Source organism: Pseudomonas sp. Emmai, from assembly GCF_055179735.1.
On the sequence record NZ_CM143685.1, the window covers coordinates 3524288 to 3581958 of the forward strand.

Annotated in this window: 45 protein-coding genes and 2 riboswitches (2 of these 47 running past the window's edge); of the genes, 26 read left to right on the forward strand and 19 right to left on the reverse strand. The window is 61.3% G+C overall.

Going from position 1 to position 57671, the window contains the following annotated elements:
* Nucleotides 1–369 carry the 3' portion of a hypothetical protein gene (locus ACY4LX_RS16180; protein WP_149658177.1) on the forward strand. Its footprint begins 228 nt before the window's first position, so only the last 369 of its 597 coding nucleotides appear in the window; the start codon falls outside the window, past its left edge; it ends in the stop codon at nucleotides 367–369.
* A gap of 80 nt (nucleotides 370–449) precedes the next feature.
* Here ACY4LX_RS16180 and ACY4LX_RS16185 read toward each other — a convergent pair whose 3' ends face one another.
* On the reverse strand, nucleotides 450–764 hold the full coding sequence (locus ACY4LX_RS16185; RefSeq protein WP_463260540.1) for an SCP2 sterol-binding domain-containing protein: 315 nt from the start codon (nucleotides 762–764) through the stop codon (nucleotides 450–452).
* 63 nt (nucleotides 765–827) lie between these two features.
* Nucleotides 828–1538, reverse strand: coding sequence for a histidine phosphatase family protein (locus ACY4LX_RS16190; protein ID WP_149658175.1), 711 nt, complete (start codon nucleotides 1536–1538; stop codon nucleotides 828–830).
* A gap of 206 nt (nucleotides 1539–1744) precedes the next feature.
* Between ACY4LX_RS16190 and sohB the strand changes: the two genes are divergently transcribed.
* The 3 genes from sohB to ACY4LX_RS16205 all read left to right on the forward strand — a co-directional run bounded on the left by sohB (nucleotide 1745) and on the right by ACY4LX_RS16205 (nucleotide 11718).
* Complete coding sequence (gene sohB / locus ACY4LX_RS16195; RefSeq protein WP_463260541.1) at nucleotides 1745–2767, forward strand: protease SohB; 1023 nt, start codon at nucleotides 1745–1747, stop codon at nucleotides 2765–2767.
* A 273-nt stretch (nucleotides 2768–3040) separates the two neighbouring features.
* Nucleotides 3041–7891, forward strand: a complete 4851-nt coding sequence (locus ACY4LX_RS16200) for a dermonecrotic toxin domain-containing protein (RefSeq protein ID WP_463260542.1) — start codon at nucleotides 3041–3043, stop codon at nucleotides 7889–7891.
* A gap of 17 nt (nucleotides 7892–7908) precedes the next feature.
* Nucleotides 7909–11718 (forward strand): dermonecrotic toxin domain-containing protein, encoded by a 3810-nt coding sequence (locus ACY4LX_RS16205; RefSeq protein ID WP_463260543.1) that lies wholly within the window; start codon nucleotides 7909–7911, stop codon nucleotides 11716–11718.
* Between the two features lie 59 nt (nucleotides 11719–11777).
* Here ACY4LX_RS16205 and ACY4LX_RS16210 read toward each other — a convergent pair whose 3' ends face one another.
* Both ACY4LX_RS16210 and ACY4LX_RS16215 read right to left on the reverse strand, forming a co-directional pair.
* A complete protein-coding gene (locus ACY4LX_RS16210) occupies nucleotides 11778–12272 on the reverse strand; it encodes a DUF934 domain-containing protein (protein ID WP_149658171.1) in 495 nt (164 codons plus the stop codon).
* Complete coding sequence (locus ACY4LX_RS16215) at nucleotides 12256–13914, reverse strand: nitrite/sulfite reductase (protein ID WP_463260544.1); 1659 nt, start codon at nucleotides 13912–13914, stop codon at nucleotides 12256–12258. The genes ACY4LX_RS16210 and ACY4LX_RS16215 overlap by 17 nt, the downstream gene beginning before the upstream one ends.
* A 523-nt stretch (nucleotides 13915–14437) precedes the next feature.
* Here ACY4LX_RS16215 and ACY4LX_RS16220 point away from each other — a divergent pair.
* Nucleotides 14438–15511 carry an ABC transporter substrate-binding protein gene (locus tag ACY4LX_RS16220; protein WP_463260545.1) on the forward strand — a complete coding sequence of 358 codons (1074 nt, stop codon included), beginning with the start codon at nucleotides 14438–14440 and terminating at the stop codon, nucleotides 15509–15511.
* Nucleotides 15512–15518: 7 nt separating this feature from the next.
* Here ACY4LX_RS16220 and ACY4LX_RS16225 read toward each other — a convergent pair whose 3' ends face one another.
* Entirely contained in the window at nucleotides 15519–15737 is a 219-nt protein-coding gene (locus ACY4LX_RS16225; RefSeq protein ID WP_149658168.1) for a DUF2970 domain-containing protein, read from the reverse strand.
* 272 nt (nucleotides 15738–16009) lie between these two features.
* Nucleotides 16010–19720: a methionine synthase gene (gene metH / locus ACY4LX_RS16230; protein ID WP_463260546.1), complete on the reverse strand. Its 3711-nt coding sequence runs from the start codon at nucleotides 19718–19720 to the stop codon at nucleotides 16010–16012.
* 155 nt (nucleotides 19721–19875) lie between these two features.
* On the opposite strand from metH, the gene ACY4LX_RS16235 reads away from it, so the two are divergent.
* The 3 genes from ACY4LX_RS16235 (at nucleotide 19876) to nfuA (ending at nucleotide 24014) form a co-directional block, all read left to right on the forward strand.
* Complete coding sequence (locus ACY4LX_RS16235; protein ID WP_463260547.1) at nucleotides 19876–22161, forward strand: fatty acid cis/trans isomerase; 2286 nt, start codon at nucleotides 19876–19878, stop codon at nucleotides 22159–22161.
* Nucleotides 22162–22337: 176 nt separating this feature from the next.
* Entirely contained in the window at nucleotides 22338–23372 is a 1035-nt protein-coding gene (locus ACY4LX_RS16240) for an acyltransferase family protein (protein WP_463260548.1), read from the forward strand.
* 57 nt (nucleotides 23373–23429) lie between these two features.
* Entirely contained in the window at nucleotides 23430–24014 is a 585-nt protein-coding gene (gene nfuA / locus ACY4LX_RS16245; protein ID WP_007898222.1) for a Fe-S biogenesis protein NfuA, read from the forward strand.
* An 87-nt stretch (nucleotides 24015–24101) separates the two neighbouring features.
* On the opposite strand, the gene cobM is transcribed toward nfuA, so the two are convergent.
* From cobM to ACY4LX_RS16265, 4 genes are all read right to left on the reverse strand, one after another.
* Nucleotides 24102–24848 carry a precorrin-4 C(11)-methyltransferase gene (cobM, locus tag ACY4LX_RS16250; RefSeq protein ID WP_463260549.1) on the reverse strand — a complete coding sequence of 249 codons (747 nt, stop codon included), beginning with the start codon at nucleotides 24846–24848 and terminating at the stop codon, nucleotides 24102–24104.
* A gap of 95 nt (nucleotides 24849–24943) precedes the next feature.
* Nucleotides 24944–25357, reverse strand: coding sequence for a cobalamin biosynthesis protein (locus tag ACY4LX_RS16255; protein WP_463260550.1), 414 nt, complete (start codon nucleotides 25355–25357; stop codon nucleotides 24944–24946).
* Entirely contained in the window at nucleotides 25354–26061 is a 708-nt protein-coding gene (locus ACY4LX_RS16260; RefSeq protein WP_149661248.1) for a CbtA family protein, read from the reverse strand. Before ACY4LX_RS16260 ends, ACY4LX_RS16255 begins: the two co-directional genes overlap by 4 nt.
* 11 nt (nucleotides 26062–26072) lie before the next feature.
* Nucleotides 26073–26267 (reverse strand): CbtB domain-containing protein, encoded by a 195-nt coding sequence (locus tag ACY4LX_RS16265; RefSeq protein ID WP_123408989.1) that lies wholly within the window; start codon nucleotides 26265–26267, stop codon nucleotides 26073–26075.
* 120 nt (nucleotides 26268–26387) lie between these two features.
* Nucleotides 26388–26616: riboswitch (cobalamin riboswitch) on the reverse strand.
* Nucleotides 26617–26873: 257 nt separating this feature from the next.
* A riboswitch (cobalamin riboswitch) is annotated at nucleotides 26874–27088 on the forward strand.
* A 96-nt stretch (nucleotides 27089–27184) separates the two neighbouring features.
* Here ACY4LX_RS16265 and cobW point away from each other — a divergent pair.
* The 5 genes from cobW to ACY4LX_RS16290 all read left to right on the forward strand — a co-directional run bounded on the left by cobW (nucleotide 27185) and on the right by ACY4LX_RS16290 (nucleotide 35669).
* On the forward strand, nucleotides 27185–28249 hold the full coding sequence (gene cobW, locus ACY4LX_RS16270) for a cobalamin biosynthesis protein CobW (protein WP_149661247.1): 1065 nt from the start codon (nucleotides 27185–27187) through the stop codon (nucleotides 28247–28249).
* A 3-nt stretch (nucleotides 28250–28252) separates the two neighbouring features.
* The gene (gene cobN, locus ACY4LX_RS16275; protein ID WP_463260551.1) at nucleotides 28253–32143 is read left to right on the forward strand and encodes a cobaltochelatase subunit CobN; all 3891 of its coding nucleotides are present in this window, start codon (nucleotides 28253–28255) and stop codon (nucleotides 32141–32143) included.
* A 191-nt stretch (nucleotides 32144–32334) separates the two neighbouring features.
* Nucleotides 32335–33333: an ATP-binding protein gene (locus tag ACY4LX_RS16280; protein ID WP_149661245.1), complete on the forward strand. Its 999-nt coding sequence runs from the start codon at nucleotides 32335–32337 to the stop codon at nucleotides 33331–33333.
* A gap of 53 nt (nucleotides 33334–33386) precedes the next feature.
* Complete coding sequence (locus ACY4LX_RS16285) at nucleotides 33387–33989, forward strand: vWA domain-containing protein (protein WP_463260604.1); 603 nt, start codon at nucleotides 33387–33389, stop codon at nucleotides 33987–33989.
* 36 nt (nucleotides 33990–34025) lie between these two features.
* On the forward strand, nucleotides 34026–35669 hold the full coding sequence (locus ACY4LX_RS16290; RefSeq protein WP_463260552.1) for a phospholipase D-like domain-containing protein: 1644 nt from the start codon (nucleotides 34026–34028) through the stop codon (nucleotides 35667–35669).
* A gap of 82 nt (nucleotides 35670–35751) precedes the next feature.
* On the opposite strand, the gene poxB is transcribed toward ACY4LX_RS16290, so the two are convergent.
* Both poxB and ACY4LX_RS16300 read right to left on the reverse strand, forming a co-directional pair.
* Nucleotides 35752–37476, reverse strand: coding sequence for a ubiquinone-dependent pyruvate dehydrogenase (gene poxB / locus ACY4LX_RS16295; RefSeq protein WP_463260553.1), 1725 nt, complete (start codon nucleotides 37474–37476; stop codon nucleotides 35752–35754).
* A gap of 92 nt (nucleotides 37477–37568) precedes the next feature.
* Nucleotides 37569–38792: an NADH:flavin oxidoreductase/NADH oxidase family protein gene (locus ACY4LX_RS16300; protein ID WP_463260554.1), complete on the reverse strand. Its 1224-nt coding sequence runs from the start codon at nucleotides 38790–38792 to the stop codon at nucleotides 37569–37571.
* A 77-nt stretch (nucleotides 38793–38869) separates the two neighbouring features.
* On the opposite strand from ACY4LX_RS16300, the gene ACY4LX_RS16305 reads away from it, so the two are divergent.
* Nucleotides 38870–39280, forward strand: a complete 411-nt coding sequence (locus ACY4LX_RS16305) for a MerR family transcriptional regulator (protein ID WP_463257044.1) — start codon at nucleotides 38870–38872, stop codon at nucleotides 39278–39280.
* Between the two features lie 202 nt (nucleotides 39281–39482).
* Here ACY4LX_RS16305 and ACY4LX_RS16310 read toward each other — a convergent pair whose 3' ends face one another.
* The 3 genes from ACY4LX_RS16310 to ACY4LX_RS16320 form a co-directional block, all read right to left on the reverse strand.
* Nucleotides 39483–40319 (reverse strand): IS3 family transposase, encoded by an 837-nt coding sequence (locus tag ACY4LX_RS16310; protein WP_463257045.1) that lies wholly within the window; start codon nucleotides 40317–40319, stop codon nucleotides 39483–39485.
* The gene (locus tag ACY4LX_RS16315; RefSeq protein ID WP_463257046.1) at nucleotides 40316–40621 is read right to left on the reverse strand and encodes a transposase; all 306 of its coding nucleotides are present in this window, start codon (nucleotides 40619–40621) and stop codon (nucleotides 40316–40318) included. The genes ACY4LX_RS16310 and ACY4LX_RS16315 overlap by 4 nt, the downstream gene beginning before the upstream one ends.
* A gap of 107 nt (nucleotides 40622–40728) precedes the next feature.
* Entirely contained in the window at nucleotides 40729–42267 is a 1539-nt protein-coding gene (locus ACY4LX_RS16320; RefSeq protein WP_463257047.1) for an MFS transporter, read from the reverse strand.
* 141 nt (nucleotides 42268–42408) lie between these two features.
* On the opposite strand from ACY4LX_RS16320, the gene ACY4LX_RS16325 reads away from it, so the two are divergent.
* Both ACY4LX_RS16325 and ACY4LX_RS16330 read left to right on the forward strand, forming a co-directional pair.
* On the forward strand, nucleotides 42409–43278 hold the full coding sequence (locus ACY4LX_RS16325; RefSeq protein ID WP_463257048.1) for a LysR family transcriptional regulator: 870 nt from the start codon (nucleotides 42409–42411) through the stop codon (nucleotides 43276–43278).
* A gap of 344 nt (nucleotides 43279–43622) precedes the next feature.
* Nucleotides 43623–45182 (forward strand): TerC family protein, encoded by a 1560-nt coding sequence (locus tag ACY4LX_RS16330; RefSeq protein WP_463257049.1) that lies wholly within the window; start codon nucleotides 43623–43625, stop codon nucleotides 45180–45182.
* 20 nt (nucleotides 45183–45202) lie between these two features.
* On the opposite strand, the gene ACY4LX_RS16335 is transcribed toward ACY4LX_RS16330, so the two are convergent.
* Nucleotides 45203–45634: a thioredoxin family protein gene (locus ACY4LX_RS16335; protein WP_463257050.1), complete on the reverse strand. Its 432-nt coding sequence runs from the start codon at nucleotides 45632–45634 to the stop codon at nucleotides 45203–45205.
* A gap of 204 nt (nucleotides 45635–45838) precedes the next feature.
* Between ACY4LX_RS16335 and ACY4LX_RS16340 the strand changes: the two genes are divergently transcribed.
* The 9 genes from ACY4LX_RS16340 (at nucleotide 45839) to ACY4LX_RS16380 (ending at nucleotide 53171) form a co-directional block, all read left to right on the forward strand.
* Nucleotides 45839–46066, forward strand: a complete 228-nt coding sequence (locus ACY4LX_RS16340; protein ID WP_463257051.1) for a plasmid stabilization protein — start codon at nucleotides 45839–45841, stop codon at nucleotides 46064–46066.
* Nucleotides 46067–46334: 268 nt separating this feature from the next.
* Nucleotides 46335–47183: a transporter substrate-binding domain-containing protein gene (locus tag ACY4LX_RS16345; protein ID WP_149661235.1), complete on the forward strand. Its 849-nt coding sequence runs from the start codon at nucleotides 46335–46337 to the stop codon at nucleotides 47181–47183.
* 175 nt (nucleotides 47184–47358) lie between these two features.
* Nucleotides 47359–48021: an amino acid ABC transporter permease gene (locus ACY4LX_RS16350; RefSeq protein ID WP_149661234.1), complete on the forward strand. Its 663-nt coding sequence runs from the start codon at nucleotides 47359–47361 to the stop codon at nucleotides 48019–48021.
* Between the two features lie 9 nt (nucleotides 48022–48030).
* Nucleotides 48031–48693 (forward strand): amino acid ABC transporter permease, encoded by a 663-nt coding sequence (locus ACY4LX_RS16355; RefSeq protein WP_123596495.1) that lies wholly within the window; start codon nucleotides 48031–48033, stop codon nucleotides 48691–48693.
* The gene (locus ACY4LX_RS16360; RefSeq protein ID WP_123407719.1) at nucleotides 48690–49481 is read left to right on the forward strand and encodes an amino acid ABC transporter ATP-binding protein; all 792 of its coding nucleotides are present in this window, start codon (nucleotides 48690–48692) and stop codon (nucleotides 49479–49481) included. Before ACY4LX_RS16355 ends, ACY4LX_RS16360 begins: the two co-directional genes overlap by 4 nt.
* 37 nt (nucleotides 49482–49518) lie before the next feature.
* Nucleotides 49519–49908 carry a RidA family protein gene (locus tag ACY4LX_RS16365; RefSeq protein ID WP_133836284.1) on the forward strand — a complete coding sequence of 130 codons (390 nt, stop codon included), beginning with the start codon at nucleotides 49519–49521 and terminating at the stop codon, nucleotides 49906–49908.
* A 175-nt stretch (nucleotides 49909–50083) separates the two neighbouring features.
* Complete coding sequence (locus ACY4LX_RS16370; RefSeq protein WP_133836508.1) at nucleotides 50084–50848, forward strand: IclR family transcriptional regulator; 765 nt, start codon at nucleotides 50084–50086, stop codon at nucleotides 50846–50848.
* 39 nt (nucleotides 50849–50887) lie between these two features.
* The gene (locus ACY4LX_RS16375; RefSeq protein WP_463257052.1) at nucleotides 50888–52093 is read left to right on the forward strand and encodes an amino acid deaminase; all 1206 of its coding nucleotides are present in this window, start codon (nucleotides 50888–50890) and stop codon (nucleotides 52091–52093) included.
* Nucleotides 52094–52235: 142 nt separating this feature from the next.
* Complete coding sequence (locus ACY4LX_RS16380; protein ID WP_463257053.1) at nucleotides 52236–53171, forward strand: sugar kinase; 936 nt, start codon at nucleotides 52236–52238, stop codon at nucleotides 53169–53171.
* Between the two features lie 163 nt (nucleotides 53172–53334).
* Here ACY4LX_RS16380 and ACY4LX_RS16385 read toward each other — a convergent pair whose 3' ends face one another.
* Together ACY4LX_RS16385 and ACY4LX_RS16390 are read right to left on the reverse strand one after the other, a co-directional pair.
* A complete protein-coding gene (locus ACY4LX_RS16385; protein WP_256672389.1) occupies nucleotides 53335–53634 on the reverse strand; it encodes a peptidylprolyl isomerase in 300 nt (99 codons plus the stop codon).
* A 29-nt stretch (nucleotides 53635–53663) separates the two neighbouring features.
* Nucleotides 53664–56201: a PAS domain-containing hybrid sensor histidine kinase/response regulator gene (locus tag ACY4LX_RS16390; RefSeq protein WP_463257054.1), complete on the reverse strand. Its 2538-nt coding sequence runs from the start codon at nucleotides 56199–56201 to the stop codon at nucleotides 53664–53666.
* 131 nt (nucleotides 56202–56332) lie between these two features.
* Here ACY4LX_RS16390 and ACY4LX_RS16395 point away from each other — a divergent pair, with 131 nt between their 5' ends.
* Complete coding sequence (locus tag ACY4LX_RS16395; RefSeq protein WP_463257055.1) at nucleotides 56333–57442, forward strand: PilT/PilU family type 4a pilus ATPase; 1110 nt, start codon at nucleotides 56333–56335, stop codon at nucleotides 57440–57442.
* A gap of 25 nt (nucleotides 57443–57467) precedes the next feature.
* Here the strand turns inward: ACY4LX_RS16395 and ACY4LX_RS16400 are convergent, their stop codons facing one another.
* Nucleotides 57468–57671 carry the final stretch of an acetoacetate--CoA ligase gene (locus ACY4LX_RS16400; RefSeq protein ID WP_463257056.1) on the reverse strand. Its footprint extends 1752 nt past the window's final position, so the window shows 204 of its 1956 coding nt (coding positions 1753–1956); the start codon falls outside the window, past its right edge; its stop codon occupies nucleotides 57468–57470.

Below are 57671 nucleotides of genomic sequence, written 5' to 3' on the forward strand. Positions count from 1 at the left end.
ATCATGACCCGCAGCGAGCCGTTTGTTTTCAAAGCCAAGGACAACGTATTCCTGGTACAGGAAGCCCTTGAGGCGCTGCAAGACGTTCAGCCCGAAGTGAATACCCAACTCGTCTGGGATACATGGCCGGTGCTGACCCGGCGCGTGCGTTACGAATCCAGCTTTTTCCTGGCCCCGGATAAGCCGGCAGATCTTTATAACCTGTATCTGCAAGTGAGCTATCGCCGGTTTGTCATTCCCCTCAGGCTCGAAGGCGATGAGGGTGAGCTCAAGTTTGACGGTGAAGTGACCGAGGTCAACAGCGTCGACGCGTTGGAAGAAGAACACACCAAAGTCTTCGAAGAAATGGACGACGCCGGTACGCGTTGAGCCCTGAAACGACGAATCCCGCCATATAAGCGGGATTCGTGTGCAGCCAGAGAGGCTCCCCGGTGCGGGGAGCCGTCATCTTACGACGGGAACAGCTCGGACAGTTTCATCGCCAGCATCATGTCGCCTTCAGCGCGCAGTTTGCCGCCCATGAACGCCTGCATGCCGTCAGTCGAACCGTCGACGATGCCTTCCAGGGTCTCGGCGTCCATCACCAGCGTGACCTGGGCGTCCGGGTTTTCGCCTTCTTTCAGTTCGCAGGTGCTGTCCTTGACGATCAGAGAGAAGTGCTTGGTGTCGTCGATGCGGAAACCGAAGACCAGGTCCAGACCGGCAGCGGCGGCTGGGTTGAACTTGGCTTTCATTGCTTGTACGGCATCAGCTACGGAGGTCATGGTTTGATCCTTTTGTTGAGAATTACAGCTGGGTAATACAGCCAGGGTCACAGTAATCCGGACTCAGCGAAACGTGATGAGTTCCGGGGCCTTCAGCAGTTGCAGATGCGCATGACTGTTGAAGGAAGCCAGGGCCACCTCGCGACCACGAAACTTCAGTTGGTTGAGCGAGGTGTTGACGATTTGCCAGTTGAGTTCAAACGCCTGGCGAGCAGGCATTTGGGTAATGAGGTGGAGCAGGGCGGTAATGGTGCCACCCGAGGTGAACACGGCGATTTTCTGCGTGTTGTCCGCCAGTTCAAGGATGCGGTTCAGCCCGGCCTGGACCCGTTCGACAAACCCCAGCCAGCTTTCCAGCCCCGGCGTGTCGTAGGTGCCGGCCAGCCAGCGCTCGATGATCAGGGCGAAGATACGCTGGAACTCGGCACGGTTTTGCGCGGCATTGCGCAGCACGTCCAGCGCTTGCGGTTCGTCTTTGAGCATGGCCGGGAGCAGGGCGCGGATCACCGCGTCGGCGTCGAATTCGTTGAAGGCGGAATCGGTTTCAAGGGTTGGCACCGGCAGGCCCACGACGGCGAATTGCTCCAGCGCGGTGGTGGCGGTGTGTTGCTGGCGACGCAAATCCCCGGCGAGGCAGCGATCGAAGCTGATACCCAGCTCAGCGAGGTGCTGGCCGAGGATTTCTGCCTGGCGCACACCGGTCGGCGAGAGGACGTCATAGTCGTCTGCACCAAAGGAGGCCTGGCCATGTCGAATCAAGTAGATGCTGCCCACGTCCGCGTCATCCCGGTACGTTGAAGGTTCGGCGAGGTTATGAGGATGGCCGCGGGCTGTCAATGAAAAAACATACGCTTGTTTGAAATGCCCGTTACAGGCCTGTTGCCAAAGGTTTCATGGCTGGCCCCAAAGCCGGGGCATGGGTATGCTGGCGGCATTCCGCGCGCGTTTTTGAGCGGCGCATTGTATTGAAGGAGTCCTGTGTGGAGTTTTTTGCCGAGTACGCCAGTTTCCTGGCCAAGACCGTGACCCTGGTGATCGCCATTCTGGTGGTCCTGGCCAGTTTCGCGGCATTGCGCAGCAAAGGTCGGCGCAAGTCGGCCGGTCAGTTGCAGGTCAGCAAACTCAATGATTTCTACAAAGGCCTGCGTGAACGCCTGGAGCAAAGCCTGCTCGACAAGGATCAGCTCAAGGCCCTGCGCAAATCCCAGAGCAAAACCGAGAAAAAACAGAAGAAGAAACCCGAAGCCAAGGGCCGGGTCTTCGTGCTGGATTTTGACGGCGACATCAAGGCCTCGGCCACTGAGAGCCTGCGCCATGAGATCACCGCGCTGCTGACCCTGGCCACGCCGAAAGACGAAGTGGTGCTGCGCCTGGAAAGCGGCGGCGGCATGGTCCACAGCTATGGCCTGGCCTCGTCGCAACTGGCGCGGATCCGCCAGGCTGGCGTGCCGCTGACCGTGTGCATCGACAAGGTCGCTGCCAGCGGTGGCTACATGATGGCGTGCATTGGCGAGAAAATTATCAGCGCCCCGTTCGCCATCCTCGGCTCCATCGGCGTGGTCGCGCAGTTGCCCAACGTCAATCGCCTGCTGAAGAAGCACGACATCGACTTTGAAGTGCTGACCGCCGGCGAATACAAACGCACCCTCACCGTGTTTGGCGAAAACACCGAGAAGGGCCGGGAGAAGTTCCAGGAAGACCTGGATATCACCCACGAGCTGTTCAAGAACTTTGTCGCCCGCTATCGCCCGCAGCTGGCCATTGATGAAGTGGCCACCGGTGAAATCTGGCTCGGTATCGCTGCGCTGGACAAGCAACTGGTGGACGAACTCAAGACCAGCGACGAATACCTGTCCGAGCGCGCCAAGAGTGCCGAGCTGTATCACCTGCACTACGCCGAACGCAAAAGCCTGCAAGAGCGTATCGGCATGGCGGCCAGCGGTTCGGTGGACCGCGTGTTGTTGAGTTGGTGGAGTCGTTTGACCCAACAGCGCTTCTGGTAACGCCTTGTCGAAAACCCGGTCATCTTGTGTGATCGGGTTTTTTATTGCCGTTGTTTCAGTCACTGCATAATCAAAAAAGTGCAGGGCGGTATATAGATGTTGTTTGCGTTCATATTGTTGATTCGTTGGTGTTAGTTCTGATCGGATATTGAAGCTATTAATTGAAAGTGACGTCTTTAGACTGAATGCTCTTATCGTGAAAAGAGTAATAAGTTCATGTCTTCGGATTTAACATCATCGTCGTCCACCACAACGACTCACGCTCCAATAGAAATGACACCTGAACAACAAGGTGTCTTTTACGAACTGTTCAAAGGCAGTCCCATTCCTGTCTGGCTGGCTCAGGCCAGCAGCGAGGCGCGCACGGGGCTGCATGCCAGCATCGTTGCCAGTCAGCGTTCCCGGGCCAACGCCGTCAAGGCGATGGCCGTCCTGAAGAATCCGCAACAGTTCTGCACGCCGTTACTGGCAAAGGCCATGGCCGATAAAATCGGTGAGGCCGTGGATATCAGGGGCGTGGTGTTTCAGCATATTCGTTCGACTACCAGTTTCTTCGGGCTGCGCAAGAAACTGATTTTGCCCATCGATCGGGACTTGTTGACGGCTGCGTGCGAGAACTTCGAGGTCAGTGAAACCCAGGTCGATAATTACAATGTGAAGTCACTGATCTATCAGCCGGAACGTATTAACGGTACCGCCAATAAAGTACTGGGGATCGAGCCCCATGAGTTCGCTCAACTGTGTCGCAACCTGGACCTGGGCAAGCAATACCAGGCGCACCTCAACCGTGTATTTGAACCCACGGTTGCAACCGGCCCTGTGCGTACCGCGTGCATGGCGCATTCCCGGCGCTGCTTCGATGTGGACCGGCACATTGCCCTGATGAAAAAACACATCAGTGCCAAGATGTTCAAGGTGCTTGGCGAGGTGGTGACTAACCAACCGTCGATCAAGCTTGACGACTATTCCATTGCCTATAAGGGCCTGGAATTGCTCGGCTACAAGCTTCAGGGCGTGATGTTGATCGTTGCGGTGGGGGATGGCACGTATATCGACAATCCATGCGTGCTGTTTATGCCCGGTGATACCGAGCAACCGCTCAAGGAGTACCCGAATGTCCGGGCGCTGGAAGTCGAACTCGGCGAGCGCCTCAAAAAACAGACGTTTGAACCCTTCCTACTGCGGTTCGTCGCGCTGGGCGACCGGGCCGGCCTGCAAGCGGCACTGTCGAGTCGAACGCTGCGACCCGCCAGCCAATGGATGCAACCTTACCAGCGCGAGTCCGTGCCGGTCACCACCCTTGCCGGCTCCGCAGACCTGTTTGCCGACCTCTACCGCCAGCGCGCCGAGCATGTGATGGCCGATGCGCGATTGCTGGTGGTGCCCACCGACGATGAAGACGAGAAAACCCGCCTCGCGCGGCTGGACACCTACAAGACCATTGGCCTGGATATCGTGATGTTTGGCGCCTTGTTTATCCCGGTGTTGGGCGAGGTATTGATGGCGGTTTCCGCGCTTGAGTTGCTGAACGGCGTGTACCACGGCCTGGAAAGCTGGGCGGCGGGGGAGCAGGAGCAGGCCAGCGACTACTTCTTCGACACCGTGGAAAACCTGGTGGTGATGGCGGCGTTTTCCACTGGCGCCGGGGCGACCCGGATGACGTTCAAGAAGGTCCGCAGTGCCGAGTTTGTCGAAAACCTGTGGCAGGTGAAAACCCCCAAAGGCCAGATGCGCCTGTGGAAACCGGACCTGGCCCCGTATCGGCTCAACATGCAGCTGCCAGCCTGGCTCAAGCCCGATGAACGAGGCCTGCGCTGGTTCGAAGACAAGGCTTACCTGGCATTGGGCGAGGACCTTTATGCCGTCCGTCCCGAGGCGGATTCGGGGCTGTGGAAAATCGAAGGGACGGGGGTGAGCGAACGCTACTCCCCTCGACTGGAGACCAATGACGCAGGGGCCTGGCGACATGATTCCGAGCTGCCCGCGCAGTGGGATCGGTTAACCCTGTTCCGCCGCCTGGGGTATTCGGAGCAGGACATTCCCGACGCCAGGGCGTTGCAAATCCTGTCGGTCTGCGCCATCGAAAACCGGGTGTTGAGCCGGGTGCTGATTGATCGCACGCCACCTCCGGCCTTGTTGATCGACACCGTTCGACGCTTTGCGGCGGACCAGGTGGTGATCCAGTTCATCGAGCAATTGAACGACGCGTCATTGGGCGCCAAGGCAGACCCGCAACTGCAATTGCAGCTACTGACCCGCCTCAGGAACTGGCCGGCGCAGACCGAGATCCATGTTCTCGACGACCTGGGACAGACGGTCAATCGTTATGCATCCGCCGATGCCGACGGCGTGCTCAAGCCGCTCAAACTGAGCCTGGACAAAGTGCGCGCGGGGCAATTCTATCCAGAGCTGTTGTCGGGCCTGAGCGCTGCCGAGCGGGAGCGCCTGCTGGGTTCGGCCTCGACCGTGGCCAGTGACCAAGTCGCGGCACTGCTTGGCAAACTGGCCGAGCAGGCGGATCTGCGGCGTGCGTCGCTGTTTGACTGGGTCTACCAACGGGGCGTGCCGGCGCCAGATGCGCGGGTCATGCCCTTGCGCAAGCGCTATCCCGATCTGCCACTCAGCGTGCTGGATGAACTGGTGCGCTATGCCGATACCAGTGAATTGAATCAACTTGACGCCGACAAGGTCCCGCTGCGCCTGGCGGAAGAGGCCCGGCGTTTCCGGGACGTGGTGCGTGTCAACCGCGCGTATGAGGGGTTGTATCTGGATGCCGTGGGGGGCATCGACACTGATCGGCTGGTGTTTGACGCGCTCAAGCACCTGCCGGGCTGGGATGCGGATATTTACCTGCAAGTGCTGGAGTGGTCGTTCTACACCGAAGACATGGCCACCCTCGGCGTGGACACCGCCGTGCAACAGATACGGATGAATGCCCACGCTGACCGCTATGAGGTCCGGGACGGGGAGTCGAATTTGCTCGGCTACCTGCCGGGGCGAACCCGCGAGCATTATTTCCAGGCGCTCTGGGAGGGGATGTCGATGACGCGCCGCACGGCGTTGGGCGTGCAGACGGCGGACCGTGGCGTGGCGCTGCGGCACAAGATCACCGAACAAGCGCTGGCACGTCGAGGGGGCGCGGCGCATGTCCTGGGCATTGAGGCCATGCGTTTGGGCTACCGCTCGCCGATGCGCCTGGCCGATACCTTGCAGAGCACCGCGTCGAGCAGCATGCCGTCGCAACCCTTGGCACCGATGAGTCGACCCGCCGCGCTGGTCCGTCGTGCGCAGGAGCTGTATCCCACCCATTCCCTCGAGCAGATTGATCTGTTCCTCGCCGGCCTGGACCCGATCAACGTGCTGGCCTTGAGAAAACTCGAAGGCCTGAGGCTGGAGTTCGCCTCCATCCGACAGGTCCTGCAGAACTGGATCAGTCGCGACACCTGGTACCAGGGCGCCGACGGTCCGAGGTTGAAAGTCACGACCCTGGCCAAGACCCGGGCGGCGGAAGAAATCATTCGCTGCTGGCGTCGGGAAACTCCCAGCATGCTGACCCTGGACGGCCGGCTCTATGAATTGTCGTTGCCACCCCTGCAAATCGGCGAGCTGCCGCTGATCACTGGTGATTTCGCCCATGTGGGCACGCTGGTGATGGATCGCGTGGGCGCCAGCGCCGGGTTGAACAGCTTCCTGCATAACTTCAAATCCGTGCGACGCCTGTCCATGGTCGGTAACGGCCTGACCCGGCTGCAGCAGGCCATTGGCGGCATGGCGCACCTGGAAATCCTGAACCTGAGTGAAAACCGCATCCACCTGACCGAAGCCTCGGTCACCGAACTGGCCAGCCTGACGCGCCTCAAGCATTTGAACCTGTGCGCCAACCCTACGTTGACCCGCGCGCCCGATGTCTCGCGCATGCAACTGCTGGAACGCCTGGAACTGCGCGGCACCGGCATCAGTCAATGGCCCAAGGGCGCCAGCGGCCTGCCGAAACTGCGGGGCTTGGACCTGCGCGATAACCGCATCAGCGTGATCCCGGAGGACGTCTACTCTGCGCCGGGCACCTTGAATATGGGCACCGATATCGCCGGCAATCCGTTGACGCCCGATACGGTGAAGCGGCTGACCGAATTTCAACAGATCACTGACATCAGCCTGGGACTCATCGCCCAGGGGCATCTGGAGCAACTGCAACACATCCTCATGGACGTCTCCATGAGTTCGACCTGGCTGACCGGGGCGACGGAAGTCGACAGGGTGTTCAAGCAAGCGTTGTGGAGTGCGGTTTACGCTTACCCGGACTCCCAGCCGTTTTTCCTGTTGCTGGCCCGATTGCGCTACACCGCTGATTTCCGCATGGTCTACGGCTCATTGAGCCAGCGGGTGTGGGAGGTGGTGGAGGCGGCCGCGGAAGACAGCGCGCTGCGCCGGACGCTGTTCCGCCTGGCCAATATCGGGCGGGTCAGTGCCGATGGTTATTCCCTGTTGTTCAGCAACCTGCACACTCGTGTGCTGTGTTACCGCGCGTTAGAGGTCGCCAGGCTCTACGGGCCCACCCAGGAGATTGAGATGACGCAACTGGTCCGCGGTTTGTTCCGCTTGCAGGAGGTCGAGCGCCTGGCCCTGAGCAATATCATTGCGCGCAACCGTACCGAGCCGGTGACCTTCGAACAAGCCATGGAGGTCAGCCTGGCCTTCCGGGTGGGGCTGGCCGAGCGCTTGAGTCTGCCGGGGCAGCCGCAAGGGGTGAACTTCAGCCTGGGGGTGGAGGTGATTCCGCAAACCCTCGACTGGGTGTACGCCGAAGTGGTGAAACTGGAGCACACCCCACAGTTGCTGGGCTGGATGGCGGAGCAGGATTTCTGGGTCGAGTACCTGGAAATGGCTCATCGGGCCGAGTTCGACGACACGGTTATTCGCGCTTCGCTGGCGTTCCAGCATTTGGACAGTCGATTGCACTACACCCGTGTCGAGTTCAACCAAAGCATGGACGCCATCGTCAGTAACTTCAGTAATGAGCGTACCGCGCTGATCCGTCGCCTGACCGCCGAGGCCCTGGTGCACAGCCCGGGATTGTCCCTGGTGGCGGCCGTGCCGGAGCTGGCCGGCACCCCTGAGATTTGATCGAGCAAGGAATGCTGATGAATACGATCGAACAACACATCAATAGCGCCGGCCAGCCCTTATGGGCTGGCCTGGCGCCGGACCAGGTCCTGCCGCTGACGGCGGCGCAATACGCGGCCAACCTGATCAAGCAACGCTGGGGTGACGAAGCCCTGAACGCGGTGCTGGTGGACCTCAACTACGATTTTTCAGGCTATCCGGCGCAAGGTTCTGTGCATCAGGGCCGGGTGCGCCTGTCGCAAAGCCTGGTCCAGGCCTTGTTGAACAATTACCAGACAGTGGGGGCCGGGCGTTTCGGTGAAACCGCGTTCGGCCTGTACACGCCGCCAACCGTGGGGCCGCAGGTGCGCATTGTCGAGATCGACGCGTCGATCAACCCCGACGGCAGCTATGACGATTACGAAGGGATCTACCGCATCACCGAACCGCAGGTCTATGGGCCCGACACCCAACTGGCGCTGCAACCGGCGGCGTTCAAACAGTGGGTCTGGACCCTGGCATTCAAGGCCCAATATGCCGCGTACGTGGCCAATGCCTGGCCAGATGACCAGACCCTGTTGGCGGCCGCACCTTATCCATTGCGGACCTCGGTGAAACTGGCGTTCATCATGGCGGCGTGGCTGCAATATCAGGAACGCAGCCTGAGCCGCGAGGGTCTCGGCCTGGCGTTACGCGTTGCCGGACTCGATCCCGGACAGACCTGGGGCCAACTGACGCTCGCGCAGGTGCAAGCGCAAACGCCGATGCCGTCATCGGTGGAGGCCGGGCGCCTGTCGATCTACCGGTACAGCGCCAGCGATATAGGTTGTTTCCGCGACAAGAACAGTGGCCGACGGCTGCTCTACATTCCGGGGAATGCCTCGCCATTCCATGAATTCGCCGATCACCGGACGCTGTGCCAATGGGTGATCGAGATCGGCCGCGATGCCAAGCGCAAAACGGCGTTCGTGGCCCATTTTGCCGAGGACGATCAACAGGACGGCACCTTCCATGCCGGCGTGCGCACAGCGCTGGCCGGCATGGTCACCTGGCCCCGGCAATATCGCTTGAAGAAAGGCCACGGCTTTTTCAACAACGATGGATTTTGGCCTCCTGAGGACTATATCGGCGTTGATGTGCGACCCACCACCGAGGACCCGTTTGCCCAGTGGGTGAAGGTCATGAAGGCCGCTGCCCAGGCCAGCGTCGACACCATCCGCGACGACGCCCAGGTCAATCGCGACAACCTGAGCGCGGTGGTCGAGCCCGTGGTGCAGTGGATCGAACGCTTCGCCCCCTTGGCTTTGTTTGTTCCGGGAGGCGAGGGCTTGCTGGCGCTGGCGGGCCTGATCGATGCCGGTTATGGCCTCGACGAGGCGGTGCACGGCAAGACCACGGACGAGCGCTGGGCGGGTGTCGGGCGCACGGTGTTCGGGTTGCTCAACGCTTTACCGGTGATCAAGGCCGGCGCGGTGCTCAAGGACGAGGAGCGGCTGCTGACAGTTGAGCACGTCGCCAACCCGGTCGAAGCCCACGTCAGCGCTGTGCCGGCCCGTCTGCGGGCGTTTATTCCCGAAGCCTCGGCCTTCAGCAATGAGGTGCTGCAACAGATTGGTCGGGTCTGCGGGCTGGATCCGGATGCGCTGGGGCTGTTGCAGGCGGGGCAGCCACCTTCGCCGATCCTGGTGGATACCCTGAATCGTTTTCGCATCGATCAGGACCTGCAACAGGCCCTCGAACGCTTGCCCGGCGGGTCGGTCGAGGCCGAGCAAGCTCGGAACGCCCGTGTCGGGCAGTTCAGTGAGCGTTATGCCGCGCTGCAACAGTTCGCAGATGAATGGGTGCGCCTGTTCCAGTCGCAATACCCCGGTTTGCCCAAGTGTGCGATCGAGCAGATGCTGGAGCGCGCCGGCATCGATATCCGCGCACCGCACACCCTGGCCGAGGCCAAGCGGGTGCTGGGCGAATTGAGTGGCAAGGCCCGGCAGTACGAATTTCATGTCCGCGTGGCCCGCGCCTATGAAGGCCTGTACCTGGCGTCGGTGGAAAACCCCGACAGCGATGTGCTGGCCCTGCATTCCCTGGAACGGTTGGCGGGTTGGCCGATCGGGATTCGGCTTGAGGTCTGTGAAGAGTCCGCGGTGGGGCGAGTGCTGGACAGCATCGGCCCGCAGGGCGCGCCATATTCCCGTCAATTGATCAGGCAGGGCACGCGCTACCAGGGCCTGGCGGCGGGACAGTCGGTGGATTTTCACCAGGCATTGCTCAATGCCTTGTCCCAGGAACAGCGTGCTGCGTTGGGACTGCGCGCCGATCAGGCATTGCAGGATCTACGCACGCGCATCCGTGCTGAGCTGCGCCCGCGCGCCGAGCTGGAACTGGGTTTGCAGCGCATGGACTCGGGCCTGACCTTCGACAGTCATGGCCTGCGCGGCGGCGGATTTCCGTCCACGGCCCAGGGCGAAGCCTTTTCCAGAACCATCACCAAGCTGCAAATCCGCGAAATCTACCCCAGCCTGAGTGACGAAGAACTGGGCACGCTGTTGGACCAATGGGGCGAGCACGCCCAGACGCAACTGGCCCGGCTCAATCAGCAATTGCGGCAATTGCGGGTCGACCTGGCGGCGTGGATCGGCCAGGTCGACGTTGATGTGGAAAACATGGACGTCGATCTGCTGGATCCCGAAGAGCCTGAGGCCGAAGGCATGGACGAAGAGCAGATCGACGCGGAAAACGATGCGCGGATCGCCGATGCCATCCAGTTCGAGCGCCGCAGCCGCCTGGAGTTGGCCACCGAGCTGGAGGGGTTGTGGCGGGGGCAGGGCGAGGCGGCCAGTCGGGTCTACCACAACGGTGAGTTTGTCGGGTTTCGCCTGGAAATGGACTTCGAGCATTTCCACAGCCTGCCCGCCTTGAACGTCACGCTGCCGGAGGTGGTGGAGCTGAGCATGACCAGCTTCTCGTTGACCGAATCGGCGAGCCTGTCGCCGTTTCTGCGCGCCTTTCCACGCTTGCGCGTGTTGGACCTGGGCGGCACCGACCTGCACCAGCCCGGCCCGGGGATGCAGTGGGTGGGCCATTGGCCTGAGGCCATCGGGGAATTGACCGAGCTGACGCACCTGGACCTCAGTCAAACCGGCCTGGTGTTGACCGAGGCAACCGCCGGGGCGCTGAGCGGGTTGTCGCGCCTGGTGGCCCTCGACATGCGCGTCAATCCATTGGGCAGGCCGCCGGTGGTGGTGCACTTGACCGCGCTGCGTCGTCTGAACTTGCGGGCCACGGGGATCCGCGTGTGCCCGGTGGGCGTCCTGGACCGCCCCTATCTGGAGCTTCTGGACTTGCGCGAGAACCAGATTGCGCGAATACCTCCCGCCGTGCGCCAGCAGTCGGTGGCGGGGAGCAGGCTCTTGCTGGCAGGCAACCCGATCACCGATGAAGACAGCCTGCGCTGGATCGTTCAGCACCGGCAACAGACCGGGATCAATGTGTGGATGGCCGCGCCAAACGCCGATTTCGCCCAGCCTGACGCGTGGCTGACGGGGTTTTCAGCCCAACAGCAGGCGAGGGCGATCCAGCATTGGCAACACCTGGCGACCCTGCCCGGCAGTGAACGGTTGTTTGGCACGCTGGACATGATCCGACGCAGTGCAGACTTCCGGGTGAATTACCCGTCGCTGCAACAGCGCATCTGGCATCTGCTCGATGCCCTCGATACGTCACCGCCGCTGCGTCAGCATGTCCTGCAAGATGTGCAGTGGACCGCCACCGATGGCGACAATCCATTCGCCAGTTTCGAGCATCTGGAAGCTCGGGTCGCTGCCTTCAACACGCCGTTGCCCGAACGTTAACGCAGGCGAAAAAAAACCTTGAGCCACGGTCATGGCTCAAGGTTTTCAGTGACGGCGACTTAGCGGCGCCGGAACAGCGGCAACGGCTCGTCAGTCGCGGCCTGGTACGTCACCGAGAAGTCCTTGAGGCCTTCAAGGGCTTCGTACGGGTCTTTATCGGCGCGAATGGCAAACGCGTCGAAACCGCAGCGGTGCAGGTAGAACAACTGGTCGCGCAGCACATCGCCAATCGCCCGCAGTTCGCCTTTGAAACCGTAACGGTCACGCAGCAGACGGGCGTTGGAGTAGTTACGACCATCGGTGAAGGCCGGGAAGTTCAGGGCAATGACCTGGAAGTTGTCCACGTCGTCACCGATTTCCTCGGCTTCTTCATCGGCGTCCAGCCACACACCCAGGCCGCCATCGCGGGCCTTGAGCATGCGCCCGTGTTCGCGCCACAGCGCCAGCGGCACGATCAGGTCGTCGCAGTTGCTGATCTCGTCGATGTTGAAATCCTTGGGCAGCAAGTGCCAGGTTTCGTCGACGACTTCGTTGTTCTTAATGATTCGCTGCATAGACGCGCTCCTTGAAGAGGTCGATGCCAATGCGCTGATAGGTGTCGATGAAGCGCTCATCTTCGTGACGTTGTTCGATGTACACGTTGATCAGCTTCTCGATCACATCAGGCATGGCTTCCTGGGCGAAGGACGGGCCGAGGATCTTGCCCAGGCTCGCATCGCGGCTGGCGCTGCCACCCAGTGAGACCTGGTAGAACTCTTCGCCTTTCTTGTCCACCCCGAGGATGCCGATGTGGCCGACGTGGTGGTGACCACAGGCGTTCATGCAACCGGAGATGTTCAGGTCCAGTTCGCCGATGTCGAACAGGTAGTCCAGGTTGTCGAAACGACGCTGGATCGATTCGGCAATCGGGATCGACTTGGCGTTGGCCAGGGAGCAGAAATCACCGCCTGGGCAGCAGATGATGTCGGTCAGCAAGCCGATGTTCGGCGTGGCGAAACCTTGCTCGCGCAACTCGCCCCACATCGCGAACAGTTGCGACTGTTCAACGTCGGCCAGAATGATGTTCTGCTCGTGGGAGGTGCGCAGTTGACCGAAGCTGTAACGCTCAGCCAGATCGGCCACAGCGTCGAGCTGCTTGTCGGTGATGTCGCCCGGCGCAACGCCGGTTGGCTTCAGGGACAGGGTGACGGCCACGTAGCCCGGCTTCTTGTGGGCCAGGGTGTTGCGGGTGCGCCAGCGGGCGAAACCCGGGTGTTCCTTGTCGAGCGCGGCCAGTTCGGCGGTCTGGTTCTCCAGCACCTTGTAGTCCGGATCGACGAAGTGCTTGGCCACGCGATGCACTTCGGCTTCGGTCAGCGTGGTCTGGCCACCGCGAAGGTGCTCCATTTCCGCGTCGACTTTTTGTGCGAAGACTTCAGGGGTCAGCGCTTTGACGAGGATCTTGATCCGCGCCTTGTACTTGTTATCGCGACGGCCGTAGCGGTTGTAGACCCGCAGGATGGCGTCGAGGTAGCTCAACAGGTCTTGCCATGGCAGGAACTCATTGATGAACGCGCCGACCACCGGGGTACGACCGAGGCCGCCACCGACCAGCACGCGGAAACCCAGTTCGCCCGCAGCGTTGTGCACCGGCTCCAGGCCAATGTCATGCACTTCGATGGCCGCACGGTCAAAGGTCGAACCGTTGATGGCGATCTTGAACTTGCGCGGCAGGTAGGCGAATTCCGGGTGGAACGTCGTCCACTGACGGACGATTTCGCACCACGGACGCGGGTCGATCAACTCGTCGGCCGCGACACCGGCGAACTGGTCGGTGGTGACGTTGCGCAGGCAGTTGCCGCTGGTCTGGATCGCGTGCATCTGCACGGTGGCCAGCTCAGCGAGGATGTCCGGGATGTCTTCCAGCGCCGGCCAGTTGAACTGCACGTTCTGCCGGGTACTGATGTGGGCGTAGCCCTTGTCGAAGTCGCGGGCAATCTTGGCCATCATTCGCGTCTGGCGCGAAGTCAGTTGGCCGTAAGGCACCGCCACCCGCAACATCGGGGCGAAACGCTGGATATAAAGGCCATTTTGCAGGCGCAGGGGGCGGAATTCTTCTTCGCTCAGCTCGCCTGCCAGATAGCGTCGGGTCTGATCACGGAACTGCTTGACGCGGTCCTCGATGATCCGCTGATCGTACTCGTCGTATACGTACATATAAGTCCTGTTCTCAGGCTTGGGCCGGTCGGTTCCAGTTGCGTTTTTCGCTTGCTGAAGTTTCCGATACTGCCTCGGCAATTCTGCGCGCACGGCCGCGCACTCCCTACGGAGCCGGGGCAAGATACCAGTTTGCAGTTATGCGCAAAAGTGATGTTTGAGTATATGTAAAGAACCAAAACGACTAACGAGAACCGTTATTACTAAACCCGTATTTGTGGTGTGGGCAATCGTCGTCTTTACTGTGGTCGAGTCTTTATGCAATCACCGATAAAACCGACAAGAGGCGATGCAATGAGCAACCCGACCAAAGCAAGGAAAACCGACAGTACCGTCGATGCGTGGGCGATTTTGTTCCTGATCATCCTGGTTGTAGGAACAGCAGTGTTCTGGGTCAGTCACCAATAGCGGCACCGTCCGGGCCCGGTTGCGACGGATTGTCAGACAAAACCGGAATAATCCCCCGTTTTGCGGGCGTTCGCTGGCTATAATGCGCGGCGAATTTCCGGGGCTCGGACCATTAATGTTGAAGTTTCTGTTTGCTGTATTGCTGACGCTTGGCTCGGTCCTCGGATCCAGTGCCCAGGCGGCCTCGGTGCTGTTTCTCAATCCTGGCAGCACGACGGAAGCGTTCTGGATCAGCTATTCGCAATTCATGCAGGCGGCGGCCAAGGATCTGGGCATGGACTTGCAGATTCTCTATTCCCAACGCATGCCCGAACTGACGATTGCCCAGGCCCGCACCGCGTTGCAAGGGCCTGATCGGCCGGACTACCTGGTCTTCGCCAACGAACAATACGTTGCCCCGCAAATCCTGCGCCTGGCCCAAGGCAGCGGGGTGAAGCTGTTCATGGTCAATGCGTCCCTGACCGACAATCAACTGAGCCTGCTGGGCAATCGCCCGGACCGCGTGGGCAGCCTGGTGCCCAACGACGAGGAGGGCGGCTATCTGATGCTTAAGGCGCTGATTCGCCAGCATCCGCCCGTGCAACCGGGGCAATCCATCGAGCTGCTGGCGTTTTCCGGGCTGAAGATCACCCCGTCGGCGCAACTGCGGGAAAAAGGCATGCTGCGCGCCCTGGCCGAACACCCGGAAGTACGCTTGCGCCAACTGGTCTACAGCGGCTGGACCCGTGAACGCGCGTATGAGCAGGCACGACTGCTGTTCCGGCGCTACCCGAACGTGACGCTGGTGTGGTCGGCCAATGATGAGATGGCGTTCGGCGCCATGCAGGCCTTTGCGGAGACGGGCGGCACGCCGGGCCAGGATGGATGGTTCAGCGCCTTCAATACCTCACCGCAGGCATTGAAAGCCATTGTTGATGGACGCTTGAGCGTGTTGCTCGGCGGGCATTTCACCCTGGGCGGTTGGGCGATGGTGGAGTTGCACGATATCGATCAGGGCGTGGAGCTGGACCAGTACGGTGGCCGTGACCGGCAGATTCCGTTGTTGCAACTGATCGACAAGGCCCAGGCCAAGCGTTTGCTGGCCATGGGCGATGCGCCGGATTTCGGGGTGAGCTTCCGGCAGTTATCGGCCAAGGGGCGGCCGACCTCCTATCGCTATCCGTTCAGTCTGCAAACGTTGATGCGCTGACGCGGCGTTAAACCCCCGCCAGCAGCAACACCAGTTTCACGATGCCAAACAGCGACAGCGCAAACACCGCCGTGAACAAAATCCCCAGAATCACGAAATGACTCGGCTTGCCGTGGCTGAAGTCCCGGGCACGGTTCTTCCCGCTCTGCACCCCGAATGCGGCGGCCACGACGCTGTGCAGCATCTGCCATAAGGTTGGCGGCTTGTTGTCGACTGGATCGTCCATAAATCCCTCGTCATGTTTGTGTGTCAGGCAAGCATAGACGTTTGACGCGAATCCCGTAGGAGCGAGGCTTGCCCGCGAAGGCGGTGCGTCAGTCAACATCTTCTCTGACTGACACACCGCCTTCGCGGGCAAGCCTCGCTCCTACAGGGGATCTATGATCGTTCCCACGCTCTGCGTGGGAATGCAGCCCGGGACGCTCCGCGTCCCAAAAGCGGACGCGGAGCGTCCATTGAGGCATTCCCACGCGGAGCATGGGAACGATCATGTGAGGCTTAGTTGTCGTAACCCAGGTTCGGCGCCAACCAACGCTCGGTCACGCTCAATTCCTGGCCTTTGCGCGACGTATAGCTCTGCACCTGATCCTTGTCGATCTTGCCCACGGCGAAGTACTGCGCCTGCGGATGCGCGAAGTACCAGCCGCTGACCGCTGCCGCCGGGAACATCGCGTAGTGTTCGGTGAGGAACACGCCGCTGCGCCCGGCGTGCATTTCACTGGCTTCAGGATCCAGCAGGGCGAACAGCGTGCCTTTCTCGGTGTGATCCGGGCAGGCCGGGTAGCCGGGGGCAGGGCGGATGCCGGTGTATTGCTCTTTGATCAGCGCGTCGTTGTCCAGGGTCTCGTCCTTGGCATAACCCCAGTGTTCTTTACGCACTTGCTGGTGCAACCACTCGGCACAGGCCTCGGCCAGACGGTCGGCCAGGGCCTTGACCATGATCGAGTTGTAATCGTCGCCCGCGTCCTGATACGCCTTGGCCACTTCTTCGGCGCCGATCCCGGCGGTGGTGATGAAGCCACCCACGTAGTCGGTGATTTCGCTGTCCTTCGGCGCGACGAAGTCGGCCAGGGAGAAGTTCGGCTTGCCGTCGGTCTTGATGATCTGTTGGCGCAAGTGATGCAGCTTGGCAATCGGCTTGCCGTCATCGCCGTAAACCTCGATGTCATCCTCACGCACCTGGTTGGCCGGCCAGAAACCGAACACCGCACGGGCGCTGATCAGCTTCTCGTCGATCAGCTTGGCGAGCATTTCCTTGGCATCGGCGTACAGCGAGGTGGCGGCTTCACCGACCACTTCGTCTTCGAGGATGCGCGGGAATTTGCCGGCCAGGTCCCAGGAGATAAAAAACGGCGTCCAGTCGATGTACTCGGCCAGCACCTTCAAATCGATGTTATCCAGCACGCGGGAGCCGGTGAACGTCGGCTTGACCGGCTCATACGTGCTCCAGTCAAACTGCGGCTTCTTGGCGATGGACGCCGGGTAGCTCAGGCGTTCGGTGCGCGCACTGCGGTTGGCGGTGCGCTCGCGGACTTCGATGTATTCCAGGCGGGTCTTCTCAATGAAGGCCGGCTTCAATTCCTTGGACAGCAACTGCGTCGCCACGCCCACGGCGCGGGAGGCGTCGGTGACGTAGATCACCGCGTCATTGCTGTACTTGGGCTCGATCTTCACCGCCGTGTGCGCTTTGGAGGTGGTGGCGCCACCGATCATCAGCGGCAGGTGGAAGTCCTGGCGCTGCATCTCGCGGGCGACGTGGACCATTTCATCCAGCGACGGCGTGATCAGACCGGACAGGCCGATGATGTCGCACTTCTGCTCCTTGGCCACCTGCAGGATCTTCTCCGCCGGCACCATCACGCCGAGGTCGACGATGTCGTAGCCGTTACAGCCCAGCACCACGCCGACGATGTTTTTGCCGATGTCGTGCACGTCACCTTTTACGGTGGCCATGAGGATCTTGCCCTTGGCTTCCGGCTTGTCGCCTTTTTCCAGTTCGATGAACGGGATCAAGTGGGCCACGGCCTGCTTCATCACCCGGGCGGATTTCACCACTTGTGGCAGGAACATTTTGCCGGCGCCGAACAGGTCACCGACGATGTTCATGCCCGACATCAGCGGGCCTTCGATCACTTCGATCGGGCGACTGAACGACTGCCGGGACTCTTCGGTGTCTTCAACAATGTGCGTGGTAATGCCCTTGACCAGTGCATGTTCCAGACGCTTGTTGACCGGCCAGCCGCGCCACTCTTCGGTCTCGGCTTCCTTGACGCTGCCGTCGCCCTTGTACTTGTCGGCGAGGGCGAGCAGGGCGTCGGTGCCTTCCGGCGTGCGGTTGAGCACCACGTCTTCCACGGCGTCACGCAGCTCGGCCGGGATCTGGTCGTAGATCTCCAGCTGACCGGCGTTGACGATGCCCATGGTCAGGCCGTTGCGGATCGCATACAGCAGGAACACCGAGTGGATCGCCTCACGCACCGGGTTGTTGCCGCGGAACGAGAACGACACGTTGGACACACCGCCGGAGGTCAGCGCATACGGCAGCTCATCGCGGATGTAGGCGCAGGCATTGATGAAATCGACGGCGTAGTTGTTGTGTTCTTCGATGCCGGTGGCGATGGCGAAGATGTTCGGGTCGAAGATGATGTCTTCCGGCGGGAAGCCGACTTCGTTGACCAGAATGTCGTAGGAGCGTTTGCAGATTTCTTTCTTGCGCTTTTCGGTGTCGGCCTGGCCGGCTTCGTCGAACGCCATCACCACGACTGCGGCGCCGTAGCGCTTGCACAGTTTGGCGTGATGAATGAACTGCTCGACGCCTTCTTTCATGCTGATCGAGTTGACGATGCCCTTGCCCTGGATGCATTTCAGGCCGGCTTCGATCACTTCCCACTTCGAGGAGTCGATCATGATCGGCACGCGGGAGATGTCCGGCTCACCGGCAATCAGATTGAGGAAGGTCACCATGGCCTTCTTCGAATCGAGCATCCCTTCGTCCATGTTGATGTCGATCACCTGGGCGCCGGCTTCGACCTGTTGCAGGGCGACTTCCAGGGCTTCGGTGTAGTTGTCTTCACGGATCAGGCGGGCGAATTTGGCCGAGCCGGTGATGTTGGTGCGCTCGCCGACGTTGATGAACAACGAGTTGCGATCGATGGTGAACGGCTCCAGGCCCGACAGGCGGCAGGCCTTCGGAATTTCCGGAATCACCCGCGGTGCGTAACCGGCCACGGCTTTGGCGATGGCTTCGATGTGGCCCGGCGTGGTGCCGCAGCAACCGCCGACGATGTTGAGGAAGCCGCTTTGAGCGAATTCCTCGATGACCTTGGCGGTTTGCGCCGGCAGTTCGTCGTACTCGCCGAATTCGTTCGGCAGGCCGGCGTTCGGGTGCGCCGAGACGTGGGTGTCGGCCTTGTTCGACAGCTCTTCCAGGTACGGACGCAACTCGCTGGCGCCGAGGGCGCAGTTCAGGCCCACCGAAATCGGCTTGGCGTGGGCCACGGAGTTCCAGAACGCTTCAGTGGTCTGACCCGACAGGGTGCGGCCGGAGGCGTCGGTGATGGTGCCGGAAATCATGATCGGCAGTTCGATGCCGAGCTCTTCGAAAACCCCCTGCACAGCGAAGATCGCGGCTTTGGCGTTAAGGGTGTCGAAAATGGTTTCGATCAGGATCAGGTCGGCCCCACCTTCGATCAGGCCTTTGGTGGCCTCGGTGTAGTTTTCCACCAGTTCATCGAAGGTCACGTTGCGGTAGCCGGGGTTGTTCACGTCCGGCGACAGCGAGCAGGTGCGGCTGGTCGGCCCGATCACGCCCGCGACGAAACGCGGCTTCTCCGGGGTTTCCAGGGTCTTGGCGTCGGCGACCTTGCGGGCCAGGCGCGCGCCTTCTACGTTTAACTCATACGCCAGGCCTTGCATGCCGTAGTCGGCGAGGGACACCTGGGTGGCGTTGAAGGTGTTGGTTTCGAGGATGTCGGCGCCGGCATCCAGGTAGGCTTTCTCAATCGAGCCGATCACGTCCGGGCGCGTCAACACCAACAGGTCGTTGTTGCCTTTCACATCGCTCGGCCAGTCGGCGAAGCGTTTGCCACGGTAATCCTGCTCTTCGAGCTTGTAGCTCTGGATCATCGTGCCCATGCCACCGTCGAGAATCAGGATGCGCTCTTTGAGGGCGTGCTTGAGAGCTTGAAGGCGAACACTGCGATCGGACATTTGGACTACTCGGAAAGACCATGACGAAGGGCCGGGATAATAGCAAACCTGTGCGCTTTTAGAGCATGCCAAGGTTTTGCATGAATATCGCTCATGTTGGTGGCGGTGGTAGCCCGGTAGAATCGCGGCGTTTTTTCATGATCGGGACCAGGGATATGTCGTATCGCGTCGTTGTCAGCATTTTGTTGCTGCTATCAAGCTGGGGCGCCGCTGCGCAAAGTCCCGAAATCTCTTACACCCGTGACATCCAACCGATCTTCACCGAAAAGTGCGTGGCCTGCCACGCCTGCTACGACTCCGCCTGTCAGCTCAACCTGGGCAGTGGCGAAGGGGCGGCCCGTGGCGCGACCAAGATTCCGGTCTACGACGGCGAACGCAGCGTGGCCGCCGCGCCGACCCGGCTGTTTTATGACGCGTTTGGCAAACTGGCGTGGCAGCACAAGGACTTCTATTCAGTGCTCGACGCCCAAGGCAGCCAGGCGGCGTTGATGGCGCGGATGCTGGAACTGGGCCACAAAACTCCGCTGACCCCCAACGCCAAGTTGCCGGAAGACATCGTGCTGGGCCTGAACCGGGAAAACATGTGCGCCATGCCGGCGGAGTTCGACGGTTATGCCGGCGCGCACCCGAAGGAAGGCATGCCGCTGGCGGTGACCGGCCTGACCGATCAGCAATACCAGACATTGCAGCGCTGGCTCGCTTCCGGGGCGCCGATTGATGAACAAGGCCTGGTGCCGTCCGCGCAGGAAGCCTTGCAGGTGGTGCAATGGGAGAACCTGCTAAACGCGCCCGGCTCTCGTGGCAGTCTGGTGGGGCGCTGGTTGTTCGAACATTGGTTCCTGGCGCACATCTATTTCAAGGATGGCGAGCCGGGGCATTTCTTCCAGTGGGTGCGTTCGCGCACGCCGACCGGCCAGCCGATCGACCTGATCAACACCCGCCGCCCGAACGACGATCCGGGCACCCAGGTTTATTACCGCTTGTGGCCAGTGCAAGGGGTGATCGTGCAGAAGACTCACATCACCTATCCGCTCAGCGCCGCGAAGCTGTCGCGGGTCAAAAGCCTGTTCTTCAGTGGCAACTGGCAGGTCAACGCCTTGCCGGGTTATGGCCCGGAGCGGCGGGCCAATCCGTTCACCACGTTCGAGGCGATCCCGGCTCAGGCGCGCTATCAATTCATGCTGGATAACGCCGAATACTTCGTGCGCACCTTTATTCGTGGCCCGGTGTGCCGGGGTCAGATCGCCACCGACGTGATCCGCGACCACTTCTGGGCGCTGTTCCAGGCCCCGGAGCATGACCTCTATATCATCGACCCGAACTACCGCGGCCAGGCCACGCCGTTGCTGGCGATGCCGGGGCAGAACGACGATGTCGGCAGCGTCCTGAGCCTGTGGCGCGACTACCGCGACAAGCGCAACGAATACGAAGCCCTGCGCCGGGACAGCTACGCCGATGCGCCGGCGCCGAGCTGGTCGACGTTGTGGGCGGGCAATGACAACGCGCTGCTGACGATCTTCCGCCACTTCGACAGCGCCTCGGTGAACAAGGGCCTGATCGGTGACGTGCCGCAAACTATCTGGCTGTTCGACTTCCCGCTGCTGGAACGCACCTATTACCAGTTGGCGGTCAACTTCGATGTGTTCGGCAACGTCTCCCACCAGGCCCAGACACGCCTGTATTTCGACCTGATCCGCAACGGTGCCGAGCAAAATTTCCTGCGCCTGATGCCCGCCGATTCCCGGGGCGACTACCTCGACGATTGGTACCAGAGCGGCGGCAAATTCAAGATGTGGCTGGATTACGAGGCCATCGACAACGACAAGCCCACCGCGCTGAAACTCGACGAAAAAGACCCGAAACGCGACTTTGCGATGCAGTTGCTGGGCCGTTACGGCGAACTCAATGCCAAGCCCGATCCGATCAACCGTTGCGACGGTGCCTATTGCTCGCGGCCGAACATCGACCCGGCGTTGCAGAACGCCGAACAGGCCCTGAGTCGCCTGACGTCGCGGCCGGCGGCGGGGTTGAAGGTGATTGATCAGTTGCCGGAAGCGACCATGTTGCGCATCGAATCGGCTAGCGGTAAACGCGAGATCTACAGCCTGCTGCGCAACCGTGCCCACAGCAACGTGGCGTTCCTGCTCGGCGAGTCCCTGCGTTATCAGCCAGGGCTCGACACATTGACCATTTACCCGGGCGTGCTCAGCAGCTACCCGAACTTCATGTTCAACATCCCGGCGGATCAGGTGCCGGCGTTTGTGGATGCGATGGAGAACGCCAAGGATGCCCATCGCTTCGAGAAGATTGTCGAGCGCTGGGGGATTCGGCGCAGTCATCCGCAGTTCTGGTTCTACTTCCATGATCTGAGCCAGTACGTTCACGAAACCGACCCGGTGGAAGAGGGCGTGCTGGACATGAACCGGTACGAGAATCTTTGATCGACCTTTGAACAGCGTCCGGTGTCCCACCTGTAATGCCGCCAATCCCCTGTAGGAGCAAAGCTTGCTCGCGAAGAGGCCGTCACATTCAACATTGATGTCGACTGACACGCCGCTTTCGCAAGCAAGCTTCGCTCCTAGAAGGACTATGCGGTGATTTGACGGGAGGGCGGTTGATGTTGATGTCGGTACAAGCCCTGCGCTTCATCGCGGCCTGGGCGGTGGTCGGCCACCATTTCATGCAGATTTTCTTCGACTTCCACGCTCGTGGGCCGGTGGGGCAGGCGTTTATCGACAAGGGCGCAGTGGGGGTCGATGTGTTCTTTGTCATCAGTGGGCTGGTGATTTTCCTGTCCACCGAGGGCAAATCCCTGCCGCCGGCGCGATTCCTGTTGTATCGGCTGTTTCGCATCGTCCCGGCGTATTGGCTGTATACCGCGCTGATGGCGTTGGTGGTCGTATTCGCCAGACCGGTGTTGCCGGATCAGACGGTCGATTGGTCGCATTTCCTGCTGTCGCTATTGTTTATTCCTACGGAGAATCCCGGCGGCTATGGGATTTATCCGACCCTCAACGTCGGCTGGACGTTGAACTACGAAATGCTGTTTTACCTGTTGTTCGGCTGGGCGTTACTGTTCCGTCTGCACTGGCGGTTATGGATCGTCGCGGCGCTGCTGTTCGCGGTGTGCCAGGCCTGGACCGGTTATGGCTGGGTCAGCGAGTTCTACCGTTCGGACATCGTTTATGAGTTTTTGCTGGGGATTGCCCTTGGCATGGTTTATCGCCGGGGCTGGATCAAACCGGGGTTATACCTGCCGTTGCTGGGGATTGTGGGCGCGTTGTTGACCATTTATCACCTGGCCCCGGAGCCTCGATTCCTGGCATGGGGCTTGCCAAGTGCCGTGCTGGTGATGGCGTGCATCTCGCTGGAACGCTATGTCGAGCACAACCGGGTGTTCGAACTGCTCGGTAATTGTTCCTACTCGGTGTACCTGATGCATGTGCTGGTGCTGTCCGCCGGTGGATTTGTCGCACAGCGTTATGGCGTGAATCCCTACGTGATGTTCACCGTTTGCGCGGCGACCATCGGCCTGGGTTCCTGGGCAAGTTACGAATGGGTGGAAAAACGCAGCTATCGGTGGCTTAAAGCCCGGATTGACGGCGAAACGGTTGCTCAACCCGTACCGGCGCTTTCCCGACAAAAATACTAGGACTTTGTGCCGCGCGATGATTGGCGTAAACTGCGCCCAAGCCTGCGAGGAGTTTCCATGACCGCTATTACCATCACTGACGCCGCCCACGATTATCTGGCAGATCTGCTCTCCAAGCAGAACACCCCAGGCATCGGCATCCGCGTCTTCATCACCCAGCCTGGCACCCAGTACGCCGAAACCTGCATTGCCTACTGCAAGCCGGGCGAAGAAAAACCTGAAGACACCGCGTTGGGGCTCAAAAGCTTCACCGCGTACATCGATTCGTTCAGCGAAGCTTTCCTGGACGACGCGGTGGTCGACTACGCCACCGACCGCATGGGCGGCCAGCTGACCATTAAGGCACCAAACGCCAAAGTACCGATGGTCAACGCCGACAGCCCGGTCAACGAGCGCATCAACTACTACCTGCAAACCGAGATCAACCCGGGGCTCGCGAGCCACGGCGGTCAGGTCAGCCTGATCGATGTGGTCGAAGACGGCATCGCCGTCCTCAAGTTCGGTGGTGGTTGCCAGGGCTGCGGCCAGGCAGACGTCACCTTGCGCGAAGGCATCGAGCGCACCTTGCTCGAACGCATTCCCGAGCTCAAGGGTGTTCGCGACGTGACTGACCACACGCAGAAAGAAAACGCCTACTACTAAGGTGTTCGCTGCGACATAAAAAAACGGCGCCCCGTGAGCGCCGTTTTTTTTATGATCGTTCCCACGCAGAGCGTGGGGACGATTATCTTACGGGCGGTACAAATGCGCATGCCCAGCGCGATAAAGCGACGACTCACTAAACGCATCACTCCCCAACACACGCCCCACCAGAATCAACGCCGTACGCCGAAACCCCTTGGCTTCAACCTTCGCGGCAATGTCCTCCAGCGTTCCCACCACCCAATCCTGATCCGGCCACGTCGCCCGGTGAATCACCGCGATCGGGCAGTCCGCGCCGTAATGCGGCAGCAATTCTGCGAGGATCTTCTGCAGATGATTGACCCCCAGATGAATCGCCATGGTCGCCCCATGCTGCGCCAGGCTGCCCAGTTCTTCACCGGGCGGCATCGACGTCTTGTCGGCGTAACGGGTGAGGATTACGCTTTGCGAGATATCCGGCAACGTCAGTTCGGCACCCAATAGCGCCGCGCAAGCCGATGTCGCTGTGACGCCGGGAATGATTTCAAACGCAATATCGAGTTCACGCAGGTAGCGAATCTGCTCACCAATCGCGCCATACAAACTCGGATCGCCAGAATGCACCCGCGCCACATCCTGCCCCTTGGCGTGAGCGGTCTTGATCAATTCAATGATCTGTTCCAGGTGCAACTCGGCGCTGTTGACCACCGTGCCGGCCCGGTGGCCTTCCAGCACGGCCGCCGGCACCAGCGAACCGGCGTAGATGATTACCGGGCAGCTGCGAATCAGCCGTTGGCCTTTGACGGTGATCAGTTCCGGGTCGCCGGGACCTGCGCCAATGAAGTAGACGGTCATCATCCGTTCCTAAAATAAAGAGCTGTCAGAAAAAGGGCTTGGGCAAGGCTTCAGATGAAGATTGCTCATGATCGAGGCGGGGATTATCGGGGATTTCAGGCAGCACAGGCCAATGCGAGCGTGGCCTGGGCGTATTTCTGTCGTGAAATCAGCAGCTTCGCCGGGGCCTGGGCCAGGTGTTCAGCCAGGGCCAGGGCGGCGCTTTCCGCGACGCCGTAACAGCCGGTGCGTTCGAACGCGATCTGCGATTGATGGCTGAGTTGCGGCTGATAACCGGCCAATTGCTCACTGCTGAAATACATCAATTCCAGCCCCAACTGCGCGGCCAACTCGATCAGGCCAGGCTCATCACGCTTCAAGTCGATACTGGCCAACGCCTTGATCTGCCGAAGTTCGATTTGATGCGCCTGCAGTGCCTGATCGAGCAGCGCCCGCAGCGTGCTGGCGGGACAGCCGCGCTGGCAGCCCAGGCCGACCACTAGCGTCGGCGCTGTGCGGGTGTCAGTCATGCGTGGGATTGGCCATCGCTTTTGCGGCGGAACAACCAGGCGCTGATCAGGCCCAAGGCCAGCCAGAACACCACGTTGGTCAACTGCGAAGCGATTTTGAACTGCGATTCCAGGGCTTCAGGGGCCAGCATCGAGTGCACTTCCGGTTGCGGTGCGCCAATCACATGCGGAACCGCGAGGATCGCCACGCCGAGGATCTTCATCAGCCAGTGGCGGCTGAACACGATCAGCGCGATGCCGACCGCGGTGGAGGCGGCGGTGCCAACCCACCAGATCTGCCGTTGTGCCAGGTCGGCGGCGGCCGTGCCCGGCAATTCCGGTGGCAGGCCGAGGGTCGGCGCCAGTACGAAGGTCGCGTAGCCCGCCAAGCCCCAAAGCAGGCCCTGAGCGGTTTTGGTCGGCGCGCGCAGGGTGTAGAGACCAGCGAGCATCAACGCGAATCCGACGGCGACCACCAGGTTACCGCCCGTGGTGGACAGCACGCGCTGCCAGCCGTCTTCCGGCTCCCAGGCTTCGGCGTCGTGAGTGTGAGCAGCCATGGCGCCGTCGGTGTGCTCGTGAGCAACCACGGCCGCAGGCTCGGATTTTTCATAGGTTTCCGCCTGAAGAATCAGCGGAGCAACCCAGAAACTTTGCAGCAGGGTCAACAACAGGGCGGCCAGCAACCCGGTGAAACCTGCGGTTTGCGCAATACGCTTGAACATGTCGGCAGGTCTCAATGGCACGGGAACGCGGAGCTGTGACGGGTATCGTGGGCGGCGTTGTGCACCGCTTCGATGTGCGAGAAACCGGCGAAATACACCAGGCACGCACCCAGGATCGACGCGCATACGGCGGCGGTCAGGCGTTGGCTCAGGGTTGTGGTGCTGCTGGCGGTGCTGCTGTGGTCGGTGCTGCTGATGATCGACATGGCGCTTCCCTCTGGTCTGTCAGCGGGTGAATAGAGCGCATGAAAGACCCTTGCGCATAGGGTGCGCAAAGGTTCGAACAGCGCCCGCCCACCGCGGGTTTGTTATTCAGTGATCGTAGTGGTCACTTTGTGTTGCGGGCCGGTCTCCGGGCTCACGAGGGGCTTGGGCTTGCACCGAAACCTGCAAGAATCGCCTTCCCATGCCGAACTGCCGGCACAGTGGATCTGATTCTTCGCTCGCTTACCGTTGCGGGGGCAGCACCGGACTGACATGACTTTAGAGTAAAGCACATGATTCACCGGTTTCCCGTTTCACCCTGTGAAGGGCACCCGTAACAAGGCGCACAGGAGAGCATGGGCGGGGCGGGGGAGTCAATTGGCAGGGGTTCTCAGTTAAAGACCGAGTCGCTGCCTTCGCGGGCAAGCCTCGCTCCTACACGAGCGCCGCCGTCCTGTTGATCGTTCCCACGCGCAGCAAAGGAATGCAGCCCTGGACGCTCCGCGTCCCCATCGAAAGCCGAACGCGGAGCGTCCGTTGAGGCATTCCCACGCAGGGCGTGGGAACGATCATCACCCCGCAGACGTTGACCCGCCCCCAACCGATGCGTAGCCTTGCGCTTTCGAGGTTCTTCGGCGTCTGCCGAAGCTAAGAAGGGAACGCGGTCGATGCCGCGGCTGCCCCCGCAACTGTGAACGGTGATGTTCGCTGCCACGCCACTGCAAGCCCTGTCCAAAGGGTTCGCGGGAAGGCGCAGCGAATGCCAGGCCACCAAGGCCGGCGCACTGGAAGCCAGGAGACCTGCCTCGAAACGAATTCTCACTACAACCGGGCGGGGTGATCCGGTGGCGAAATCTTCCGCGCATTCATCGCCGCGGTTGTCGTCCCGTATGCCCGCCACCTTGCCAAAGGGCATCCGATGAAAACACTGGCCAAACTCCCCGTCACCATCGTTACCGGCTTCCTCGGCTCGGGCAAAACCACCTTGCTGCGCCACATGCTGGACAACGCCCAGGGTCGCCGCATCGCGGTGATCGTCAACGAGTTTGGCGAGCTGGGCATCGACGGCGAAATCCTCAAGCAGTGCTCCATCGGCTGCACCGAAGAAGAAGCCAACGGCCGCGTCTACGAACTGGCCAACGGCTGCCTGTGCTGCACCGTCCAGGAAGAATTCTTCCCGGTGATGCGCGAATTGGTCGCCCGTCGCGGCGACCTCGACCACATCCTGATCGAAACCTCGGGCCTGGCCCTGCCAAAACCCCTGGTACAAGCCTTCCAGTGGCCGGAAATCCGCAGCGCCTGCACGGTTGACGCGGTCATCACCGTGGTCGACAGCCCGGCCGTCGCCGCCGGCACCTTCGCCGCGTTCCCGGATCAAGTCGATGCCCAGCGCAAACTCGACCCGAACCTGGACCACGAATCGCCCCTGCACGAACTGTTCGCCGACCAACTCGCCAGCGCCGACCTCGTGATCCTCAACAAGGCCGACCTGATCAGCCCGGAAGACCTGGCCCGCGTACGCCTGGAAGTCGCCGAAGAACTGCCGCCAGCGGTCAAAGTCATCGAAGCCAGCAGCGGCCGCGTACCACTGGACGTGCTGATCGGCCTCGGTGCCGGCTCCGAAGAACACATCGACAGCCGTCACAGCCACCACGATCACCACCACGGTGACGGCGATGACGACCACGATCATGACGCCTTCGATTCCATCTCCATCGAACTGCCCCAAGCCGACGAAAGCCTGCTGATGGACGCGCTGACGCAACTGGTGGTCAAGCACGGCATCCTGCGCGTTAAAGGTTTCGCCGCGATCCCGAACAAACCGATGCGCCTGTTGATCCAGGGCGTGGGCACGCGTTTTGACAAGCACTTCGACCGTCAGTGGGGCGCCGATGAAGCGCGCACCACCCGTCTGGTGTTGATCGGCCAGGAATTGGACGCCGCGCAACTCGAAGCGCAACTGCGCGCCGCGCTCAGCGTTTAAGCCATGCACCTGCTCAGGACCCAGCCCGGCGGTTTCGTGTCGGATGACAACATTGCCGACCTTGGACAAACCCCCGCCGAGCTGGTGATCCTGTGCAGCGGCGACTCCAGCCTCGCGCTGCTCGCCGAAGCCGCGCAGCAGTTGCCCGACGACTACCCGAGCGTGCGCCTGGCCAATCCGATGCAGGTGCAGAATCACGCGTCGGTGGATTTGTACGTCGATGAAGTGCTGCGCCACGCCAAGGTGATTCTGATCTCGCTGCACGGCGGCATCGCCTATTGGCGTTACGGTGTCGAGCGGCTGGTCGAGCTGTCCGAACGCGGCGTGCAACTGATCCTGGTGCCCGGCGATGACCGCCCGGACCCGGAACTCAGCGACTTGAGCACCGTGGGCGCTGAAGACCGTGATCGCCTCTGGCAGTTTCTGCGTCAGGGCGGCATGGGCAATGCCCTGGATTTTTTCCGTTGCCTGGCCAGTCGCTGGCTGGACCGGGACTACGCCTGGGCCGAGCCACAAACCCTGCCGCGCACCGCGATCTACCACCCGAAAAAAAGCCCCGCAGACCTGAGCGATTGGCAAGCCGACTGGCAGGCTGATCAACCGGTGTCGGCGGTGCTGTTCTACCGCTCGCATTTGCAGGCGGCGAACACCGGTTTCATCGATATTTTCTGCCAGCGTCTGCAAGCAGCGGGTTTGAACCCGTTGCCGATTGCGGTGGCCAGTTTGAAAGAACCCGGCTGCCTGACGGTGGTCGAGGACCTGTTGGATGAAGTGCAGGCGGCGGTGATTTTGAACACCACCGGTTTCGCCCAATCCAGCCCCGAAGCGCCGCATTTGCGACCGTTTCGCCGCAACATTCCCGTCATTCAGGCGATTTGCGCCCAGGACAACGAACCCGGCTGGCGCGCCAGCGAACAGGGCCTCGGCCCGCGGGATCTGGCGATGCACATCGCGCTGCCGGAACTCGACGGGCGGATCATCAGCCGGCCGATCAGCTTCAAGGACCTGGCCTGGCGCAGCGAGCGCAGTCAGTCCGATGTGGTCTGCTACCGGCCGCAACCGGAGCGCATGGACTTCGTCGCCGAACTGGCGCGGCGCTGGATCGATCTGGCGCGGGTGCCCAACGGCGAAAAACGCATCGCGCTGATCCTGGCCAACTACCCGACCCGCGATGGTCGCATCGGTAACGGCGTCGGCCTCGACACCCCGGCGGCGGCGCTGAATATCCTGCGTGCGTTGCATAACGAAGGTTATCCGCTGCCCGCCGAGTTGCCGGACAGCGGCACCGCGTTGATCCAGCAGTTGCTTGGCGGCGTCAGCAACGACCTCGACACCCTCGACCAGCGCCCGTGCATGCAAAGCCTGGCGCTGGTCGATTACGACCTGATGTTCAACGCACTGCCCGAAGCCAACCGCCAAGCGGTGCTGGAGCGTTGGGGGGCGCCGCAAAACGATCCAATGTTCCGCGGCGGGCGGATGATGATCGCCGGTCTGCGCTTCGGCCTGACCTTCGTCGGCATCCAGCCGGCCCGGGGGTATCAGGTTGATCCGAGCGCGGTCTATCACGACCCGGACCTGGTGCCGCCCCACGGCTACCTGGCGTTCTACTTCTGGCTGCGCAACACCTACGGCGCCCATGGCGTGATCCACGTCGGCAAGCACGGCAACCTTGAATGGCTGCCGGGCAAGGGTGTGGGGCTGTCGGAAAACTGCTGGCCGGACGCATTGCTCGGGCCGCTGCCGAACATCTATCCGTTTATCGTCAACGACCCGGGCGAGGGCGCCCAGGCCAAGCGCCGCACCCAGGCCGTGATCATCGATCACCTGATGCCGCCCCTGACCCGCGCCGAAACCTACGGCCCGCTGCGTAACCTGGAATTGCTGGCAGACGAGTATTACGAAGCGCAACTGCTCGATCCACGTCGCGCCCGTGAATTGCAGCGCGACATCCTGCAACTGGTGCGCGACACGCATATCGACCGCGAACTGCAACTGGACGCGAAACTCGACAGCGACGCGGATGCGGCGATCTGGTTGCCGCGCCTGGACACCTATTTGTGTGATTTGAAGGAATCGCAGATTCGCGATGGCCTGCACATCTTCGGCGAATCGCCGACCGGGCGGTTGCGCATTGATACGTTGTTGGCGTTGCTGCGGATTCCCCGGGGGGATGGGCGTGGGGCGCAGTCGAGTGTGTTGCGGGCGTTGGCCAAGGCGTTCGGGTTGGGGTTTGATCCGCTGGATTGTGAGTTGGCCGAGCCGTGGACGGGTGCGCGTCCTGATGAGCTGCAAGCGGTCAGTGATGAAGTGTGGCGCACGGCGGGGGATACCCGGGAGCGTCTTGAATTGTTCGCCGCCCAGCTGATCGAACAGACCTTGAATGCAAAGGGGGAGCAACTGTGGCGAGGGGGCTTGCCCCCGTTGGGTCGCGAAGCGGGCCCGCTTATCCCTGAAAAGCAGGGGACTGCTGCGCAGTCCAACGGGGGCAAGCCCCCTCGCCACAAAAGCCCGCTCCCACAGGGGCCGAGTTGGGCCGAAGTGAACGCGATACTCGACAATCTGTGCGAGGTGGTCGCCCCACGCCTGGACGCCTGCGGCCCGGCCGAAATGCGCGGCTTGCTCGACGCCCTCAGCGGCCGTTTCGTCCCGGCTGGCCCCAGCGGTGCACCGAGTCGCGGTCGCCTCGACGTGCTGCCCACCGGGCGCAATTTCTATTCCGTGGATGTGCGCAACCTGCCGACCACCACGGCATGGCGCATCGGTTTCCAGTCGGCCAACCTGATACTCGAACGGCACTTGCAGGACCACGGCGACCACCTGCGTCAATTGGGCCTGTCGGTGTGGGGCACGGCGACCATGCGCACCGGCGGCGACGACATCGCCCAGGCCATGGCACTGATGGGCGTGCGCCCGGTGTGGGCCACGGGCAGTCAGCGGGTCGATGATTTCGAGATCCTGCCGGTCAGTTTGCTCGACCGTCCGCGCGTGGACGTGACCTTGCGCGTGTCCGGGTTCTTCCGCGATGCGTTTGCCAACCTGATTCGCCTGTTTGACGCCGCCGTACAAGCGGTTGCCGACCTGGACGAACCGGACGATCTCAACCCACTGGCGGCCAAGGTGCGCGCCGAACGTGAGGCCTTGCTGGCCAGCGGTCTGGATGAAGACGCCGCCCGGCGTCAGGCGGGCTGGCGGATTTTCGGGGCCAAACCCGGTGCCTACGGCGCGGGCGTGCAGGGCGCCATCGACGGTCGCTTGTGGCAAAGCCGCGAGGATCTGGCCGAGGTCTACCTGAACTGGGGCGGTTACGCGTACGGCGGCTCCGACGAAGGCACCGCTGCTCGCGAACAATTCGCCCAGCGCCTGAGTCAGGTGCAAGCGGTGCTGCAGAATCAGGACAACCGCGAGCATGACTTGCTCGATTCCAACGATTACTACCAATTCCAGGGCGGTATGCTCGCGGCCGTGGAAACCCTGAGCGGCGAGGCGGCGGCCAGTTATCACGGCGATCACAGTCAGCCGGATTTGCCGAAGATTCGCACCTTGAAGGAAGAGTTGAACCGGGTGATACGCTCCCGAGCGGCGAATCCGAAGTGGATTGATGGGGTCAAGCGCCATGGCTACAAGGGCGCTTTCGAACTCGCGGCGACGGTCGATAACCTGTTTGCCTTTGATGCGACGACGCAGTTGATCGACGATCACCAGTACGCGTTACTGGCGGATGCGTATTTGCTCGATCCAGCGACCCGGGATTTTGTGCGCGAGCATAATCCCCATGCCTTGCGGGATATGGCGGAGCGGATGCTGGAGGCGCAGCAGCGCGGGATGTGGCAGGAGCCAGGCGAGTACCGCGAGGCGCTGGAGAATTTGTTGCTCGATATAGAAGAGGACAGCTGACCCGACATTTGAAAGCGCCACCTACCTGTGGCGAGGGAGCTTGCTCCCGTCCGGCTGCGAAGCAGTCGTAGACCCAGACGATGCGGTGTGCCAGGCAGAATGTGCTTTCAGGTGTTGGGGCTGCTGCGCAGCCCAGCGGGAGCAAGCTCCCTCGCCACAGAGTAATCACCGACCATGACTGAGTATTTAAGATGACCGATACCCCCCATTTCCCGCTCTCCGCCGTGGTCGGCGCCGATGACTTGAAGCTCGCGCTGTACCTGACCGCCATCGACCCGAAAATCGGCGGCGTGCTGATCGAAGGCCCGCGGGGCATGGCCAAGTCGACCCTGGCCCGTGGCCTCGCGGACCTGCTCGCCAGCGGCCAGTTCGTCACCTTACCCCTGGGCGCCACCGAAGAACGCCTGGTCGGCACCCTCGACCTCGACGCCGCCCTGAGCGACGGGCGAGCGCAGTTTTCCCCCGGTGTGCTGGCCAAGGCTGACGGTGGCGTGCTCTACGTCGATGAGGTCAATCTGCTGCCCGATCATCTCGTCGACCTGCTGCTCGACGTGGCCGCCAGTGGCACCAACCTGATCGAGCGCGATGGCATTTCCCATCGGCATTCGGCCAGGTTCGTGCTGATCGGCACCATGAACCCGGAAGAGGGCGAATTGCGCCCGCAACTGCTCGACCGCTTTGGCCTGAACGTCGCCCTCAGCGGCCACACCGCGCCGACGGAACGCGGTCAGATCATCCGTCGTCGCCTGGCTTTCGACAGCGATCCCCAAGGCTTCTGCGCCGAATGGGAAAGCCAGCAACACGCGCTGCGCGAACGCTGCCAGCAGGCGCGGGTCGCATTGGCGAGCATCCCTCTGGATGACATCGCGCTGGAACAGATCACCGAGCGCTGCTTTGCCGCCGGTGTCGATGGCCTGCGTGCCGACCTGGTCTGGCTGCGCGCCGCCCGAGCCCACGCTGCCTGGCGCGGGGCCAAGGCGATCACCGAAGAAGATATCGACGCGGTCGCCGAGTTTGCCTTGCGTCATCGCCGCCGCGAGCATGCCCACCCGGCGCCGCAACAATCCCAGCCCCCCGCGACCCAAAACGCCAACCCGAGCGAAGGCCAGGGCCAGTGGGGCGAAATGCCCGCCGAGGCGCTGCCGGTCGGTGCTCGACGTGAAGTGCCGAGCTGGCCAAAAAAGCCCTAGGCATTCGCCCTCGATCTGACGCGGGGGCGAATGCCAGCCCCCGGGCCGGACGGCTGGACCATGGCCGGCAAGGCAAGCGCCGTGCCGCACCGCAAGGCTCGATCAACTGGCCCGGCACCTTGCTCAACGGCCGCCCACGTCAACGTGACGACCTGCTGTTTCATTTGCGCACCCGTTCGGCCCATGAATTGTGGCTGGTTATCGTCGACGCCTCGGCATCGACCCGTCGTCATCAAGCGTTGAGCGATGCCAAGGGTTTGTTGGCGCAGCTGTTCGACGATGCCTACCGCCAGCGCGCGCGGCTGGCGTTGTTGACTGCCAGCGGCCACACGCCGAAATGGCAGGTGCAGGGTTTGAAGGCTTCCAGCGGTTTGCGTGACTGGCTCGACGGCTTGGGGGCGGGCGGCGGCACACCGTTGCTGGCGGCGCTGGGCGAGGCGGGGCGTTGGCTGAGCGCGCGGCAGAAACGCTTCCCGGCGGAACAACAACGCCTGTTGCTGGTGACCGATGGGCGACTGAAAGAGTGCTCAGGCGTGCCGGTATTGGCGTGTCCGGGGTTGCTGATTGATATCGAACGCGGGCCGATTCGGCTGGGACGGGCTAAGGTGTTGGCTACGCAGTTGCAGGCGGAGTATCGGCATATCGATGACGTGTAGCGGGCTGCGATCTTTTCATCTTCACAGGAGTGAACCATGCGCGTCCTAGCCGCCAACCATCAGGATGATTTCCGCGTTAAAGCCTACGCCGGCACCAACGGCGTGCTACTGGCCATGGACCTGGCCGAACCGCGCCGCAAAGGCCTGCTCGGCTTCGCCATCGAAAAACAGGTCGGCAACAAACCGTGGCTGTTTCTGTTCAACAGCCTGACCTTCCCCGGCAAGGCCCACACCTTCCCCCAATACCACGCCACCCCCAGCGATATCGCGCCGCTGCAGAAATTTCGCTGGGCCGATTACGCGGTCAATCCGGGCACGACCCTGCACTACCGCGTGCACCTGGCCTATGGCACGCCGGATGCGCCGCAACTGGGCGAATTTCTGGAACTGACGATCACCTCCGACGACGGCCATCCCACCCATCAAAGCGTGATCTTCAACCGCGCCGTGGCAGCGAGTCAGGCATTCCAGCGCAAATTCCCCGACCTCGACGCGCAGATCAGCGCCAACAAGCTCATGCCCATCGAAGCCTGGCCGCTGGCGGCGCAGCAGTGGCTGGAGAACGGTTTGCTCGGGCGCTTGCTGGGGTTTATCCAGCGTGCCGTGGATGACCAATGGGCGCTGGACATCGCCATCTACGAGTATCAGCTGCAGTCGATCGTCGATGAGGTCAACGCCGCCTTCGCCCGCGGGGTCAAGGTGCGGGTGCTGTATCACGCGCAGCCGGACGATGAAGACACGACGAAGAACGAAGCCAGCCTGGAAAAACTCCCGGCGGCGAACAAGCGCGGGCGGGTCACGCACAACATCTTCCACGACAAATTCATCGTCCTGAGCAAACTCGATGGCGGCGAGCATCGGCCGCAAGCCGTGCTCTGCGGCAGCACCAATTTCACCCCCAACGGCGTCTACCGCCAGGCCAACGTGGTGCATGTGCTTGACGACGCGCGGATCGGCGCCAGTTACCTGCAAACCTTCGAAGAGGTGTGGGCGAACCCGGCGGACGTCGGCGCGACGCGCACCTGGCTGACCCAAAACAACCCCGTGGACCCGACGCAGCCACTGTTCGCCGGGTTCTCACCGCGTACCGGGCAGGGGGATCTGAAAGCGTTTGTCGAGATCATCAACGCCGCGAAAAAGGACGTACTGTTCGTCACCGCGTTCGCCTTGCCCGACGACATCCTCAATGCCTTGCTCGGCGAGCCCCACGACGACATCCTGCGCTACGGCCTGCAAAACACCGTCAGCCGCATCACCGGCTTCCACGCCGATCGCACCGCCGAATTCGCCGCCACCGCGCTGCTCAACACCGGGCTGGAAGGCTGGCTGCGGGAAAACATGAAAGGCCAGAAGGGCAACCTGTTGGTGCACACCAAAGCCATCGTCACCGACTTCACCACCGACACGCCGACGATCATCAGCGGCAGCCACAACCTCAGTGCGGCGGCCAGTAATGGCAATGATGAGAACTACCTGATCATTCGCGGCGATACCGATCTGGCAGACCGCTATGGCTTGGAGTTATTGCGGTTTTATGAACATTACCGGTTTCGCTATTTTGCGAAGAAACTGGCGCTGAAAGAGGTTTCGCCATTGGCGGCGGATGACCGTTGGAGCAATGATTATTTTGTGGAGGGGGATTTGCGGCAGTTGTCACGACTGCGATTCTCCGGCCGATAAACACCAATCCCCCATTCAACACAAACCCTTGTGGCGAGGGGGCAAGCCCCCTCGCCACGGGTTTACGCGCACGGCTTGGCAATCAACGAAACCAGTTCGTCCGCGCCAATTCAATCACCTCATCCCCACGCCCACTCATCACGGCTTTAAGCATGTACAGGCTGAACCCCTTGGCCTGCTCCAGCTTGATAGTCGGTGGCATGGCCAGTTCCTGGGTCGCGGTAATCACATCCACTAACACCGGCCCGTCATGCGCCAGCGCCCGGCGCAACGCCGGCTCCAGGTCTTCCGACTCTTCAACGCGAATCCCGAGGATGCCCATGGCGTTGGCCATCGCCGCAAAGTCCGGGTTGTGCAGGTCGGTGCCGGTATCGAGCATCCCGGCGGACTTCATTTCCATCGCGACGAAGCCCAGTGAAGCGTTGTCGTAGACGATGATCTTCACCGGCAATTTCAACTGCGCCAGGGAAATGAAATCCCCCATCAACATGCTGAAACCACCGTCGCCCGACAACGAAATCACCTGCCGGTCCGGGGACGTCGCTTGGGCGCCAATGGCCTGGGGCATGGCGTTGGCCATCGAGCCGTGGTTGAACGAACCGAGCAACCGGCGCTTGCCGTTCATTTTCAGGTAGCGGGCAGCCCACACGGTTGGCGTGCCGACGTCGGCGGTGAAGATCGCATCGTCATCCGCCAGTTCGCTGAGCAGGCGGGTGAGGTATTGCGGGTGAATCGGCCGGCCTGGCGCGGAGGGCTGGGCCAGGTCATCAAGGCCTTGGCGCGCTTTCTTGTAGTGTTCGAGGGACGATTCCAGAAAGCTGCGATCACCGCGATAGGGCAGGCGCGGCAGCAGCGCGGCGAGGGTTTCGCCGACATCGGCGGCGATGCCCAGGTCCAGGGTGGTCCGGCGGCCGAGGGCTTCGGGGTTGTGGTCGATCTGAATGATGGTGGCGTCGGTGGGGTAGAACTGGCGATACGGGAAGTCGGTGCCGAGCAGCACCAAGGTGTCGCAGTTGAGCATCGCGTGATACCCGGAGCTGAAGCCGATCAGCCCGGTCATGCCGACGTCGAACGGGTTGTCCCACTCCACGTGTTCCTTGCCGCGCAAGGCATGCACCACCGGCGCGCCGAGGGCATCGGCCAGCGCCACCACTTGATCATGAGCCCCGGCGCAACCGGCACCGCACATCAGGGTCACGGCTTTGCTTTGGCTCAGCAGTTCAACGAGGCGATCCAGATCCTGCGGCGCGGGCAGGGTGCGCGGCTTGGAAAGGGCCGGCCACGGCTTGAGGTTGTCTTCGACTTCCTGCAACGCCACGTCACCGGGAATCACCACCACCGCGACGCCGCGATTGAGGATCGCGCTGCGCATCGCCCGGTGCAGCACCTGCGGCATCTGCGCCGGGTTGCTGACCAGTTCGACGAAGTGGCTGCACTCCTTGAACAGCTCCTGCGGGTGGGTTTCCTGAAAGTAGTTGAGGCCGACTTCCGACGACGGAATCTGCGCCGCAATCGCCAGCACCGGCACATGGTTGCGGTGGCAGTCGAACAGCCCGTTGATCAAGTGCAGATTGCCCGGCCCGCAACTGCCGGCGCACACCGCCAGCTCTCCGGTGACAGCTGCCTCGGCCCCGGCGGCAAACGCCGCGACCTCTTCGTGGCGCACGTGCATCCACTCGATGCTGTCCATGGTGCGCAGCGCTTCGGTCAAACCGTTGAGGCTGTCGCCGGTCAGGCCCCAGATGCGCTTGACGCCGGCCTGCTCAAGGGTGGTTGCCAGTTGCTGGGCAAGGGTGATTTTCGCCATGGGGTGCTCCAGTGATCGATGAGTTGTCCTTGGGATAGAAAAAGGGACAACTCAACGGCTGGCATGACTCCCGGGGATTTGTGAAGACTCGTTTACTTGGCCATGGCCTGTTTGTATTGGCGGGTGCGTTTGGCGATGTACAGCTGATCGCGGATCAACGCCCACAGCGCCGAGACTTGCGGTCGGGGCTGGTGGCCGCGGCTCAGGCGATGCATCTGGAACTTGACCACCGCCATGGTCGCCAGCGCCGCCAGGGGTTTGCGCTTCCAGTGGATCGGCGGCAGTTGAGGATGGCTGTTCTTGCCTTCGCGCCAGTGCTTGACCAGGTGCGGCTCAACCGCCATCGCGGTGCCGATCCCGGCCATGGCGATGCCGCTGTCGAGCACGTGTTCGACGATGGCCAAGCGACGAATGCCGCCGGTCACCATCACCGGCATGCGCGCCACGCTGGCCAGTTCGCCGGCCATCTCCAGGAAGTAGGCTTCGCGGGCCAGGGTGCGGCCGTCCCGGGCTTCGCCTTGCATGGCCGGGGCTTCGTAGCTGCCGCCGGACAATTCGAGCAAGTCGATCTGCTGCTCGTTGAGCCACTGGATCACTTGCCTGGCGTCGTGCGCATCGAAGCCGCCGCGTTGGAAGTCCGCTGAGTTGAGTTTCACTGAGACGCAGAATTTTGGCGACACGGTTTTACGTACGGCACTGACCACCTCAAGCAGCAGCCGCGCGCGATTTTCCAGAGAGCCGCCCCATTGATCGGTGCGGCGATTGGTCAGTGGCGACAGGAATTGGCTGAGCAAATAACCGTGGGCCGCGTGAATCTGCACGCCAGTGAACCCGGCCTTCTCCGCGAGGGCCGCGCTGGTGGCGAAGCGTTGAATCACTTCATGGATATCGCTTTCGGTCATCGGCTTGGGTTCGGCGAACATTTTCGAGAACGAGCCCAGGTCCAGCGCCACCGCTGACGGTGCCCAGGCCTGTTGACCCAGATTGGCCATGGTCTGGCGCCCCGGATGATTGAGCTGCACCCAGAACTGCGCGCCACCGGCCCGGCCAATCGTTGCCCACTGGCGAAAACGTTCAAGGTGTTGCTCGTCTTCCAGCGCCACACCGCCGGGGCCGGTCATGGCGCGACGGTCGATCATCACGTTGCCGGTCAGCAACAACCCGGCTTCACCCCCGGCCCAGGCTTGATACAGACGCAACAGGGCATCGGAAGGCGCCTGTCGGGTATCCGCGAGATTTTCTTCCATCGCGGCTTTGGCGATGCGATTGCCGATGGTCTGGCCGTTGGGCAAATTCAGCGTTTGAAAGGGCGACATGCTTGACTCCTCATCAGTGATGGGTGGAGGCTAAGCTTAAAGTTAACTTTAATGTCAAGCAGGCAAATGAGGTCGGGATGAAGATTGGTGAATTGGCGGAGTTAAGTGGCTTCAACCCGTCGCGTATTCGGTTCTACGAGGCCCAGGGTCTGATCCAGAAAGTCGAGCGCCGGGCCAACGGCTACCGGCATTACCCCGAACAGGTGTTGCAGACGCTGTACCTGATCCAGTGCGCCCAGCAGGCCGGGTTCAGCCTGGAAGAGTTGAAGCAGTTGATGCCGGACACCGCCACCGGTGAATTCAAGCACGACGAACTGCTGGCGGGGCTGACGCGCAAAGTCGAGCAGATCGAAGAAATGCAGCAACACCTGGCGCAGAGCAAGGCGAAGCTGCTGGCGGTGATCGTCGACATCCAGGCGAAACCCGAAGGCATGGGCTGCGACGCGAATGCCGAGCGGGTGCTGGCGTCCTTCAAACAGCCGCGCTGATCGCCCCAGATCCCCTGTGGGAGCGGGCTTGCTCGCGAAAGCGGTGGGCCAGCCAACATCCCTGTTGAATGTGAAACCGCCTTCGCGAGCAAGCTTTGCTCCTACAAGGGGATCGTCGTACACAATATCTGTGTTCACCACCGCCCCCCTGTAGGAGCGAGGCTGATCTGGTCAAGTAATCCCGGACACCCATTACGGTGTTTTAGGCCGCCTTTTGCTCCATAGCTACTGGCGATAGGTAGTCGTTGTAGCTGTGGAGCCTTGTGCGGTTGTAGTACAAGAAGAAGCGCCGCATGTCGGTTTTTGCTTCTTCAACTTCACGATAGCCGTCGCGGGGGACCCATTCTGATTTCAGGGTGCTGAAAAACCGCTCGGTTGGAGCATTGTCCCAGCACTGCCCACGATGACTCATGCTTTGCACGATGCCGTGGCGCATCAGTTCTTCTTGAAACTTGCGACTGGTGTACTGACAGCCCTGATCCGAATGAAACATCAGTCCAGGTGCACACTTTCTTATCTCTGTCGCCATGCGCAGCGCCTTGCTGACCAGGTTGGCGTCATTGATCAAAGAAAATGCCCACCCAATCGCTCGGCGCGCAAACAAATCGATCACGATGGCCAGATGAACCCAACGTTTGCCCACCTTCAGGCTGGTAACGTCACCACACCAGACCTGATTGACCGCAGCCGGCTTGAAATTGCGTTTGAGCAGATTGGGCGCGACAAATGCTTCGACTCCTTTGGATCTGAAGGGATGAGGCTGACGTTGTTTGCTGACAATGTTGGCCTCTACCATCAACGCTCTGACGAGGCTTCGTCCTGCCGTTATGTTTTGGATCTTCAGATTCTTGCTGATCATTCTGGACCCCATGGCTTCCCGACTTTCACGGTGCAATTCAACCACTTTCCCTTTGAGCTCTTCGCGTCTGATCCTTGGCTTGGTGCGTCGCTGCATCCACTCATAAAAGCTGCTGCGCTTCACATCGAAAACGCGGCACAGGACTGCGGTCGGAAATGACTCTCTTAGCTCCGCGATCATCGAAAACGATCGGGGTCCGACATCAAGAGAGCGGTAGCCTTTTTTAAGATATCGGCTTCCATTTCCATGCGTTTGATCTTGGCTTTCAGTTCCTGAATCTGGCGCTGCTCTTCCGTAATGGCCTTGGTGCCTTGAACCGGTTGCCCCTTTTGCTCTTTGCGAACCTGATCCACCCAGCGCCGTAACGCCGTGGCACTAATGTCCAGCGAGGCACAGACCTCCTGCACTGAACAGTTGTCATCAATCACCATGCTGGCCGCACGCTGTTTGAACTCGCGGGAAAAGACTCTTCTTTCTTTCATGGAACCTCCAAATTGGGCGAAATCATATCGCCCTTAAGAGGTGTCCGGAATTATTAGACCAGTTCAGGCTTGCCCGCGAAGAGGCCCTGATAGTCAACGCAATGTCATCACTGGTGAGCAACGGTCCCCGATACATGGTTTGAGGGGACTGGAATCGGATTACGCATCAACGTGCCCACCACCAGCGCCCCCAGCAGCGCCAAAAACCCCGCGACCACTAGCAACAAACTGAAACCACCAACGAACGCTTGCCGGGCCAACGGTTCGACAACGCCACGCGCGGTGTCCGGCAGCAGGCCCAACGCCGCGGTCATGTCCCCAGCCACCACCCGCGAGGCAATGCCCCGGGTCTGCTCAACCCATTGCCCGGACAAGCCATTACGCAACAACAACTCGGTATGACTGGCCAGCAACGCGCCGTACACGCCGATGGCGAGCATGATCGCGCTGAAGCGCATAGTGGTGCTCATGCCTGAGGCCATGCCGGCGCGGTCGCGGGGCACGCAGGCCATGATGTTTTTCTGGGTATCACCATTGAGCAACCCGGCCCCGGCGCCGGTCACCGCAATGGCCAGGGCGAACGGCAAATAGCCGCCGCTGTTGACCGCCCAGGCGCTGAGCAGGTTGCCGCCGCCGACCAGCGTCAGGCCCGCAGCCATCAAAGTCGCGGGGGCAAAACGGCTCGCCAGCCGTGCGCCGATGCGCGGGCAGATCAGCATCGTCAACGCGAATGGCAGCATCCCCAGTCCCGAGGCGATGGCCGAGAACCCCAAGCCGTTTTGCAGGTAGAACGGCAGCAGCGTCATCATCACTTGGGCACAACCGGCGTAGGCGAACATCCCCAGCAGCGCGCCGATAAAGCGCGGGTGCTTGAACAATTGCAGGTCGACCATGGGCCGCTGCTGCATGCGCTCGATCAGCACAAACAGCCCGAGCAACAAGGCGCCGCCGATTAGCCGGGCATAGGTCATGGGAGTGTTCCAGCCGATGCGATTGGCTTCGATCAGGCCCCAGATCAGGCACAGCAAACTCGCACTGAAGGCCAGGCTGCCCCACGGGTCGAGACGCGCGGACTGGGTGTCCCGGGATTCCGGCACGTTGCGCCAGACCAACGCCATCAGCAACGCACCCACCGGCAGGTTGAGGTAGAAAATCCAGCGCCAGCCGATGTATTCGGTGATCAAACCACCCAACGTTGGCGCGGCGGTCATCGCCACACCCATGCACGCGCCCCAGAACGCCCAGGCCTTGGCCCGTTCGACTTCGTCGTGAAAGGTGTGGCCAATCGAGGCCAGCGCCGATGTCAGCAACAACGCGGCGCCAACGCCTTTGATCGCGCGGGCGATGTCCAGGAACAACGCGCTCGGCGCCGCGCCGCAACCGAGGGAAGCCAGGATGAAAAGGCCCAGGCCCCAGAGCAGGGTTTTCTGTCGGCCGAAGCGGTCGGCGATGCTCCCCGCCGGCAGCAACAGCGCGGCGAAGGCCAGCATGTAGGCGCTGACCACCCATTCGATGTCGGCAAAATTGGCGCCCAGGTCCCGGGCGATGGTCGGCAACGTGACGGCGACGATGTTGGTGTCGAGGACGATCAGCGAGCACACCCCGGAGGCGGTCAGCAGCGTCAAGCGTGGGCTGACCTTGCTCATGATCGGATTGCCTTTTGAGTAAGGGGTTTGACGTGCATGGTTTTAGCTCTCTACTGTGGGCCGTGTCGAAAGCTTATCCCGCTGGCTGCGTTGCTTTGTTAGCTGCCAGTCGGGACTTCATTACCTTTGAGCTAATGCACCATGGATATACGTCATTTCCGCTACTTCCTGGCCGTTGCCCGGCAGCGCAATTTCACCCGTGCGGCTGAGCAACTGGGCATTGCCCCGCCGACCCTGAGTCGACAAATTCAGGACATGGAAACCGAACTCGGCACGCGGCTGTTCCTGCGCCAGCAACGGGAAGTCAGCCTGACCGAGGCCGGCGCGGCGCTGGTGATCGAGGCCGAAGCCACTGTGCGCCAATTCGAGTACGCCCAACGCAACGCCCAGCGCGCCGGACGCGGTGATATCGGCCATATCGAACTGGGTTACGTGGCCTCGGCGGTGTATTCGGGGTTGCTGCAAAAACAGGTGCAGGCCTTTATTCGCGAGTGCCCGGACGTCAGCCTGAATGTGCGGGAAAGCCCAATGGCAGCGTTGCCGGGCATGGTGATCGAGGGCCGGTTCGACATCGGTTACGTGCGCTCGCCGATGACCTTGCCCGAAGGGCTGGAGGCGATTCGGCTCGATGCGGAAGGCTTTGTGCTGGCGCTGTCGAGTGAGTCCTGGCTGTGCCACTTGCCGCAGATCAGCCCGGCGCATCTGCAAAACGAAACGTTTATCCTGCCGGAGCAAATCAACGGTACGTTGCAGGTCGCTGCTGAGGGCGGATTCGCGCCTGTTTTAGGGCCCCAACCCGGTGGGTTGGTGGCGGTGATTGCGCTGGTGTCGCTGGGGCAGGGCGTGGCGGTGGTACCGGAATCGGTGGTCGGGCATGTGGGATTGCCGGGGGTGGTGTATCGGGAAATTGAAGGGGGCGAGGCGAGTTCGTGGTTGTCTCTGATTTATCGGCGGTTTGAGCGGTCGGCGGCGGTGGTCAGGTATATCGAGCACATGAAGAGAGGGCGTTAAAAGCGAAAAGATCGCAGCCTTCGGCAGTTCCTGCGTGCCTGTGGGCGTCGCCGAAGGCTGCGCTCTTTTGATCTCTCTACAGATCTTGTAATGATTTCCCGCTGTGGGGATTGTGACTTTCACCTGTACGCTCCAAGTCCTTTTTTCCACTCAGGACCTGCATGAACACCCTCCCGGAGCCCCCCAGTCAGCCCTCCATCTCGCGCCTTCGCGCAACCCTGACGCACGTCAAACACCCGGTTTTCCGACCTCTATCTCTTTCTGCATCTACGCACCCACGGCCCTCGCGCCGCACCTTGCCGTGCCCGGCATTCTGAATTCGCTGAAGAGATCGAGACATTTTTATGGAATGGATAGCTGACCCCACCGCCTGGCTGGGCTTGTTGACGTTGATCGTGCTGGAACTGGTGCTGGGCATCGACAACCTGGTGTTTATCGCGATCCTGGCGGACAAGCTGCCGCCGCATCAGCGCGACCGGGCGCGGATCATCGGTTTGTCCCTGGCGCTGCTGATGCGCCTGGGCCTGCTGGCCAGTATTTCCTGGCTGGTGACCCTGACCCAGCCGCTGTTCGAGGTGTTCGACAAGAGCTTCTCGGGGCGTGACCTGATCATGCTGTTCGGCGGTGTGTTCCTGTTGTTCAAGGCCACCATGGAGTTGCACGAACGACTCGAAGGCCATGTCGGCCAGCGCACGGGCAATGCGGCTTATGCGATGTTCTGGCCAATCGTGGCGCAGATCGTGGTGCTCGACGCGGTGTTCTCCCTGGATGCGGTGATTACCGCCGTGGGCATGGTCGACGAGCTGGCGGTGATGATGATCGCGGTGATCATCTCCATCGGCCTGATGATCGTCGCCAGCAAGCCGCTGACCCGTTTCGTCAACGAACACCCGACGGTGATCATGCTGTGCCTGGGCTTCCTGATGATGATCGGTTTCGCCCTGACTGCCGAGGGCCTGGGCTTCCACATTCCCAAGGGGTACCTGTACGCGGCCATCGGCTTCTCGATCCTGATCGAAGTGTTCAACCAGATCGCCCGCGCCCGGCGCAAGCGCTCCATGCAAGGTCTGAAGCCAATGCGTGAGCGCACGGCCCATGCGGTGATGCGTTTGCTGGGCGGTCGCACGTTGGCGGTGGAAGAAGTCGGCGAAGAGATTGCCGACCTGCTGGACAACGGTGCAGCGCCGAATGAAGTGCTGTTCGACCGCCGTGAGCGGGTGATGATCAGCGGTGTGCTGCAACTGGCCGAGCGGCCGATTCGTACCCTGATGACGGTGCGGGCTGACGTCGACCATATCGATCTGGCCGACGATGCCGAGACCATTCGTACACGCTTGATGCATTCGTCCTACTCACGCCTGCCGCTGATTCGCAATGGCGCGGTGGATGAGCCATTGGGCTTCGTGCACAAAAAGGAACTGCTCAAGGACTATCTGGCCGGCAATGAGCCCGATCTCCAAGACCTGGCGCGCACGACCATCAACGTGCTCGACAGCTACTCGATCCTCAATGCCCTGGAGCAGATGCGCAAAGCCTCGACCCACATCGCCTTTGTGGTCAATGAATTCGGCGACTTCGTCGGTGTGTTGACCATGACCGACATCCTCGAATCCATCGCCGGCGAATTGCCGGACGCCAGCGAAATCGAAGGCCCGGACGTGGTGCAAGAGCAGGGCGGGTTCATGGTCAGCGGCGCGTTGAGCCTGACGCGGGTGCGTCAGTTGACCGGCTTCAGTGCCGAACCCACCGAGGATTACCAGACCCTGGCCGGGTGGGTGATGAGCGTGCTGGATCGCCTGCCGATCATGGGTGACCGGCATGAGTTGGACGGCTGGACCATGACGGTGGTGGCGGTCGAGGAGCGGCGGGTAGTGCGGGTGTTGTTGGTGCGCAGCGGCGGGTAACGCTGCGCAGGGCGCGCCACTCAAGCCCCGATCAACGTCCGTGCCCGCGCCACCGTGCACAAGCGCCGCAAGGTTCGACGCAACCACGCCAAGTCGTGGCTCGGTTTTCGGGCCACGACTTTGGGTTGCACCTTGCCAATGTGCGCCGCGAAATCGGCGGCCAGCGTTTCCTCGGTCCCAATTCCCTTGAGCTTTTTCAGCAGCTTCCCGTCCTTGTAAAACAATACGGTCGGGGTGCCGGTCACGTTCGGATGCCGGGGCGATTCGCTGGTATTCAACATGTAAATATCTGCCCGATGCCGAAACGACTCGGCAATCGCCCGAAACACTGGCCCGGCGTATTCACACGCGGGGCAGTGCTCATTACCGAAGTACAGAATCACCGGCCGCCAGGTCTTCAGGGCTTTGCGGTAGGTCGGGGCCAAGGCCGTTTGAGGGGTGGTCGAAGTCATTGAAGTCTCCTTTTCACAACGATCAGTGAAGGCTTGTTGACGGTAAAGGAGGGGGGCGGGCGGGTCTACTGTCAGAAATTACAGGTGGGGATTTCCTACGCTGATACGGATATGTCTCGCCGGGTTGCAGGACCGGCCTGACAGCAAACGCGGAAATGCAGAAAGGTGTGAGGTGGTATTTTTCTCGTTCTTCAATCTGAAAATGTGGAGTCCAAGATCAAACCGCAAATCAGGAAGTTCGTAACAAACATCGTTGAACTGAAAAAAGCGCCAGGTGCAGGCGCCGTTGGTGGTGACCTGTTTATAGGCAGCAACGAACCGGTAAAAGAATGCGGCGCGTTGATGACGCACCAAGAAGATCTCGAATTGATCGCGCTCTGTCATGAACGGAAGAATGATCCGACCATAAAGGTTTCAATTGAAAACCTATGAGCTGACATTTCCTGTACATGCACCGAATCAGTTCACGCAGGCCCAATGTGAACCAACTACCCGCCCACGTGTGGCCCTCGGTAGCGCTCCCTCATCCGTGCGTTTGGTAACGCCTTTTCTCCTCTTTCGCACATCCCTTTGATTCAAAACACATTTCAATCTCCGCAACATCACCCCTACAGCCTATGGCACACTTTCTGCTGTCTATTCCGTTGTTACACACCTATATCCGGTATAACGGAATACACAACACTCTGGAGTGCTTGCCATGCATCGCCGACCTTCCTTGTTCAAAGCGTGTGTTTTTCTCTTTGCGGCTACGGCTGCTGCCATGGGCGTTGCCCAGGCGGCGGACAGTAAGCTCGACAGCGTGCTGGCCCGTGGCAAGTTGGTCGTGGGTACAGGCAGTACCAACGCGCCGTGGCATTTCCAGGGAGCGGACGGCAAGTTGCAGGGGTTTGATATCGATATCGGGCACATGATCGCCAAGGGTTTGTTCAACGACCCGAGCAAGGTCGAGTACGTGGTGCAGTCCTCCGATGCGCGGATTCCGAACCTGCTGACGGACAAGGTCGACATCAGTTGCCAGTTCATCACCGTCACCGCCAGCCGTGCGCAGCAGGTTGCGTTCACCCTGCCGTACTACCGCGAAGGTGTCGGCCTGCTGCTGCCGGCCAACAGCAAGTACAAGGAAATCGAAGACCTGAAAGCCGCCGGCGACAGCGTGACCGTGGCCGTGCTGCAGAACGTGTATGCCGAAGAGTTGGTGCATCAGGCGCTGCCTAAAGCCAAGGTCGATCAGTACGACAGCGTCGACCTGATGTACCAGGCCGTGAACTCCGGCCGTGCCGACACCGCTGCCACCGACCAGTCCTCGGTCAAGTACCTGATGGTGCAGAACCCTGGCCGCTATCGCAGCCCGACCTACGCCTGGAGCCCGCAAACCTACGCGTGCGCGGTCAAGCGCGGCGATCAGGATTGGCTGAACTTCGTCAACACCGTGCTGCATGAAGCCATGACCGGCGTCGAGTTTCCGACCTACGCGGCGTCGTTCAAGCAGTGGTTCGGCGTCGATCTGCCGACCCCAGCTATCGGTTTCCCCGTCGAATTCAAATGAAAACTGCTGCGCTCGGAAATACTGCGTTGAAAACAGACTCGAAATGCTCATTGGCTAAAGCCAACTCCGCTTTCTCGCCTGTTTTCGCCTTGTCTTTCCTTCGCTCGCGACGTTTCCATTTCTTGAGGATGAGCGGGGCGGCTATGAAGGCGCCCCGTTCAAGGTACTACTGACCATGAACTATCAGTTGAACTTTGCCGCCGTGTGGCGCGATTTTCCCAGTTTGCTGGCGGGGCTCGGTCTGGGCCTGGAGCTGGCGCTGGTGTCGATCGCCATCGGTTGCGTGATCGGCCTGATGATGGCGTTTGCTTTGTTGTCCAAGCATCGCGCGTTGCGGGTGCTGGCGTCGGTGTACGTGACGGTGATCCGTAACACGCCGATTCTGGTGTTGATTCTGTTGATCTACTTCGCCTTGCCGAGCCTGGGGATTCGCCTGGACAAGATCCCCTCGTTCATCATCACCCTGTCGCTGTATGCCGGGGCGTACCTGACCGAAGTGTTCCGTGGCGGGCTGTTGAGCATTCCCAAAGGGCAACGCGAAGCCGGGCTGGCGATTGGCTTGGGCGAGTGGCAGGTCAAGGCCTACGTCACCGTGCCGGTGATGCTGCGCAATGTGCTGCCGGCGCTGTCGAACAACTTCATTTCGCTGTTCAAGGACACCTCCCTGGCGGCCGCGATCGCGGTGCCGGAGCTGACCTATTACGCGCGCAAGATCAATGTCGAGAGCTACCGGGTGATTGAAACCTGGATGGTGACCACTGCGCTCTATGTTGCGGCTTGTTACCTCATTGCCATGATCCTGCGTTATCTCGAGCAGCGTCTGGCGATCCGCCGATAGGAGCCTCCCATGTACGAATCCCCTAGTTGGTTGCATGAGTTGTGGGTGGCGCGGGAAGTGCTCTGGCAGGGCTTTCTGGTCACGGTGCAGTGCTCGGCCCTGGCGATTTTGCTCGGTACGTTGATCGGCATCGTCGCCGGACTGGTGCTGACCTACGGCAATGTCTGGATGCGCGCACCGTTTCGTTTCTACGTCGACCTGATCCGCGGCACGCCGGTGTTTGTGCTGGTGCTGGCCTGCTTCTACATGGCGCCGGCGCTGGGCTGGCAGATCAGTGCGTTTCAGGCGGGTGCCTTGGGCCTGACGCTGTTTTGCGGCTCCCATGTCGCCGAAATCGTGCGCGGGGCACTGCAAGCCTTGCCACGCGGGCAGATGGAAGCGAGCAAGGCGATTGGCCTGACGTTTTATCAGTCCCTGGGTTACGTGTTGTTGCCCCAGGCGCTGCGGCAGATCCTGCCGACCTGGGTCAACTCGTCCACCGAAATCGTCAAGGCCTCGACCTTGCTCTCGGTGATCGGCGTCGCCGAGTTGCTGCTCAGCACGCAACAGATCATCGCCCGGACCTTCATGACCCTGGAGTTCTACCTGTTCGCCGGTTTCCTCTTTTTCGTCATCAACTACGCCATCGAATTACTCGGCCGGCACATTGAAAAGCGGGTGGCTTTGCCATGACTCAGACTTCTGTTGCACCTAACGGCCAGGCCTTGCTGGACATTCGCGGCCTGCACAAACAATACGGCAAGCTTGAAGTGCTCAAGGGCGTCGACCTGACCATGCAGCGCGGCAACGTGGTCACGCTGATCGGCTCCAGCGGCTCGGGCAAGACCACGCTGCTGCGTTGCGTGAACATGCTCGAAGAATTCCAGGGCGGGCAGATCCTGCTCGACGGCGAATCCATTGGCTATGACGAGGTCAACGGCAAACGCGTGCGCCATGCCGAAAAGGTCATTGCCCGGCATCGTGCGATGACCGGCATGGCGTTCCAGCAATTCAACCTGTTCCCGCACCTCACCGCGTTGCAGAACGTCACCCTGGGTTTGCTCAAGGTCAAGAAGCTGCACAAGGATGAAGCCGTGGCGCTGGCCGAGAAATGGCTGGAGCGCGTGGGCCTGTATGAACGGCGGGATCACTATCCCGGTCAGTTGTCCGGTGGTCAGCAACAGCGGGTGGCGATTGCCCGGGCGATTGCGATGAACCCGAGCCTGATGCTGTTCGACGAAGTCACCTCGGCCCTCGACCCGGAACTGGTCGGCGAAGTGCTGAACGTGATCAAGGGCCTGGCCGACGAAGGCATGACCATGTTGCTGGTGACCCACGAAATGCGCTTTGCCTTCGAAGTCTCGGACAAGATTGTCTTCATGAACCAGGGGCGGATCGAAGAGCAGGGGCCGCCCAAGGAATTGTTTGAACACCCGAAATCGCCACGCTTGGCGGAATTTCTCAAGAACACCCGTTTCTGATTTTTTCAGAAGTATTTTTTAAGCAGGAGAAACACTCATGAGCATTACTCGTTACGGCACCGGCAGCACCGCCGGTGGCGGCCAGCCTCGTCCTTTCGCCCGCGCCGTTGAAGCCGATGGCTGGCTGCACGTGTCCGGCCAGGTGCCGGCGCTGAATGGCGAAATCATCGTGGGCGGCATCGTCGAGCAGACCCACCAGACCATGAAAAACCTGATCGCGATCCTCGAAGAAGCCGGTTATGGCCTCGAAGACGTGGTGCGCGCCGGCGTGTGGCTGGAAGACCCACGGGACTTCTGGAGCTTCAACAAGGTGTTCTCCGAGTACTTCAAAAGCGAACACGCCCCGGCCCGGGCCTGTGTGCAGGCGAACATGATGGTTGATTGCAAGGTTGAGATTGACTGCATTGCTTACAAGAAAAAGGCCTGAGATTGGCGGTGACTGCTTCGCGGGCAAGCCTCGCTCCTACAGGGTATGTGATCGTTCCTACACTCCGCGTGGGTATGCCGCCTGGGACGCTCCGCGTTCCGCTTCGGATGTGACGCAGAGCGTGGGAACGATCATTAGCGTTAAACTCCCGGCACTTTGAATGGGAACCTGAAACATGACCGAAGACACCATCAAGCGCCGGGCTCGCGGTCTGGACCGGGCGTTCGATATTCTCGATTTCCTCAAGGAAATCGGCCAACCGCTGCGCCCGAACGAAATTGCCAGCGGCATCGGCAGCCCGAAATCCACGGTCTACGAACTGGTGGCCTCGCTGCTGGAGCGGCGCATTCTCGAACCCGTGGGCAAGGACGGTCACGTCTACCTGGGCCGTCAGCTGTATTTCCTCGGCCAGGCGCACTTGCGCCATTTCGACCTGACCCGCGAGGCCGATCACGCCTTGCAGGAAATCGTCAGCCAGACCCACGAAACCGCGCAGATGTGCCTGCTCAACGGGCGCAAGTACACCGTGGCACTGATGAAAGAGGGCGAGCGGCATTTCCGCATTTCCTCGGACATCGGCGAAAACGCACCGATTCCCTGGACCGCGTCCGGGCGCCTGTTGCTGTCGCATTTGAGCGATCAGTCCATCATCGACCTGATCGACCACGACGACTTCATCCTGCCCAACGGCGAACGCCTGCCGCTGGAGCAGTTTCTCCAGGAAATCCGTCAGGCCGGTATCGACGGCTTTTTCTCGTTTGATAGCGTCGCCGACACCTTCACCCATTGCTTCGCCGCTCCGGTCAAAGACCCCAACGGCGTGGCCATTGCGACCCTGTGCATCGTCGCTCCACGGGCCGATGCCAAGAACAACTACAACGACTATCGCCGGGTGCTGATCGACAGCGCCAACAACCTGGCCCGGCGTATCAACGAATAACCGCGGCTGCTGGCGGCCGCGAATGTAAGGAGTTGGATCATGTCTTCTGCTGCCGTAGAAAAAGGCTTTGCGCAAACCGGCGCGCACCTGGTGCGTGACGTCAGCCTGCCGGCGCTGGTGCTGCACCGTGAAGCGCTGGAACACAACATCCGCTGGATGCAGGCGTTCGTCAGCAACAGCGGCGCGGAACTGGCGCCCCACGGCAAGACCAGCATGACCCCGGCGCTGTTTCGTCGCCAACTGGATGCCGGCGCCTGGGGCATCACCCTGGCCAGCGCCACCCAGACCCGCGCGGGTTACGCCCATGGCGTGCGCCGGGTGCTGATGGCCAACCAACTGGTGGGCACGCCGAATATGGCGCTGATCGCTGATTTACTGGCCGACTCGACCTTCGATTTCCATTGCATGGTCGATCACCCGGACAACGTCGCCGACCTCGGCGCGTACTTCGCTTCTCGCGGCGTGCGTTTGAACGTGATGATCGAATACGGCGTGGTCGGTGGCCGTTGCGGCTGCCGCACCGAGCAGGAAGTCATCGAACTGGCCAAGGCCATCGCCGCGCAACCCGCACTGGCGTTGACCGGGATCGAAGGTTACGAAGGCGTGATCCACGGCGATCACGCTGAGACGGGCATCCGCGAATTCGCCGCGTCCCTGGTGCGCCTGGCGGTGCAGTTGCAGGACAGCGGCGCGTTCGCGATTCCAAAACCGATCATCACCGCGTCGGGCTCGGCCTGGTACGACCTGATCGCCGAATCCTTCGAAGCCCAGAACGCCGGCGGACGTTTCCTCAGCGTGCTGCGCCCCGGCAGTTACGTGGCCCACGACCACGGCATCTACAAAGAAGCGCAATGCTGCGTGCTCGATCGCCGCAGCGACCTGCACGAAGGCCTGCGCCCGGCGCTGGAAGTCTGGGCCCATGTGCAATCGTTGCCGGAACCGGGCTTTGCAGTGATCGCCCTCGGTAAACGCGACGTGGCGTATGACGCCGGTTTGCCGGTGCCATTGTTGCGTTACAAGGCGGGCGTAATTCCGGCGATTGGCGACGATGTGAGCGAGTGCAAAGTGACGGCGGTGATGGACCAGCATGCGTTCATGACCGTGGCGCCGGGCGTTGAATTGCGGGTCGGGGACATCATTTCGTTTGGCACTTCCCACCCGTGCCTGACCTTCGATAAATGGCGCACCGGGTGTCTGGTGGATGAGCAGTTGCAGGTGATTGAAACCATGGAAACCTGTTTCTAACCCCTAATTGATCGTTCCCACGCTCTGCGTGGGAATGCCTCACTGGACGCTCCGCGTCCGCTTCGGCATGTGATGCGGAGCGTCACGGGCTGCATTCCCACGCAGAGCGTGGGAACGATCAACACCAGAGAACCCTAAATCCATGAACACCATCAGCACCCTGGGGCCCAACACCCCGCGCATCGCCCTGATCGGCGAGTGCATGATCGAGCTCCAGCAGCGCGCCGACGGCAGCCTGCAACAAAGCTTCGGTGGCGACACCCTGAACACCGCCGTCTACTTGTCCCGGGAACTGGGGGGCGGTGGCACGGTGGATTACGTCACGGCGCTGGGCGATGACAGCTTCAGCGATGCCATGTGCCAGAGTTGGGCCGCCGAAAACATCGGCCTGGACCTGGTCCAGCGCTTGCCCGGTCGTTTACCAGGTTTGTACTGCATCCAGACCGACGCCGCCGGCGAGCGTCGCTTCCTGTACTGGCGCAACGAAGCGGCCGTGCGCAGCTGCTTCACCACCCCGGCGGCCGCGCCGGTCCTGGCGGCGTTGCCGGATTACGACGTGCTGTATTTCAGCGGTATCACCCTGGCGGTGCTCGGTGAGCAAGGTCGGGAAAAGTTGCTGGAAACCCTGATTGAAGCCCGGCAGCGGGACGCGCGGATCGTCTTCGACAACAACTATCGACCGCGTTTGTGGGCATCGGTGGAAGAGGCGAGGGTGGCGTATCACAGCGTATTGCCGTACGTGGATCTGGCACTGCTAACCGTGGATGACGAACAGGCGCTGTTTCATTTTTCCGATTGCGATGCCGTGTTTGAGGCGTATGCGCAGATCGGCACGCCGGAAGTGGTGCTCAAGCGTGGCGCCGAGGCTTGCCTGATTCGTTGCGGCGGGGAGTCATTCGAAGTGCCGGCGCAAAAGGTCGAGCGCGTGGTGGACACCACGGCCGCGGGGGATTCGTTCAGCGCGGCGTATCTCGCCAGTCGGCTCAAGGGCGGAAGCCCGGTTGAAGCGGCGCAGGCGGGGCATCGGTTGGCAAGCCAAGTCATTCAAGTGCCGGGAGCACTCATTCCCAAAACTTGAAATGCAGTCCTGTGGCGAGGGAGCTTGCTCCCGCTCGGCTGCGCAGCAGCCGCAACCCCTGCACACGCGGTGCACCAGACAAATCCGGGGGGCAGGTTTTGGGGCGGCTTCGCCACCCAGCGGGAGCAAGCTCCCTCGCCACAAAGGGCCTCAAGCCACCCCATCAATCCCGATAAAACACCTGCACCAGGTGATACCCGAACTTGCTCTTGATCGGCCCATGCACCACCCGCAGCGGTTTCTTGAAAATCACCGCATCAATCACCCCGACCATCTGCCCCGGCCGCACTTCACCCAAGTCGCCGCCACGCTTGCCGGACGGGCAGGTGGAGTACTTTTTGGCCAGCACATCGAAGGCTTCGCCCTTGGCGATGCGTTGTTTGAGCTGCTCGGCTTCTTCCGAGGTTTTCACCAGAATATGGCGGGCTTGAGCTTTCATTGAGGCAGACCTTGTAACGGTGATGACAAACGGGCGCGGGATTATGCCTTAACTCACTCCGGTTGGCCGATCATCGTGCGAATCTTGTTGGCCAACAGGTCGATGGAAAACGGTTTGGCCACCATGTCCATGCCTTCTTCGAGGAAGCCCTGGCGTTCGGCGGCTTTCTCCGCATAACCGGTCATGAACAGCACTTTGAGGTCCGGGCGATGCTGACGGGCGATTTCCGCCAATTGCCGACCGTTCATTCCCGGTAACCCGACATCGGTCACCAACAGATCCACGCGCAAATCGGATTCGAGCAAGGGCAGGGCGGCCCGGGCGTCTTCGGCTTCGTGGGCGTGATAGCCCAGCTCATTGAGCAAATCGAGCACCAGCATGCGCACCGCCGGATCGTCTTCCACCAGTACCACGGTTTCCCCGGCAATCGCCGAGGGCGCTTCGCCGGTGACTGGCAGCAAAGTGTCCTGAGGCGCGCCAAGGTGCAATCGTGGCAAGTACAGGCGCACGCACGTGCCCTGGTCCGGCACGCTGTCGAGGCTGACATGCCCGCCGGATTGCTGGGCAAAACCGTAGATCATCGACAGCCCCAAACCGGTGCCCTGGCCGATGGGTTTGGTGGTGAAGAACGGATCGAACGCCTTGGCCAGCACCGACGGGGTCATGCCGGTGCCGTTGTCGCTGACGGCGATCATCAGATAGTCCCCGGCCTTGGCCGACTCCAGCGGCGTAAGGTCGTTACCGTCGAGGTAGACGTTGGCGGTTTCTATCAGCAACCGGCCGCCATCGGGCATCGCGTCCCGGGCGTTGATCACCAGGTTGAGCAGGGCGTTTTCCAGTTGGCTGAGGTCGGTGCTCACCGGCCACACCTCGTCGGCCAGTTGCAGCACCAGTTCGATATGGTCGCCTTTGGTGCGGCTGAGCAGGTCTTCCAGGGAGTGGATCAGCTCATTGGCGTTCAGCGGTTTGCGGTCCAGGGATTGACGGCGGGAGAACGCCAGCAGCCGGTGAGTCAGGGCCGCCGCGCGTTTGGCCGAGGACACCGCCGCTTCAGTGAAACGCCCGATCTCGGCGGCACGGCCATCGGCGATGTAGCGTTGCATCAGGTCAAGGCTGCCGATGATCCCGGTGAGCATGTTGTTGAAGTCATGGGCGATGCCGCCGGTGAGTTGGCCCACCGCTTCCATTTTCTGCGCATGGCGCAACGCATCTTCGGCACGCTCGCGCTCAAACATCTCGTTTTGCAGGCGCTGGTTGGCTTCGGCCAGTTGCTGGGTGCGGGCGATCACCCGCTCTTCGAGGGTTTCATTGAGGTTGCGCAGGGCTTCCTCAGTCTGTTTGCGCTCGGTTTCATCGATCACGAAGATGTAGAAACCGTTGACCGCGCCGTCCGCACCGTGGCGCGGCAGGTAATTCATCAGGGCGCTGCGGATGCTGCCGTCACGGTGCGCGGCGTCGATGCTGAACGAACAGGGCTTGCCGGTCAGCGCCTCGGCGATGTAGTGGGCGCGCAAGGCGTAGGCTTCGTCGCCGAGCACTTCCTGGATGGTCCGGCCGAACAGTTCCTGGGGCGTCAGGCCGTACCAGTCGAGGTACGCGGCGTTGTTCAGGCGAAAGCGTTCTTCGCGGTCGACGTAGCTGATCAGGATCGGCATCGCGTTGATGATCAGTTGCAGCTCGGTCTGACTCTGGCGCAGGGCTTGTTCGGTGTGTTTGCGTTCGGTCAGGTCCAGGGCGGCGCCGAGAAAACGCATTGGCCGGCCATGGTGATCCTTGTAGCAGCGGCCCCGGGCAAACACCCAGCGCAGTTCGCCGTCGGGTTGCAGCAGGCGGTATTCCTCGGCGTACTCGGTGCCGTGGGTGATGCAGTGCTTGATGCTGCGCGCCACCATGCCCCGGTCTTCCGGGTGTACGCCGTGCAGGTACTCGCTGATAGGTAATTGGCTGGCCATCGTCGGGTCAACCCCGTGCAGTTGCGCAAAGTGCGCGTCGGCGATGAAGCGGTCTTCGCCGATGTCCCAGTCCCAAGTGCCGACCGCGTCGGTGGCGGCCAGGGCCAGTTGCAGGCGTTGTTCGGTTTCGTGCTGGGCCTTGAGGCTGGCGGCGGAGCGCTGTTCGAGTTCGAGGGCGATGCGTCGCCGTTCGTTGGTTTCGATGGCGGTGACCAGGATCCCGGCGACCTCGGCGTTTTCATCGCGGATCGGGCTGTAGGTCAAATCCAGCCAGAAGTCGGAATCGCGTCCGTCGCGTTGTAGGGTAAAGCGCTGTTCGCTGTAGGTCCGCACCTGTCCTTGTAGGACGGCGCTGTAGATCGGGTCGGTAAAGTCTTTTAATTCAGGCCATATCTGGTGCGTGGGCTGTCCGAAAGCGTGCGGATGCTTGTGGCCGGACAGCAAGGCGAAGCCGTCGTTGTAGATCTGCGTGAGCTGTGGCCCCCACAGCAGGAGCATGGGCATCGGCGAATGAATCACGATGTCCACCGCGGTGCGCAGGCTCTGCGGCCAGGTACTGGCGGCGCCCAGGGGGCTGCGGCTCCAGTCCAGTCGGGCGATCAGGGCCTGGGCATCGCTGCCGGTCGGTGATGCGTTCATCAAGATGTCCTGCACGTCAGTCGGTGTGGCTACGTCTACTATCCTTGCAGGGCGGTAGTCGCTGGATGACCCGAGGCGTCATGCTGTCGGGTCATATTTGCTCATTGAATGCTTCGCGGGTGCTTTTTGCCATGGAAATCGATTTATTGTTGCGGCAACTGGCCAGCCAGGAGGGCTCCGATCTGTACCTTTCCACCGGTGCGCCACCCAGCGCGCGGTTCGACGGTGTGCTCAAAGCCCTGTCCGATCAGCGGTTCAAACCGGGGGAAATCGCCGCCATCGCCGAATCCATCATGGACGCCGAACAGCGGCTGGAGTTCGATCGGGATTTGGAAATGAACCTGGCCATCTCCCTGGCCGGGGTCGGGCGTTTTAGGGTCAATATCTTCAAACAGCGCAACGACGTGTCGATCGTGGCGCGCAACATCAAGCTCGACATCCCGCGTTTCGAAGACCTCAACTTGCCGGCGGTGCTGCTGGAAACGGTGATGCTCAAGCAGGGCCTGATGCTGTTTGTCGGTGCCACCGGCTCGGGCAAGTCCACGTCCCTGGCGGCCCTGATCGATTACCGCAACCGCCACAGCAGTGGCCATATCATCACCATCGAAGACCCGGTGGAGTATATCCATCGGCACAAAAAGTCGATCATCAACCAGCGGGAGGTCGGCGTTGATACCCGAAGTTTTCATGCCGCGTTGAAAAACACCCTGCGCCAGGCGCCGGATGTGGTGCTGATCGGCGAAATTCGCGACCGCGAGACCATGGAGCACGCCCTGGCCTTTGCCGATACCGGCCATCTGGTCATCTCCACCTTGCATGCCCACAACGCCAACCAGGCGCTGGACCGCATCATCAACTTCTTCCCGCAAGAGCGCCGGGAACAACTGCTGCATGACCTGGGCAACAACCTCAAGGCGTTCGTGTCCCAACGGCTGGTGCGCACCCTGGATGGGCAGCGGCGGGCGGCGGTGGAGGTGATGCTGGGGACGCCGACCATTGGCGACCTGATCCGGCGCAATGAGTTTGATGAGGCGAAAGGGATCATGGAGAAGTCGGCGGAACTGGGGATGCAGACGTTTGACGGGGCGCTGTATGGGTTGGTCGTGGAGGGGGCGATCAGCGAGGATGAGGCGTTGAAGCATGCCGACTCGGTGAATAATTTGCGGTTGCGGCTGAAGCTGCACGCCGATACATCGCCCAAAACCCAGCCACCGCCCGGTGAATGGGGCCTCATGGACTAACACCAGCCCCTACGGGGGCTTGGGTTCAGTCATTGAGTTCGGGGCGATTGCGAAATTGCTCCAACGCCTCGGGATTGGCCAGTGCATCAGTGTTTTTCACGGGTTGTCCGTGCACCACATTCCTCACCGCCAACTCCACAATCTTGCCGCTGATCGTCCGAGGAATATCGCTGACCGCGACGATCTTCGCCGGCACATGCCGGGGCGTGGTGTTGGCGCGGATGACCTG

Coding starts and splice junctions, on each gene's coding strand:
- ACY4LX_RS16185 (WP_463260540.1), bottom strand. CDS start 764: ATGACCTCCGTAGCTGATGCCGTACAAGCAATGAAAGCCAAGTTCAAC.
- ACY4LX_RS16200 (WP_463260542.1), top strand. CDS start 3,041: ATGACACCTGAACAACAAGGTGTCTTTTACGAACTGTTCAAAGGCAGT.
- ACY4LX_RS16205 (WP_463260543.1), top strand. CDS start 7,909: ATGAATACGATCGAACAACACATCAATAGCGCCGGCCAGCCCTTATGG.
- ACY4LX_RS16210 (WP_149658171.1), bottom strand. CDS start 12,272: ATGCAGCGAATCATTAAGAACAACGAAGTCGTCGACGAAACCTGGCAC.
- ACY4LX_RS16215 (WP_463260544.1), bottom strand. CDS start 13,914: ATGTACGTATACGACGAGTACGATCAGCGGATCATCGAGGACCGCGTC.
- ACY4LX_RS16220 (WP_463260545.1), top strand. CDS start 14,438: ATGTTGAAGTTTCTGTTTGCTGTATTGCTGACGCTTGGCTCGGTCCTC.
- ACY4LX_RS16225 (WP_149658168.1), bottom strand. CDS start 15,737: ATGGACGATCCAGTCGACAACAAGCCGCCAACCTTATGGCAGATGCTG.
- metH (WP_463260546.1), bottom strand. CDS start 19,720: ATGTCCGATCGCAGTGTTCGCCTTCAAGCTCTCAAGCACGCCCTCAAA.
- ACY4LX_RS16235 (WP_463260547.1), top strand. CDS start 19,876: ATGTCGTATCGCGTCGTTGTCAGCATTTTGTTGCTGCTATCAAGCTGG.
- ACY4LX_RS16240 (WP_463260548.1), top strand. CDS start 22,338: ATGTTGATGTCGGTACAAGCCCTGCGCTTCATCGCGGCCTGGGCGGTG.
- nfuA (WP_007898222.1), top strand. CDS start 23,430: ATGACCGCTATTACCATCACTGACGCCGCCCACGATTATCTGGCAGAT.
- cobM (WP_463260549.1), bottom strand. CDS start 24,848: ATGACCGTCTACTTCATTGGCGCAGGTCCCGGCGACCCGGAACTGATC.
- ACY4LX_RS16255 (WP_463260550.1), bottom strand. CDS start 25,357: ATGACTGACACCCGCACAGCGCCGACGCTAGTGGTCGGCCTGGGCTGC.
- ACY4LX_RS16260 (WP_149661248.1), bottom strand. CDS start 26,061: ATGTTCAAGCGTATTGCGCAAACCGCAGGTTTCACCGGGTTGCTGGCC.
- ACY4LX_RS16265 (WP_123408989.1), bottom strand. CDS start 26,267: ATGTCGATCATCAGCAGCACCGACCACAGCAGCACCGCCAGCAGCACC.
- cobW (WP_149661247.1), top strand. CDS start 27,185: ATGAAAACACTGGCCAAACTCCCCGTCACCATCGTTACCGGCTTCCTC.
- cobN (WP_463260551.1), top strand. CDS start 28,253: ATGCACCTGCTCAGGACCCAGCCCGGCGGTTTCGTGTCGGATGACAAC.
- ACY4LX_RS16280 (WP_149661245.1), top strand. CDS start 32,335: ATGACCGATACCCCCCATTTCCCGCTCTCCGCCGTGGTCGGCGCCGAT.
- ACY4LX_RS16290 (WP_463260552.1), top strand. CDS start 34,026: ATGCGCGTCCTAGCCGCCAACCATCAGGATGATTTCCGCGTTAAAGCC.
- poxB (WP_463260553.1), bottom strand. CDS start 37,476: ATGGCGAAAATCACCCTTGCCCAGCAACTGGCAACCACCCTTGAGCAG.
- ACY4LX_RS16300 (WP_463260554.1), bottom strand. CDS start 38,792: ATGTCGCCCTTTCAAACGCTGAATTTGCCCAACGGCCAGACCATCGGC.
- ACY4LX_RS16305 (WP_463257044.1), top strand. CDS start 38,870: ATGAAGATTGGTGAATTGGCGGAGTTAAGTGGCTTCAACCCGTCGCGT.
- ACY4LX_RS16310 (WP_463257045.1), bottom strand. CDS start 40,319: ATGATCGCGGAGCTAAGAGAGTCATTTCCGACCGCAGTCCTGTGCCGC.
- ACY4LX_RS16315 (WP_463257046.1), bottom strand. CDS start 40,621: ATGAAAGAAAGAAGAGTCTTTTCCCGCGAGTTCAAACAGCGTGCGGCC.
- ACY4LX_RS16320 (WP_463257047.1), bottom strand. CDS start 42,267: ATGAGCAAGGTCAGCCCACGCTTGACGCTGCTGACCGCCTCCGGGGTG.
- ACY4LX_RS16325 (WP_463257048.1), top strand. CDS start 42,409: ATGGATATACGTCATTTCCGCTACTTCCTGGCCGTTGCCCGGCAGCGC.
- ACY4LX_RS16330 (WP_463257049.1), top strand. CDS start 43,623: ATGGAATGGATAGCTGACCCCACCGCCTGGCTGGGCTTGTTGACGTTG.
- ACY4LX_RS16335 (WP_463257050.1), bottom strand. CDS start 45,634: ATGACTTCGACCACCCCTCAAACGGCCTTGGCCCCGACCTACCGCAAA.
- ACY4LX_RS16345 (WP_149661235.1), top strand. CDS start 46,335: ATGCATCGCCGACCTTCCTTGTTCAAAGCGTGTGTTTTTCTCTTTGCG.
- ACY4LX_RS16350 (WP_149661234.1), top strand. CDS start 47,359: ATGAACTATCAGTTGAACTTTGCCGCCGTGTGGCGCGATTTTCCCAGT.
- ACY4LX_RS16355 (WP_123596495.1), top strand. CDS start 48,031: ATGTACGAATCCCCTAGTTGGTTGCATGAGTTGTGGGTGGCGCGGGAA.
- ACY4LX_RS16360 (WP_123407719.1), top strand. CDS start 48,690: ATGACTCAGACTTCTGTTGCACCTAACGGCCAGGCCTTGCTGGACATT.
- ACY4LX_RS16365 (WP_133836284.1), top strand. CDS start 49,519: ATGAGCATTACTCGTTACGGCACCGGCAGCACCGCCGGTGGCGGCCAG.
- ACY4LX_RS16370 (WP_133836508.1), top strand. CDS start 50,084: ATGACCGAAGACACCATCAAGCGCCGGGCTCGCGGTCTGGACCGGGCG.
- ACY4LX_RS16375 (WP_463257052.1), top strand. CDS start 50,888: ATGTCTTCTGCTGCCGTAGAAAAAGGCTTTGCGCAAACCGGCGCGCAC.
- ACY4LX_RS16380 (WP_463257053.1), top strand. CDS start 52,236: ATGAACACCATCAGCACCCTGGGGCCCAACACCCCGCGCATCGCCCTG.
- ACY4LX_RS16390 (WP_463257054.1), bottom strand. CDS start 56,201: ATGAACGCATCACCGACCGGCAGCGATGCCCAGGCCCTGATCGCCCGA.
- ACY4LX_RS16395 (WP_463257055.1), top strand. CDS start 56,333: ATGGAAATCGATTTATTGTTGCGGCAACTGGCCAGCCAGGAGGGCTCC.